This is a genomic window from Pseudoalteromonas haloplanktis ATCC 14393, from assembly GCF_000238355.1.
Lineage (GTDB): Bacteria > Pseudomonadota > Gammaproteobacteria > Enterobacterales > Alteromonadaceae > Pseudoalteromonas > Pseudoalteromonas haloplanktis.
Map to the genome: position 1 here is coordinate 57,672 of NZ_AHCA01000011.1, position 57,671 is coordinate 115,342.

The window sequence follows — 57,671 nt, forward strand, 5'->3', positions numbered from 1 at the left end:
TTCAGTTTGTTGACCCATGCCTATCAAAATGGTGTAACCTAAATCTTGATAATCAAACCCCAGCTCAGCCGCTTTCATTTTTAATAGCGCTTTAAAGCCCATAAAGTCGGGGTTATCTGGTGTATTGATCCCCTCTTTATTTACGGTTGGGTATGAGACTAAATTAGCTAAAGTATGAATTTGTGCATCTTGATACGTTTTTACTGCATAGTCTGCAGCAGCATCACTGCGACTATTGATATTGGCGTTGGCGTTAAGTGCTAATAATGCCAAACTGGCTAAAACGAACTGTTTCAAAGCAAATTCCTATTTTTAAAAGACGAAGGGGTGGAAACACACGCTAATTGTAACGCTGTTGACCTTTACTAAGCCAGCACTGTACCTGCTACGTTCTGATTTTATAGCAGAATATTTAATTAGCTTATAGCTTCAATAACGCTGTATACTATGCCACCAATTTTAAGCGCGTGAAGATAAACCATGAACCGCAGAAAAAAGATCATTACAAAATTTAATCAAAAAGATAAACGCGCTAACGCTAAATTACACAAAAGTAATAAGCCCGTTTATGTATCAAAGGCTGAACGTGAAAAGCGAGCATTAGAAGCAGAGCAAGCTGCTGTGCAAGAGCAATTAAACGCTGAATAATCACTTAAACAATTTGGGCTAGGGTAAAATTAGCGATACCATTTATTATTTATATCGCCAGTGGTTACCAAATAGGGGTGAGGATATTAGAGACTTTCCGTGTTTTTTCATTGCTTCAACCTTATTCATGAAGTTGATGAATGTGCTTTAATTACCGATATCTCCCTTCTAATCAAGTAACTAAAACCGTGATAGCAAGGCTATCACGGTTGTTGTTTACTAAAAGCTGTAGCTCATACCAATATTAACTGAACGCCCCTGCCCTGCAAGCTGGCTAAAGCCTTGACTCATATCAGCTTTAAACTCAGCAATACTCACTCCACCCAGTGGCTGCTGATAATATTCATCTAATAAGTTAGTAACGGCTAATTGCACTGTTAACTTATCCCAGGTTGCTTTAGTTTGCAGGTTAAGCACACTATAACTTTGCGTTGAATTTTCAAGACGTCGTGGATCAACATGGGTTTTACTATCAACCCACTCCCAACTAAGTGAGTTTTGCCATTTACCAAGTTGCTGGTCTATAGCAATTTTACTGTGCAATGGCATTATTTGATAAAGAGGCTCATCGCTGTCGTCGCGTTCACCATGGGTTGCAGTAATAGCTGCGGTTAAATCCCAAGTACCAGCCTTTTTACTATCAACAACGCGAACAATGCTTTCTAGCTTGCCGCCATAGAGTGTGGCATCTAAATTAGTAAATTTTAATGTATTACGTTGTGTTAATGGCATATCAGTACGGTTTGTACTGCCAACAACTGCGCCATCAATATAATCATTCACCTGTGTATACCACGTATTAGCAGTTACTTGCCAAGTCCCATCTGTTGCTGATTTAGTATAACTGGCACTCACCGTATGCGCGGTTTCAGCGGCTAAATCTGGATCACCTATATAGCCATTACCATCGCCAAACCAGCCAATCATGCTGGTTGACATGGTACTCACTCCCCAACTGTAGCGTTCATATAAATTAGGGGCTCGATTTTTACGTGCTAAGCCAAATTCTAGCTCATCTTCATTTGTTATTTGATAGCGCACGAGTAGGCTTGCATCAACTAATGTATCGCTGCGTTCTCTATCCATAGCATTAAATGCCATTGCTGCATCTTGATTTGGATCATCCATCATCATGGCTGACATGTCGCCCATACCCGACATATCACCCATTGAATCCATACCTGACATATCGTCCATGCCGCCATCCATGGTCATATCGCTATAAGGTTGTACTTCGCCAGCATCCGTGTGCACATATTCAATTCGTGCGCCCGCTGATACCCACCACTTTTTATCTAGCTGCTTTTGTAACTCGGCAAAAGCAGTGTAGCGATCGCGTTCACCATCATTTATATTTACGTAATCATTCGGTCCCATCATCATTGAACCTTCAATCGCAGGCCACCAATCATCAATGCGATAACCAAAGTATTCTTGTCCTAATAATAATGTGGTGTCTTTGTCGAGTTCTAAACGCCAATTAAGTTGATAACTGATATCTTGGGCGTCGGTATTCATCGGCATCATGCCGGTTTTTTCAGCCGTGAAAAAACCCATTTCGTGCTTCACATCATTGTAGTTAATTTGTGCTTGGAACTCACCGCTTTCAAGAGTGCGTTTATATTGGCTGATCAACCCATAACTGGTGTTATCGGTCATATCCATGTATTGATTAGGAAAACCTTGGAAAGGAATTTTTTGATGGGTTAGCTTTACAACGAGTTGTTGTTTTTCATCACGAACCGCCGCTGTCAATGCGTGGTTTTGTACACGATAAAGTGTATCAAGTACTAAGTCACCATTGCCATCTTCATAGCTGTCAGCATCTTCAAATGACCCTTGATAGTTAATACTCACCGAATCACTTGCAAGTCTTGCACCGACTCCCACAGCTTGAGCATTATTACTACTGCGATATTGAGCAGATACATACCCCGAATGCCAATCAAACTCGGCCTTATCACTGTATTGTGGTGCTATTGAATTTACTTGAATAACCCCGGCAATATTGTCTCCTCCTGCACTAACCGGTGATACTCCAGCAACAACACGATAAGAAGCAACCTGATTGGCTGAAATATACGATAATGGTGGGTTCATTTGATTACCACACGCAGCTGTTATATCTGCACCATCAACCAAAATTTTTACTCGATCACCCATCATGCCATTTAAAATAGGTAAACTCGACACGCCACCCGCGGCAGAAAAATCAACGCCCAAGTCACTCAGCAATTGTTCAGCTGAGCCCAAACGTTCATGCGCATTTAGGTGCTGACCTTGAACTTCAATAACTTCAATTGAATCGTCTGCCAGTGCATAAGGAGAAAGTAAACAGGCAATCCAAAGTGCAATTGGGTTTAATACATGCTTTGAATTTGAAAGTGACTGAGGGTTGTTCATTATGTTCTTTATTTACAACAAGTTTAGAATGAGCAAAGTATATCGTTTGGCAATAAAGCTGAACACGTGACAAATTGTCGCACCTAGGCTACTCAGAGCAAGATAATAGCAATACGGGATAAATCGTGATTATTTAAAAGATCATGACAAGCGCTGATAAAATTAATAATGCCCCGTTACAGGGCACTATTAAACGAATATAACTAAATCGCTGTTAGCTGGGGGTTAATTTGCTCAATAAACTCATGAATACGCGCAGCATTTTTTCCTAAATCACTCTTTCCGACTCGCGACTTACTACGCACATCAACTAACGTGATACCTTGCTTGCTTTTGATTCGAATAACCACATCATCTTTAAAACCAAACCACGCAGTGGTGTCGGTCGCTTCAATAATACCTTGTGATGGATCGGCACTCACTAATTCCCATCCTAACTGCTCAACGGCATTTTTAGCCACGCCAAACACTGTTTTTGTATTATCCGTGTACTTCAAGGTAACTAGTTCAGGGTACGCTTTTAACTGCTGAGCTGCGGTTTCGGCACCTGCATATTCAACAGGGTTTGGGGCATCCACGCGTATTGCAGCAATTGCTACAAACTCTGGTGGTGCTGCAACATCCGTTGAAATATCATGAATTGGCGGTACGCCTTTGGCTTTATTCATTAAGCTCAATGGCATAGCCACTGCGACAATGGCAAAAACAGCACTCACAATTGTTGCTAACCAATTAATGTTTTTACGCATAAATAGTAGTTGCACAGCCAATAATACTAAACCGGCAACGCCTGCATACACACCAAAGCGAATACCTGTAAACGCGGTACTTAAATCCAATATATGCCATTTATATAAAGGCCCAGGTAACACGACTAACAAAATAGCCAATGCACATACAAAACTAACAAGCGCTTTCATTTACGATCTCCGTACAACTATTGAAATGGTTTTAAATCTAAACACCACAATACCTGCTTTTTGTCACTAAAGATCATTTTTTATCACTGTTGAAAGTATTTATTTGCTAGCAAAAAGTTGCATTCCCCATGAAGTTGCTAAAACCAAACATTTATACACTTACTTTCAAACCGAACACTGGTAATACTGACTGCTTAAATGTAAAATTCCTCCATTAAAATTAGAACGTTCCTATTCGAGTAAGAACGCTTCAATCTAACACCATATTTTAAGATCTAAGTTCACCGTTTTTTGGATAAGACGCTGTCTTATTTTTATCATACAATTGCGGTTTAATTCATTCTTCAAAATTGTAGTTCTCAGCTTTTTATTAAATAAATCATTTACATTTTTATCGTCTATCTTTTTACAAGGGTTATCTATGTCAGCTGATATCAGCGCAGCCACTAATACGTTAAGTACGACCGCTATTTTGTTAGTACTTGCTCTGGGCACTTTTATTTTAGGGTTATCGGAGTTTTCGATGATGCCTATGTTGCCGTTATTCAGTGAAACATTTGCCGCAACGCCAGCACAAAGTGGTTATACCATTAGCGCCTATGCAATTGGCGTCGTGATTGGTGCCCCAGTATTTATGATCACTACAGCTAACATGCGAAAACGCAATGCCTTACTATTGTTTGTGTCGATGATGTTTGTATTTAACGGCTTAAGTGCATTTGCAAATTCATTAGAGCAACTTATATTATTTCGTTTTTTAAGCGGTTTACCCCATGGCGCTTATTTTGCCGTAGCTATTTTATTAGCTGCAGATATAGCACCTAGTAATAAACGTGCTAGTTTCATGTCTAAAGTATTTATGGGGCTGACCATCGCTACGATTGTTGGTGTGCCAATGGTCACCTTAATCGGGCAAAATTTTAGCTGGCGTTATTGTTTAGCAGGCACCGCAGTTTTGGCACTTGTTGCTTTAGTACTTATTGTAAAATATATCCCAAATACAAAAAATGCAGCTCCTTCGTCGTTATTAAGCGAGTTAAGTGTATTGAAGAACAAGCTTGTTTGGTCAATATTAGGCATCATTATTGTTGGCTTTGGGGGCGTATTTTGTATTTATACCTATATTGCAGATACAATTTTAGTGGTCACCCATACACCAGCCTACACCATCTCAATCGCAATGGTGATGTTTGGGGTTGGCTGTACGCTAGGAAATTATGTACTAGGTAAAGCAGCGGATCATTCTCCGCTTAAAACGACCGGTGCAGCATTAATAGGCGCTATTATTTTTGCTGTAAGTTACGTACTTGCAAGCCAGCATATTTGGCTACTTTATGCAGTCATATTTTTTATTGGCTTTAGTGTAGGATTGGGCACGGTTATCCAAACTATGTTAATGGACGTATCTCCACATGGCCACGCAATGATTGGCGCACTTGTACAATGCGCATTCAATACTGCAAATGCAATTGGTCCTTGGGTTGGTGGCTTAGCTATTGCACAAGGCGCTCTACCGAATCAAACCGGTTATGTGGCAGCTGCTTTATTTAGCGGTGGCTTTATCATGTGGTTACTCAGTGCATTACAAATGACTAAACGAAAACCGCAATTAGTTGCCCAATAAATAAACTACACTCTGCGTATTGGTCGTGCTTATGCTTCTTCATCTTGAAAAATATCTTCAATTGTTAATTTAAATAACCGAGCAGCTTTAAACGCAAGCGGTAAACTAGGATCAAACTTACCTTTTTCAATCGCATTAACCGTTTGCCTTGATACATCGAGTAACTCTGCTAGTTTTGCTTGCGTTAAATTATGCTCTGCACGTAACACTTTAAGGCGGTTTTTCATTCCTCTTCCTCTGTGCCAAGCTGTTTAGTCATTAGTACAACACACACGAAATAAGTTATCCCCATAAACATCACTAAGTGAGAAATACCTTGTCGTAACGAAATGACCCCACTCGTTTGCAATACCGAATAAGCTAAGCCGAAAACTAAACTGCCACCTAAGGTAATCGCCATCGCATTTAAATGTAGCCGTTGCTGCAATTCATCCAAGCCTGATAAATGACGTTTATTTGCCATAATCATCATTATCCCCGCGCATATATTTATTATCACCGCCACTATGCTAAATAATGTATTCGTTTCAGCCCATAATGATCCCGGCCCTATTGACGCCAGCGCCAACGTTAAAACCCATCCCAAAGTCCACTTTGCTAAATAAATTGTATTGAGTTTGTTGCGTTGCTTGAATGTCAATCCTGTTTGTTGCTTCATGATCCTACCTTCTTAGTAAAGTAAACTTGACCAAGTGTTGTCAATGCCAAACAAAAAGTCAAGCAAGCTTTACACAAAGTCATGTAAGTCATACATAAAAGTTTAATATAGCGAGTGAACATTAAACTCAGAACATTGTATTAACTTACTGCTTACAGTAGGATTAAACTAAACTATTAAGAACACCTCAATTTCAACAATAACAATAATGAGCCCAGCATGAGTAAATCTGTTTTCTTTGTTGGTGAATGGCAAGTAAATCCGGCCACCAATAGTCTAAGACGAGGCGCGCAACTCAAACAGCTTGAGCCCAAAGCGATGGATGTTTTATTGTTATTATGCGAAAAACAAGGAGAATTAGTTAGCAGTGAAGAGATCATTAATCACTGTTGGGCTACGGTCGCGGTAGGCGATAATCCCCTACACAAAGTCATCACGCAATTACGTAAAGCATTTGATGACAAAGCCAATGAGCCGCAATACATAGAGACAATCCGTAAACGCGGCTACCGCGTTATCGCCAAAATAGATTTCCCATTAAATGAAGAACAAAAAGCAACTCACGCAAAATGGCAAGGTAGCTCCCCCTTTGTTGGCTTAAGTGCATTTACACCCAATGAAGCGAAAGTATTTTTTGGTCGAACAAAACAAATTACCACGTTGCTACAACGCGTATCAGCACAAATAAGTTATGGCCGGGCTTTTAGTTTATTGCTTGGCGCTAGCGGCTCAGGTAAATCATCACTGGTCAATGCAGGTATTTTGCCCGCATTAATGAGTGAGTCAGGTTTTGATGGCTTTCGAGTTGAGTCATACTGTCAGCTTGATTTTGCTGATATAACTAAAGGCCGACTATTACTCGATTTAGCCTCTACCCTACTTGATTTAGAAATAAACGATGCTCCCGTTTTCAGCAACATGAGTGCCGAAACTCTGAGCGAGTTATTACAAAACACACCAGAGCACGTCATTAGCTACTGCCAAACGGCTTTAAGTCAGCAAAACAGCGATATTAAACCCTATTTGTTTTTATTTATTGACCGGTTAGAAGTATTACTTTCATCGCCCATTTTTAGTGAGTCAGAGCGCAGCCACTTTTTATCAATTATAGAGTTACTAGCAACCAGTAACTGCATGATTATATTTAGCGCCTGTCGAAATGACTTTTATCCACACGTGGTTAATCAACCCAGCTTAATGGCAGGCAAAGCCAATGGCGCCCACTTTGATTTACTGCCACCAACCCGCTCTGAGCTTAAGCAAATGATCCGCCTACCGGCTTTAGCCGCTGGGCTTAGTTGGCAGCTTGATCCTGAGCACCAAACACCACTGGATGAAACTCTCTGTAACGACACCGCCAATAACCCCGATGCCCTGCCAATGTTGCAATACACCTTGCAACAACTGTACTTACAACGCAGCGAAAACGATGAGTTATTAGTCTCTGAATATCAAGCATTAGGCAACATAGAGGGCGCAATTGGCCAAAAAGCTGAGCACGTATTTACGCAGCTGCCAAAACAACAGCAAGCACAGCTCAGCATGGTTTTATCAAAACTAATTACCCTGCATGTCGATGGTGAGACCCTCACTAGCCGCGCTGCACGTTGGGATGAGCTCACCGATCCTGCACAAATCCAGCTTGCACAAGCGATGGTCGATAGCCGCTTATTTGTATCTCACCTTAAAAATAACCAAGCCTGTTTTAGTTTGGCTCATGAAGCACTACTACGTCATTGGCAACGAGCAATCGACTGGGTAAAAGAGCACCAACAAAGCTTAGCAATTAAAAGTCGCTTACAAATCACCACCGTTCGCTGGTTAAACGAACAAAAGCACGGCGATTATTTATTAGCCCAAGGCAAACCACTGCAAGAAGCACAAAGCCTTGTTAATAATGCTATGTTTAGCCTCTCCCCTGACGAGCTTAGTTTGATCAAAGCATCAAATAGCCGAGCAAAACGTAAAAAAAGAGTGTTGCAAGCCACCGCAGTTACACTTATTTTGCTTAGCTTTATTGCCAGTTTTATGAGCGTGCGTAGTTACCATGCAGAGCAAATAGCCCAACAAAAGCGTTTAGAGGCAGAAAGCCTACTCGGTTTTATGGTCGGAGAATTTGCCGATAAATTGCGTAGCGTTAAACGCATGGACTTACTTGATGGGATTAGTAATAAAGCGCTGGAATATTTTACTAACCAACAGGATAACGACTCGTTATTTAATTTCACCGATAACCAAGCTGACTTTAACAACCGCTTTCAATATGCACAAACCCTTGAGGCCATGGGCGAAGTGGCCTATTCCCGCGGAAAAACAGACGAAGCCTTTACCGCCTTTGAAAACGCCCGCATTCGCCTTGAAACATTATTAATAGCACAGCCAAACAATTTAGAGCTGCTAACCCTTGCAGGTGCCAATGCCTTTTGGTTGGGCCAGTTAAGTTATGATAAAAATGATTACGTTGCCAGTGAGCCACTGTTAAAAAAATACCACGCTTACAGTGAGAGAATGTATTCATTAGCAGCCAATGATTTTAACTCCATTATGGAGCTGTCGTATTCCCATAACTCATTAGGCTCCCTGTATTTAAAGCAACTCAACTATACTGCTGCAAAGCAAAGTTTTACGAAATCGCTAACCCTGAAAAACAAAGCCCTTGAGCTTAAACCCAATAATAAAAACTTATTGCGAGATAAAGCAGATACGATTAGTTGGCTTGCCAGTATTGATGAAAGACTCGGTAATTTGAACGAGGCACTAGCAATGCTTGAACAAGCCAGTGATCAGCTAAATGCCTTACTTATACAAAAGCCTGATGATGCAAGTATCCTTAGCGACATATTTAATATTTACATGCAACAAAGTTATCTTTTAACTTATTTCACAGAACAAAATAACGCTTATTTAAATTCCGAAAAAGCAATGCTTACAATAAGCAAAGCACGTATACAAGACCCTGAAAATGAAAATTTCAAACGTAAATATTACACAGCGCTGTCATATCAATTAATGTTACTAGATATAAATAAGACAAGTAATAAAACGGATGAAATTATCAGTTATATTGATAGTAATGGCCTTTCAAACACAAATGTTGTTAACATGCAAATCAGCTTAATACACTATTTTATCAATCGTGGTAACTTCGAGAAAGCTGAAAGCCTTTTATTTAAAATTGAAAACAACAGTTATTTTAACGAAGCAATTAATGATGCAGCAGAAATAGAAAACAACACTGACCTTATAAAAATATACTTAATAAAAGCAAAACTAGCGAAAGACAAACTAGCCAAACACGCTTTATGCCAAGAAATTATACACACTATAGAGAAAAATAATAATGGAAGCAAAAGCATAAAGTTAATCTACCCGCTCGTGCAAGCTTACACCTGCTTAAACAAAACCAATAATATCAGCAGCATCAAAAACAAATTAACCGAGTTAGGTATAACTAACTTTGATCTATAAGAAATAATAAGAAGGTAATACATGATAGAAAGTCAAACTTACAATTTTACAGTAAATATTGTACTCGACAGCAATAATGAAGCGATATTTACTTACTTCCAAGATGGCCAACAAGTATCAGGTGGTGGCACAGTTAACGAAAGAAACTGCCTAGGCATTTATACGTTAAATGAGACAACTTTTGAACAAGGTTTTAAGTTTACTAGAGCCAAGTTTACTAATATTGAAGGGGAATGTGCTCAAGATTTTAGCTATCTTGTAACTGACGCTGGTAAAACTATTCAAATTTCAGATTCAGATGAAAATAGCGGCACAGCTTGTATGATTTTCACTGCAAAGTATAACGGTGATAACTATGAAAGCGCCGATCCACAAATCAAAAATGAAGGGTAAAACTAATTTCGAGAGGCTTTGTCACAAAGCCTTTCAAATAAGCTATGTTAAGCAGCGCCATTCTAACAATGAATAAAATACTTCTACCTGTAAACATGCGAGCAGGAAGCAACACTAAAACAAGGCATTATTGCTCTGTAAGAGCGAAAAATTAAGCCTGAGCCCAGTCTGCAATCAACAAACCTAAACAAGCAAGATCCTTAGCGTTTGAATGTTTCAATATTTAAAATAAAACATTACAATTCAACATATTAAAACCAGAAGGTTACCAGAAGGTTTATTTGCATTTTTTTAAGTAAATTTATAGACACCAAAACGTATGCGAAAGCGAAGGATCAAACGTGTCTAAGCAAACAAACAACAATAACCAAATACTTAGTGTAATTAAGCAATCCGCAACAACTGGTAAAAGCCTTTCAACCTGCCTCTCTCATTTACAGTTTGGTGCTTTAATTGAATTATTCAACGACACCAGTGAAGGTATTTTTATCATCGATGAGCAAGGCACCTTTGAGTTTGTTAATCCGATGGCGGCACAACTTTTAGGTAACTCTCAGCAATCATTGATTGGGCAAAGCTTGCTACAGTTTTTACACGAAACTGATCGCGACAAATACATGTATACGTTACTAAACTGGTTAGATATAAAAGATACTCGCCTTAACTTTGGTCCTAATGAAGTAAAAATAAATAAAGCGGATGGCAGTATACTGGAAGCCGATTTATCTATTTCTAATATGCCAGAAAGTATAGCATCTGCACAAAAACTTTATGTCTGCATTCTACATGATTTAAGTATTCACAAAGCGACATATAACAAATTAAAAGTACAAGCATCTACAGATCATTTAACTGGGCTTGCTAATCGTTTCACATTAGATGAATCATTAAATAAATATTGGTCAGAAAGCATTCAAAGCCACCAGCCATTGAGTAGTATACTCATTGATGTTGATCACTTTAAAAAGTTTAATGATAGCTATGGTCATATTAAAGGCGATAAGTGTTTGCAAAAAATAGCTAAAGTGATTTTACAATGTATACCATCAAGAGACTGTTTAGCAGCTCGCTATGGCGGTGAAGAATTTGCGGTTATATTACCGCGTTGTAATCGTGACAGTGCCAGCGTTGTTGCTAAACATATTCAACAACAAATTAATGCCATGACATTTACAGATATTGGCTTACCGCCAGAAGTTAAGATTAGTGTTAGCCAAGGTATTGCCTGCGAATTTAATAATCAATATCGTACTTGTGAAGCGCTTATATGCGCTGCAGATACTGCATTATATAGAGCAAAGTCAGATGGCAGAAATAAAATTAGCATTAGTATTTAGTGCCAAATAGTAATTTAAATAAATCTTAGTGTTGCTGTAAGTTTGCTTTAAGCTGATTATAAAGCGTTAAATGGTGCGGGCGCAAATACGCGTGATCCACCGCTGCTAGCCACTTTATAGCCTGCTCATTATCTGCAGCTTGCCAATTCACCTGTGCCAACCTTAACTTATAGGTTGCCTTTATAATGTCATCGCTTGGGGTGACCATATTGCCTAATGCTGCAACATAGTATTTATTTGCTTGCTTATACTCTGAGAGCAACTGATAAGTACGAGCTAAATTGCCTTGCGCTACAATAATTTTATTTTGATGCTGTGTGGGGTAAATCCAGTCAAGTGCTTGCTTGCGGCTCTTTCTAGCATTTTCTAGGTCACCAAGAGCATGGTAAGCATTTGCCTTATTAGAGTGTAATTCAAAATTGAAAATGGGGTCTTTACTTTTACCAAATTTTCGTTCGGTTTTTAATAGCATTTGGAAAGCCGTTTCTTTATTACCAAAAACATACTGTAAATTAGCCAACTCCAGTATCCGCATTGGATCTGAAAACGATTCATACATTTGCTGTATATCGTTAAAAGCTTTGGTTGCATATACTTTTGCACGTTCATTATCATTGTAATAACGTAACATTTTGGCGTAATAAAAATACGTTTGCACTTTAAAAACTTTAGGTAAATCATTTCGATCTGCAAAGGGTTCAACAACAAGCTTTAAGCTTGCGTAGTCATTTTTGTCATAGTAATAATCAAATAAATAAGACTTAGCTTTATACCATTGGGTTGAGTGTAACGCCGATTGCTCGATGACTTCATTTATATAGGTTAAGCACTCTTTTTCGGGTTGCTGTAAGCAAAACTGTTCGTGATCGCTAAAGTGCTCAGATGAATGAGTTACCTTGGATGTAATGCACATAAAAGTAACTAAAAAAAAGTAAATTTCTCTCATGAAGTCGAAATGCAGTAAAGCGATATATTGATTAAAACATATTTGCTTAAGGATATTAACAAATATTACACGATTATATCGGGAGCTGTGCGCTGGCAAAAGATGATAACAAAGAAGTGATCTGGCAATTTAAAAATATTTCATAATTACCAAAGAACGGTTTATTTACATACCATGACTGATAAATAAGCTACATATCAGTCATCAGCATGTTTGAGTGGCGAAATTACGCCACTTTTTTCAGTGCTTTTTTAAGCTTACCAATTTTTGCTTTTTGTTTTGCTACTTTTTCTTTACGTGCGCTGATTTCTTTTTTAATTGATTTCACTTCTTTTTTAGCAAGTTTTACGTCGTTTTTCTTAGCTTTAGCTGGTTTCTTAGTCATTATCTTTCCTTTAAAATAGATGAATCTCGTATTAGTGAGATAGCTACAATATTATATAAAAGTAGTAGTTAATAGCCTGCAACCACTTATTCAATAAAAATTCATAAACCAGTAATAAAACTGCAATTAATTGAATTGATAAGTATAGCCTACACCAAGGTTTGTATCTGAGCCATAATCGCTATTTTGAGTCGCACCAAATACCTTTAACTTTTGTCGTTTATCTATTTGATAACTAGCGCCTAAGGCTGCAAAATAACCAGAGTAGTCATCAGAACCCATTGAATAGGCAGCAGCAGTAATTAATGTCCAATTCCCTGCTAATGGTTTTAATGCAAAAGCCCCTAAATACCCACCATTAGTAGCATTTGGTACTAATACCCAGCCATCCGTAGAAGGCATTTCGATTATAGGGCAATTATTTGACTCTGTTTCACACGCAATATCACCTTCAGTGTGACTATATCCGCCCATAGCAAATATTTGCCACCCCATAGGTTCTATATCAAAGTAGCTCAACGGTATGAATGTACCCACACTGTAACTGGTTTTTTCAGCACCATGGTCAAATGCTTGCTTGCCAAAATTAAAATTGACGATACCAATATCAAATAACCAAGAACCACCAAATCGCCACTCTTCACTTTCTAGACTAATACTTGCATTTAGCTTTCTTATTGGGTCTAAACTAAGTGAACCGCTGACTTTAACTTCATCTGAGTAACTAGCCCCTAACTGCGTAACAACTTTTGTTGGGTCTTCAGTTAATTTATCATCATTTGCCAAAACGCCATTACTGACAATTGCTAAACAGGCCCCTATTAATAATTTTCCATTTAACTCTATACTCATCCCTTTTCCTTTTATTTAAATAACTGTTTATAAAGTAGTATTAAAGTAGTTTATACACATTAAAGCAACAGTAAGCTGCCTAACCCTAAGAATGTCACAAAGCCAACAATATCGGTTACAGTAGTTAAAATTACCGAGCCTGATAACGCCGGATCGATTTTCATTTTATCTAAAATCGATGGGATCACTACACCAGATAAAGAAGCTGCTATTAAATTGAGTAAAATAGCGACTGTAATAGTAATACTCAGCATCACATCACTAAACCACACATACGTAAGTACACCTATAACCATAGCCCATACACAGCCATTTACCGCACCAACTCGAAGCTCTTTTTTAAGTAAAGCTTTTCGGTTTGAATCTGTAACTTGGCCAAGTGCTAAACCACGTACAATAACGGTAAGTGTTTGACTGCCAGCAATCCCCCCCATTGAAGCTACCACAGGCATTAATACTGCAAGTGCAACAACTTGTTCAATTGTCGCACCAAACAAGCCAATAAACCACGACGCTAAAAATGCCGTGGCTAAATTAATACCTAGCCAAATCCCTCGGTTTTTAGCACTTTTGCGTACGCTGGCAAATAGATCTTCGTCTTCGCGTAAACCACCGGCTTTAGCTGCAGCTTCATCGGTTATTTCTTGACGTAATTCGTAGGCTGAAGTGACTTTTAAGCGACCAAGTAATTTGTTATCGACATTCACTACAGGCATTGCCATTCTTTCACTGTGGATCACCACTTCAGCAGCTTCATACAAGTCATCATCAGCATGTAATGATGCCACATCATGTTCAGCAAAACTCAGTAGTGTGTCCGAATCATTCGCTTTAAATAATGCATTGACTGACACCTGACCAATTAAGGTGCCTTTTCGACTCACCAAATAGATCACTTCAGTATATTGCGGTAAGCCTTTTTGTAATATTTTACGCGCTCCCGCAACAGTTAGCTTTTCTGATACTTTAATGGCATCAAAATCAAGCCAGTGACCCAATTGTTCTGGATTGTATTGCTGCGCTAATTCGTATTGCTTAGTTTGCACTTCATCGAGCTGTTGGCGAGCATATTCAACAAAGCGCTCCGGGATAACCTCTTCAAGCTCGAGTAATTCTTCAACACTGACTTCATCAAGTAATTTAAAACCCGCAGCTTCATCAAGAGACTGTAATAACCAACGACAGCTGTCTGCGCCTAAATTTATAAATATTTCGTGTTGGGTATCTTCATCTAATAGCTGCCAAATATCTAAACGCTGCTCTTTTGGCAATGCCTCAAACAATAATGATAAATGCTCAGTTGAGAGAATTTCTTTAGCATCGGCTAAAAGTTTGTTTTTACGCTCTGTGGTATCACATTGCAGAAGCTCATCAATAAGCTGAGGGAGTTGGTCAACTGGGTATTCAATCATGTTGAAGCCTTTGAATTTAACTACTTTGTAGTTAGTTTACCTCAGCTTGAAAAAATAGTTTGAGAAATTTGCAACCTATTCCCCACAACCAAATTAGTCGTGGGGAATAATTAATTATTTAAACCAGCCTTGTACTCGCTCCATCAATAAGTAATTAACGGGTACTAATAACAAGGTAATAAAAGTTGCGAAGATAATGCCAAAACCAAGGCTCACCGCCATCGGGATCAAAAACTGCGCTTGTGTGGCTTTTTCAAACAACAGTGGCATTAAGCCAATGAAGGTAGTTAAACTCGTTAACATAACGGGGCGAAAACGGGCTGCACCAGCACGTTTGACCGCTTCAAGTAAATCACCACCTTCACTGCGCTTTTTGTTTATATAGTCAACCAATACCAGAGAGTCGTTCACGACAACACCAACCAGCGCAAGCATGCCAAGCATACTCATAATGGTTAAATCCATCCCCATGATCCAATGCCCCATCACAGCACCTATCATACCAAATGGGATCACGCTCATGACAATTAGCGGCTGCAAGTATGACTTAAACGGAATTGCTAGTAAGGCATAAATAATAAAGAACACAAACAACAAGCCCCAAGCAAGTGAGCCAAATGACTCTCGCTGCTCTTTAGCTTCCCCCTCTAAGGTGTAATTAACACCAGGATATTGCTGTACTAGCTCGTCTAAATACCCTTTAAGGTCAGCTTGAAGAACCGTCATATTGGTGTTGTTTTTCTCAACATCGGCGGTGACATTTAATGTTCGGTAACGATCAATGCGACGAATACTCGACGGACTCTCACCGGTTACTAACTTTGCAACATGAGATAACGGCACAGTGCCACCATCAGGTAAGTCAATTAAAATGTCAGTTAAATCTGCCACTGAGCGACGCTCATCCAATGGTAATCTCACCATCACACGGACATCGTCACGGCCACGCTGAATACGTTGTGCTTGCGAGCCAAAAAACGAATTACGAATTTGCTGTAATACATCAGTACGATTTAGGCCAAGTGCTAAACCTTGATCGGTCAGCTCAACTTGCAGCTCTTCTTTACCATCTGACAAACTATCTGCAATTTCAAATACTGTAGGATAAGTGGCTAAACGCAGTTTGATTTTCTCAGCGACGGTTTCAAGTGTTTCAATGGTACTGCCTGACAGTTGTACATTGATTGGATCTGAACTTCGGCCAATTTCAGCCCTAAAGGTCATGCTTTCAACCCCAGGGATCACACCAATTAAATCACGCCATTCACTCGATAACTGCTGCGATCCAATATCTGAGTCGCGCTCTTCAGCAGGCGTGATTTCAAAACGCACTGAACCTGTATTTGACGCACCACCACGCCCCCCGGTACTTGCCAAGATATTAAGAATTACACTCTCGCCGTCTTCATCACGGTATTTATCTTGTAACTCTTTAGCTTTATCTGACATCAGCACTATGTATTTGTTAGTCACTTCAAATGGTGTACCAGCTGGGAAAGTGATATTAGCTCGCACAGTTTCACTTGGGATCCGCGGGAAAAATACAAACTTAGTCCAACCACTCGATATAAGCGTTAAAATTATTAAAAATATGCCAACAAACGAGCTTACCGTTGCCAGCTTATTTTTCAGCGCCAAGTTCAAGATCGGCTGATAGTACTTCATAATCGCCATTTCAAAACCATCTGCAAAACGCTGCTGTAGTCGTTCTAATTTAGACGGCTCAGATTTTTGGTTACGTAATTTGATGTATTTTAAATGCGCAGGTAGCACAAATTTAGATTCAATTAACGAGAACAGTAATACCGGAATAACCACTACAGGAATTTGTGCAAACAAAGCACCACGGCCACCTTCAATAAATGCCAACGGTAAAAATGCCGCTACCGTTGTTAAAACACCAAAGGTAACGGGCGTTGCAACTTCTTGCGTACCGCGAATTGCCGCTTGCTCACCCGACTCGGCGGTTTTTAAATGAGTGTAGACATTTTCACCGGTGACAATCGCATCATCAACAACAATACCCAGTACTAAGATAAAACCAAATAAGCTCATTATATTGAGCGTTATACCAAACAACGGCATCGCTAAAAATGCGCCCATAAAGGATACCGGAATACCCACAAACACCCATATCGCAATAGCTGGGCGTAAAAATAGTGTCAGTAGTGCCAGTACTAAAATACCACCTTGAATCGCATTGGTTGTTAGTGTGGCAATACGACCTTTAACAATTTGCGAATCATCGTCCCAATAACTGAGCTGAAAGCCTTGTGGTAGGCTATCTTGCTGTTCATTAATGTAGTCTTTTACTGCATCAGCCACACCAATAGCACTTTGCGGGCCAATACGATAAACATCGATAAATGCAGCTTGTTTACCATTAAAACGGGTGCGTACAGGGGTTTCTTCAAAGTCATCAGTAATACTGGCAATATCACCTAAACGAATAATAGTGCCATCAGCTTGTTGTTTAACAACAATTTGAGCAAACTCATCTTTACGATAGGCCTGACCTTTTGAACGAATAAGTACTTCACCACCTTCGGTTTTTAAGTTACCCGCAGAGACATCAGTACTTGAACGAGAAATCGCAGATGAAATTTGCGCTAAGCTTAAATCATATTGACGTAATATATCTTGGCTTACTTCAACAGCAATTTCGTAATCACGCACCCCGCTTAGTTCAACTTGGGTAATTAACGGAATACGTAGCAAATCATCACGTACTTTTTCAGCATACTCGAGTGTTTCTTTTTCACCATATTCACTCGAAACCGTCACCGCTATTACTTCGCGTATACGTTGGTCAAGGGCAACAACGGGCTTTTCTGCATCCACTGGGAAAGTATTAATGGCATCAACTCGGCTTTTTATATCAGCCAATAAGTCTCGCGCATCGTAGCCTGTTTCAACCTCAATGGTCACTGACGATGAGCCTTCAGAAGAGCTGCTAGAGATTTGCTCAATACCTTCCAAATCTTGTACCGCTTCTTCAATGCGGATAGTAACACCTTTTTCAACATCTTCAGGAGTGGAACCGCGCAAAGTTACTCTTACGCTAATCCGATCCGCTTCAAATGAAGGAAAGACTTCTAAAGGTATTTGGGTTGATAAACTAAATAGCCCAGCCAATACAATACTAATAAGCAATAGATTGGCGGCTACATGGTTTTTAGTAAACCAGGCTATCATTGCTTAGCTCCTTGGCCGCGAGCTTCGCGACGCTGCTTCATTAGCTCTTGAACTGAAATGCCTTGCTCTTTAGCCATAGCTTCCAGTTGCTCTTTAGTTGGGCGCTCACCTCGGCCTTGTTTATTACCACGCGTACTTTGGTAAGCTTGCTCACCCATAATATTTACTTGGGTACCTGAGCTCACTTGACCAAGCGGTGTAATAACTAAGTTGTCGCCTGCTTTTAGACCCGATGCAATAATTGCATCATTGGCATTTTGCCATCTTAAGGTGATGTCTTTACGTTTTAAGACACCTTGCTCTGCAATATACACATAACTGCCTTGGTAAATAGCACTGTTTGGAATGACGATAGCATCTTGTACTTCAACACCTTTAATTTGCGCCGTTATATATTGGCCAATTTTAATTGGGTATTGGTTATTAGCAGTTGCTTTGTATGGATCATTGATTTGACCAACGACATAAAGCTGCTGAGCCGATGAATCAATCGCGCCCTCAGTACGTACTACTTGCCCTTGCCATTGTTGCAAGCCAACCAGATCAGAACGAAAAACTACCGGTGAACCTTGCTCATTACTCACCCCATCACGAAATTGTTCCGGTAATTCAACAAAAGGTAAGTCTTTATTTTTAATCGGCAAACGAATTTCAACGCTGTCGATAGCATAGATAGATGCAAGCTCTGTATTATTATTAACGACTTGCCCTAAATCGACACTGCGACTTAATACTCTACCTGCATAAGGAGCGCTAATTTTTGTGCGTTCTAAATCAAGTTCAGCCTTTTCAAGTTGCGCTTGTGCTGATAACACCTCAGCTTGCGCTGCTGCTAATTGTGGCTGACGTAGCACTAACGAACTTGCTTGTTGGCCATTACCTAAGCGCTGCCAGTCCGTCTGTGCTTGATTGCCACGCGCTTCTTCTTCTAACAAAGCTTGTTGCGCACTTAGTAAATTAGCTTGTGCAGATTTGACCTCGGCACGATGATCTCTATCATCTAATTCAAGTAGCACTTCACCTTTATCAAAAAAGCCACCTTCACGAAATCGGTCACTAATTTTAATGATTTGCCCAGATGCTTGCGACACTAACATACTTTGTGTTCGCGGTTTTACAGTGCCAAAGCTATTGATCATTATTTGATACGGCTTAGCTTCTAGTGGAGAAACAGCCACAGTGACATTTGCTTTAGGAGCAGAGCCAAAACGTCTGGTTTCAGGTGGGTTACCTTTAATAACGACAATCAACGTCGCAGTAACTGCAATTATAATAGTTGGAATTAGAAATTTACGAAGTTTACTGTTCATAATTATTGCTCTTCTGACTCTTGGTTAGGCTCGGAAAAATCGCCACCAAGGGCAATATGTAGCTTTATTCTATTTAGGATTAATTGGTTTTTGATATTGATCACTGAGTTTTGCGCAGTGAAGGAACGATCTTGCGCATCTAATACGGTTGTGTAATCAACTAAACCACTTTGATACTGTTCAAACGAGAGCTGCTCTGCTGTAATAGCGTTAGTTTGTGCTTCGAGGGTTTTCTCGTATCGTTGCTGCAGTGACTGCTCTTGGGTAATCGCATTTTCCACATCACTAAACGCATCGTATAATGACTCAAGATAAACTTGCTCTTGACGTTTCACTGTCAAACGCGCCTGCTCTTCATTAGCAGCCAAGCGACCGCCATCAAATATTGGCATAGCAATGCTGCCCACTAGCGACCACGCTAAACTTGAAGGCGAAAATAAATCGCTAACCCTATCAGTGCTATCACCTAATGACGCAGTCAGATTTAAGCTAGGAAATCGTTGTTTGTGAGCATAAGCTAAACCAGCATCAGTGCTTAATAATTGATACCAACTTGCCATTAAACTTGGTTTACGAGTGATCAGCTCCGATGGCAGGCCGATAGGAATGGGGTTATCGAGTAAAGGTAAATCAGCATCAACGCTCAATGCCCCTTTCGGGTATTCACCAGTTAAACGCTCGAGTACACGAATTGATTCTGTTAAGGTTGCTTGCTGCTCGGCAATATTAGAGCGTTCAGTGTTGAGTTCATTACGAGTCAAATACACATCCAACGCTTCATTAAGCCCTTGGCGATAACCCGACTCAATAATCGAAAGATTTTGCTCTGCAATTTTTTCTCTTTGTTTATAGAGTTCTAATAATTGTTGAGCGGTGATCACATTGAACCAACCACTTACTACATCAGCAACAAGCTGTTGACGAGCTTGCTCAAAGCTTGCCTTCTCTGCCAAGTATTCTAAGTTTGCTTGTCGCTCTGCTGCTGAAAGCTTGCCCCATAAGTCAACTTCATAACTCAATCCAACATCCGCTGAGCTTGCGTTGTTATAACTAACAGGGCGGTTATCTTTACTGCGGCTTGTACGTGCCGATAAGTCTAAGCTTGGCCAAAGCGCAGCACCCGTTGCTAGTAGCTGCTGTTGCTTTATTGCCACATCAAAACCTGCTTGCAATAGCGCTTGATTATATTTAAGCGCTTGCTCCACAAGTGCAAATACTTGTGGGTTTTCTAGTTGCTGCAACCAATTATCAGCAACAACCGCAACGATCTCTTTACTAGAATTTTGCTGCCAGTTACTTGGCAGTGTTTCGAGCTGTTGCACCCGCTCTTGTTGAGTTGGTGAGGTTGTGCATGCGCCAATAAACAACATAGATAATGCAACAATACTCGGCTTTAATTGCCCGTTCATGTTTTACCCTGAATACATCTTTTACTGAGTGTAATTCAATCACTCAAGCCCTAATAGCTCAACTGACTTTACATAACATTACAAACTCTTAGCATACAATGCGTTAAAGTGCTGGATTAGTAAGATAAAAGGTTAAAAGTGAAAGGTGCTAGGTGCTAGAATTAAAAATCACTGCCAAGTAGAAGGTAAACTTTATTATCTAAATAACAACTTATTTCAAAAACAAAAAAGCCCTGCGAGTGCAGGGCTTTAATATAAATGGTGCCTCGACGCGGAATCGAACCACGGACACGAGGATTTTCAATCCTCTGCTCTACCGACTGAGCTATCGAGGCACATTAACTGTGCTGATTCACCGTTAGTTTAACAGTAAATCTAAAAAATGGTGCCGACTAACCGAGTCGAACGGATAACCTGAATGAATTACTGATTACAAGTCAGTTGCTCTTTTCAAATTATCTAAAATAAATGGTGCCGACTAACCGAGTCGAACGGTTGACCTACTGATTACAAGTCAGTTGCTCTACCAGCTGAGCTAAGTCGGCACACTAAACTGTGTGCTAAGGCACGTATCAATTTTGAAGATTGATAAACTTAAATAAATGGTGCACTGAGGCGGCAAAAAATTGTCAGGAACAATTTTTAACATCCGAAGGATGGCCCGCAGGGCAAAATACATGTATGTATTTTGTAATCGAACGTAGTTCGATGACGCATACACCTAAATATCTAACAATAAATGGTGCCTCGACGCGGAATCGAACCACGGACACGAGGATTTTCAATCCTCTGCTCTACCGACTGAGCTATCGAGGCACATTAACTGTGCTGATTCACCGTGAGTTTAACAGTAAATCTAAATAAATGGTGCCGACTAACCAAGTCGAGCGGATAACCTGAATGAATTACTGATTACGAGTCAGTGCTCTTTTTCAAATTATCTAAAATAAATGGTGCCGACTAACCGAGTCGAACGGTTGACCTACTGATTACAAGTCAGTTGCTCTACCAGCTGAGCTAAGTCGGCACACTAAACTGTGTGCTAAGGCACGTGTAATAATGTTTTAATCATTTAATTTAAACACTATTACTAAAACAATGGTGCCCAGACGCGGAATCGAACCACGGACACGAGGATTTTCAATCCTCTGCTCTACCGACTGAGCTATCTGGGCGTGCGGCGTATTAAACTGGTTTTGCCCTTTCAAGTCAACTTTTTTTTTATTCTTTATAACTGTTTGCACAGTTTTCAAACAAAGCGATTAATAAATATAAAGTACGCTGTTTTTTGCAGCAATAACTTTTTATTTTGGGCACTACATAGGTATTTCAATGATGCTTTGTTTATCTAGGCACTAAAAACGTAGTGAATTATTTCTGGTAAATGATAGGATTGATTTCAAGTACAGAAGCGACTGTTTAGATTGCGGTTGATAATAGACAAGTTGGATAATAAATGCAGAGTAAATTTTCTTCTCCTGTAAAAGGCCTGTTGCCTCTTTTTATAATTATAAACCTAGCAGTAACCGCACTCGCTGTAGTTGCGTACTCCTTTTACCCCACACAAAATGCTAACGCAGAGCAAAACTCCGTAAGCTTACTGCAGTTAGCCGAGCAACTAGATACACCTTTAGTAAACGCATTAACTCGCCCAGGGCAAGATAATGCAAACAAACTACTCGATTTAAGTGTCGCACTGAATGCTGAGTTTGATTATTACTTATATAGATATACTCCAACAACACAAGCACAATTAGTTTTCGCCAGTAATGAGTCAGTAATTGCAGCTGTGAAACTAAACCAACACTTAGTTGAACAAGGTATTATTCACCATCAACTAAACTTAAATGATCAACCCGTTGGTGAATTGATTATTCAACAAAAATCCAATTCATCAGCCGTGTTGCCCCAACACTCATCAGTATTCTCAATGGCTATTGCTGGATTTGCTGTTGTCAGCTTATTTTTACTGGCACTGTTTTTTAATGCTTACCTCAATAATCGGATCCGCAAAAGCAGTGACATGCTTGCCCATGAATTAGAAAGCATTACAAAATCTAACAGCTACAACACCAAAGTCGATGAGCAACTAGATATTGGCCTTGATATTGTGGCAAAAAATATCAATCAGCTATTATTACAAGTACAAAACGCAATTAGTAATAATGATATCGCTCAACGAGATTTACAGAATCTACAAAGTAGCCTTGAAACGGAAGTACAAAACCGTACCTTAGCACTTGAAAATGCAAGCCAAAGAGCTGAACAAGCCAGCGAAGCAAAAACCACATTCTTAGCAACTATGAGCCATGAAATACGTACGCCAATGAACGGTGTTATCGGCACAATTGATTTATTAAGGCAAACCGAACTAAATGGCGCGCAACATCGCTTAACTACGATTATTCGTGAATCGGCCTTTTCTTTATTGGGGATTTTGGATGATATTTTAGACTTTTCAAAAATTGAAGCCGGTAAACTCAACATCGATCCAACGCCATTTTCAGTGTCAGATACAATCGAGGAAGTTGCTAGAGTATTATCATCTGTGGCTAAAAAGCGTCAATTAGAATTAGACCTAGCTATCGCTCCCGATATACCAGTTAATTTAATCGGTGATACGGTACGTGTCCGCCAAGTACTTTATAACTTATGCAGTAATGCAATTAAGTTTACCAGCAGCAATGATGACCGCGTAGGCTATGTGCGCATTTCGGTAGAAGTAGCACAAAATACCACAGATCACTTCACCTTACGTTTTACAGTAAGTGATAATGGTAAAGGCATGAGTCAAACTCAGCTTCGGGAAATATTTAATCCATTTATTCAAGCTGAAGGCTCTATCACCCGTGAATACGGTGGTACTGGTTTAGGCTTATCTATTTGTAAAAGTTTGACCGAGCTAATGCTCGGCTCAATCAGTGTTACTAGCAACATCGGGATTGGTAGTGATTTTGTTGTAGAGCTGCCATTTAGTACAGAAAACAAAATTAAATATGCTCATAAAAACACATTAAAAGATCACCGAGTTGTACTTGTTACTGAGCACCCAACCAGAAAGCAAACTTTAAATCGTTACTTATCATTTATGGGTGCTAGAACAATTACAGCACAAACGGTAGAAGAAATTGAACAGCATCAAGACACTCACGGTATTATTTGGGTGCTTGATGGTGTTGATACTATGGATAAGACCAACTCTTTGCTACGCCGATTATTGTATACGCTTGAAGATAATAACCAGCAAGTTGTGGTACTTAGTAAGTTAGACCAAACAGCTATTAACCATAAAAACATTTTTTACCTAAATGCCGCACCACTGTGTAAATCAAACTTTATGATGTCCCTGTTGGTTGCTGCTGGCCTTCACATACCTAGAGAAGTTAAACCAGTTAAAACCCTTAATAACTATTTAAATATTGAACAAGCTCGCGATGAAAACAAGCTCGTACTACTTGTTGAAGACAATATTTTAAATCAGCAAGTACTCACTGACCAATTACATTTACTCGGGTTTGGCGTAGAGGTTGCTGAAAATGGTGAAGAAGGCTTAAAAATGTGGCAAAGCGGCCATTACCCATTAATTTTAACTGATTTACACATGCCTAAAATGTCAGGCTATGACATGGTCGAAAAAATCCGTGATGAAGCCGCTCAGCTAGAAGATATAAATGCTCAACCTTATATTATCGCTGTAACAGCAAATGCCCTTAAAGGTGAAAAAGAACGCTGTTTAAACGTGGGAATTAATGACTTTATTACTAAACCGGTTGAATTAAATACACTAGAAGCAACCCTTAACAACTGGAGTAATGTAAGCAAGCAAGGACCTGTCGTAGCAACACAAAATAAGCCTACAGCACCGATTAACCTAGAGATGCTTGCCAAATACATTAACAATGATGAAGCAAAACAATTACGCTTCTTTAAAATGTACTTAGAGCAAAGTCACATTTTAGCTAAAGAAATTAATACTGGTGTGATGACTGCTGATTATGAAATAATTATCTCAGCTTGCCATCAGTTAAAATCAATATCGAAAACCATTGGTGCTGAAAAAGTTGCCGAGCTCGCCAGTGACTTTGAGAGCCATTGTAAAGAGCAAGACTTAACCAGTGATCAATTAATTGAATTGCGTGATAATTTAGAAATTGAATACTCTCGAGTTGCGCAATATTTAAAAGAGCAAGTACGTAACGCCCAAGAGCAAGATGACCTGATTTAATAGCAAGCATTAAAAAAGGGCTTCAGTAGCCCTTTTTAACTATAAATTATTTCTCTGGTGGGCGATAACCTTCGATCTCCACCTCTTGGCCTTCGAATAAAAAGCCAACCATTTGCTCTTCTAGAAACGTGCGGTGCTCTGGATCCATCATGTTCAAATGCTTTTCATTGATCAACATAGTTTGTTTATGTTGCCACTGGCTCCATGCTTCCTTAGAAATATTATTAAAAATCTTTTCACCAAGTTCACCAGGGTATAGTTGATAACCAAGGCCTTCGGCTTCTTTTTGTAACTTTTGACAAAATACTGTACGTGACATAATTGATCTCTTATGCTGTATTAAAACGAAAGATATTAGCTAGTGTAAACCATTGTGCTAATTTGTTTAACCAGCTTTTTAGTCGGTGCAGCTAAACCGACTTCAATTGACTGATCTAACGGGTACCAAACTAACTGCCGCTCATTAACTACATCGGGGATTTTACTCACATTTAACACATGAGGGTTAATAGTTAGCTCAAAGTGTGAAAACACATGGGTAAATGGTGTTATTTCGGTGGTGTTTAATCCAAGCCCCTGCTGTACCAAAAAAGCATCAAGTTGGCTTTTTTGTGTAAATTCAAAAAAGCTAAATAACCCGCCCCAAATCCCTGAGTTTGGCCTTTTTTCCATTAACACTTGGTCATCGCATTGAATAATCAGTTGATAACACTCTTTTTTAGGTACGATTTTTTTAGGTTTAGAGTGCGGAAACTGCTTAACCACTCCCTCATTAAATGCCCTGCAACGTGTACTCAATGGGCAAAGCTCACATTCGAACTTGCTACGTGAGCAAAGGCTTGCGCCTAAATCCATCATAGCTTGGTTAAACTCAATCACACTTTCTTTAGGTGTAAGCTGCTCTGTTAACTGCCATAATTGGTTCTCAACTTTTTTAACACCATACCAACCTTCGACCATAAAGTAGCGAGCAAGCACACGTTTTACATTACCATCTAAAATAGGATGATGTTGACCAAGTGATAACGATAACACCGCTCCAGCGGTGGAACGCCCTATTCCTGGCAGCGCGACAACTTCATCTAACGTTGTGGGAAACTTTCCCTGATATTGATCACGAATTATTTTAGCCGTTTTATGCAGATTTCGAGCTCGGGCGTAATAACCTAAACCAGTCCAGTGATGTAATACCACATCTTCATCTGCATCCGCTAAAGCAATAATATCGGGAAAGCTTGCCATAAATTTTTCAAAATAAGGAATAACTGTTACAACTTGAGTTTGCTGTAACATAACCTCAGACACCCATACTTTATAAGGCGTTTTATTCAGCTGCCATGGCAAGGTTTTACGGCCATGTAAGTGATACCAATCGACAACCTGCCCTGAAAACCAGTTTGCGTCACTGTTGTTTAACTTCAAAATAATTACTTTTATAACTCGACCCTTGATGGCAAGCAGTCTATTGCAGTGAGTTAAAATATCAAGTTCTGAACATACACAAAGGATAAAACCTTGTGATCAAGCCCGTGGTCAGGGATAATACGCCACCATTTTATGACATGTTGTTTTCATCAGGCCAAAATATATGAGTGATTCAAGTAACGATAACCTTGAGCAAGCAAAGCAAGAAGGTAAATATATTCGTACAATTCGCAGCTTTGTAAAACGCGAAGGTCGTTTAACCAAAGGACAAGCTGCTGCAATTGAAAAGTGCTGGCCAACAATGGGTCTTGAGCACAAAAATGGCATGCTTGATTTAGCGCAAGTATTTGGTAATGACAACGACGTTGTTTTAGAAATTGGTTTTGGTATGGGTAAATCATTAGTCGAGATGGCTAAAAACGCACCACACCTTAATTTTATCGGTATTGAAGTTCACCGCCCAGGTGTTGGCGCTTGTTTAATGGATGCCGATGAAGCAGGAATTAGTAACTTACGTATTTTTGAACATGATGCGGTTGAAGTATTTGCTGATTGCATTGCTGAAGGTAGCATTACCACAGTGCAGTTGTTCTTCCCTGATCCATGGCATAAAAAGCGTCATCATAAACGCCGTATAGTGCAACCAGCATTTGTTGAAAGCCTCCGTAGTAAATTAAAAATTGGCGGTGTTTTTCATATGGCTACTGATTGGGAAAATTACGCTGAACACATGCTTGAAGTCATGCAAGCAGCTGAGCACTTTACAAACCAATCACAGACAAACGACTATGTACCACGCCCAGATTTGCGCCCATTGACGAAATTTGAACAACGTGGCCACCGTTTAGGTCACGGTGTTTGGGACCTAATGTTTGAACGCATTAGTTAATAACATACTTAATCAAAGGCAAAGCCATTTATGAGCGCATTAACCAACCCTAGTTCATTATTACTTCGTAATAGCGAAAACCTCAAGGCAGACTCTATTTTAGTGGTTAATTTTGTCCAAGATGGTTTTTTGTCACAGCTTCAACAGCTAAACCCTAACAGTAGGATTAGTGCTTTTAGCTACAACCATGCAAATGGCGAGTTTGCAAAAAGCATCAAAGGTATTGATGTTTGCGTAAGCCATGAAATAGCGGCACACAATTTTGATTTAGTTATTTATTATTACCCTAAAGCCAAACCAGAAGCACTGATGACGCTGGATAATATCCGTGCAGTTATTAACCCTGAAGCCGAACTATTGGTGGTTGGTGAAAATAAAAGTGGTGTAAAATCAATTGAAAAGCAATTTAGCAGTTACTGTGAATACAGTAATAAAATTGACAGTGCTCGCCATTGTGCTTTGTATCTATTTACAGAAATAACTACATTAGCTGAATTTGCAATCACTCGTTACCACAAACAATTCAATGTTGATGTTGCTAGCTTGAGTTTTAATGCGATTAGCATTCCTGGCGTGTTCAACCACGGCGAACTTGATGGTGGCACTAAAATATTGCTTGAGAATGCACCAACTATTAAGTCAGGGAATGTACTCGATTTTGGTTGTGGCGCAGGTCTTATTGCCACTTTTTTGGGTTTGAAAAATCCAGCATTGAATTTTACTTGTACAGATGTCAGCGCCCTTGCCGCTTATGCAACGGAGCAAACACTAAAGCTTAATAATATCAGCGGCAAAGCTTTATTAAGTGATGGTTTAGCTAAGGTAAGCGGAAAGTTCGAACTAATTATTTCAAACCCGCCGTTTCATACCGGTATTGCGACTGATTATACCGTAGCAGAACAATTCTTAAGTGGCGCGAAACAGCATTTGACTAAACAAGGTAAATTAACAATTGTTGCAAACAGTTTCTTAAAATATCCACCTATTTTAGAAAGCCAATTTGGTGAGTATCAAACGGTGCATAAAACCAATAAGTTTGCAGTATATAGCAGCTAATTAAGCCGAAAGCTCAATACCGCAACGCGCTCAAAAAGCTGCTGAAAATAAAAATAGGTAGCTTTACAACAAACTTAGGATATTTTTTAGTTACTTTGATAGGTCTTTGCTAGACTTATGGTAATTCTATCCCAATTATATATTCGGCTTTCATCATAATAATGCCTAAATCAACGTCGCAAACAAGTATTCGTAAAGCTCTGATCAGCGCAGTGATGCTTGTTACAGCCTTGTCTTTATCATTATCAATTTCAATATCTACTTACCTTGATGTAAAAGAACAAAAACTTTTAATAATAAACAAACTCAATATTTTAGCTGAAATTATCGCATTTAATGCGCAAGTTACAGTATTGTTTGATGATAGAAAAACCGAAGAGCAACGACTTAAATCTTTTGAAAGCATTCCACTCGTTAAAAACATACACATTTATGCGATCGATGATATTTCAAACAAACCTGTATTTTTTACCAGTTTCAATGCCAAGAAAACCCCACCTGTGCCGCTGCGTGTAGATAACATTGAACAGCTGCAGCAACCAAAGATCACCGAAGATTATGTAGAGTTGATCAAACCGATCAACTACGAGGGCAATATTAAAGGCTACGTCTATATTCGTGGTGGACTAGAACGTCTCAATGCCTATATTAATAAAAAAATCCTTATCGATATTCTTTTAACATTATTCGTTTTAGTGTTGGTCTATTTTGTTGCAAAGCGCATTCAAAAACGTATTGCCGACCCAATTGACCAGTTAAGCACCTTACTGCAGGATGTCTCAAAAAATCATAATTATGACGCCAGAGCCAAAAAAACAAATATTTCCGAAATAAATACCCTTTCAAATAGTTTAAATATCATGCTGACTCGCACTCAAAACCAAATCGAGCGGCATAAAAATGATAAACAAGAAATTAAGCAATTAAACCAAAGTTTAGAAGAGAAAGTAAATCAACGTACCATCGCACTCAGAGAAGCTAACCAAGAGCTACTAACAACGCTAGAGCGAATGCATCAATATCAAAATCAAATTGTTGAAAGCGAAAAAATGGCCTCTCTAGGACAAATGGTTGCCGGTGTTGCCCACGAGGTGAATACGCCCATAGGTTTGGGGATCACCGGCTCCACTTTACTACGTGATAAGCTGGCAGAAATAAGCCAAGGGTTTGATCAAAAAACGTTAACCTCAAGCCAGCTAAAACGTTTTATTGATAATGGCATAGAAAACTTAGATCTTATCTATCGAAATTTAAATCGTGCGGCTGAGCTGGTTTCCAGCTTTAAAAAAGTCGCTGTGAATCAAGACGGGGAACTAAGTTCGCTGATTAATATGCATGATTTGCTCAGCAATGTAATCGTTTCAATGCGTACAGAATTACTCGTAAAAAACCCTAACATTGTTATTCATTGTTCATCGCAACTAATGTTTGAAACCAAAGCTGGGCCACTGCAGCAAGTACTGCAACAATTATTAAGCAACTCTATCATCCATGGCTTTCGAGATAATCAAAACAATGAAATCGAAATTACAGTTGAGCGAAACGAAAGCAGCCTGACCATTAACTACTTTGATAATGGTGTTGGCGTTGATAAGAGTATTAAAAAACGTATTTTTGACCCCTTTGTTACAACAAAGCGTGGCGAAGGCGGTAGTGGCTTAGGTATGCATTTAGTTTACAATTTAGTCACTCAAGCCTTAGGCGGGAGTGTTTATTTTGATGACCAAAATTCAACTGGAACCCGTTTTATTATCACCTTGCCATTAACCGAGGCAAGTCGAATATGAAACTAAGCGGTTTACTCCTGGCTTTGATAATCGCTTTTCCATGCTTTGTACTGGCTAAATCACCAGAGCAAGTTAAGTCCGCCTTTTTATTTCAGATTGCAAAATTTGTAGAGTTCCCCCAAATTAGCAATAATCGGCCGGTGACTTTTTGTTTTTACAACATTAAAAAGGGGGTTGGCGAGTTATTAAAGAGTAATTCTAGCCTGAAAATTAACAATAGACCGATTGAAACTGTCTTAATTGATAAAAATCAGCAAATTTCTGAACTTTCTCGTGTTTGTGATATCACATACATTGATGAAACAATGGAAGATGATATAATTCCACTTTGGATCGATACCATTTCATTAAATACCTTAACAGTTGGTGAGAGTATTAATTTTTTAGAAAAAGGTGGCGTTATTTCTTTGATCCAAGAAGGGAATAAAATCCGACTGTATATCAATAAACAGCAGTTGTTGCGCAGTAGTTTTAAAGTGCAATCTCGGTTATTAGCTGTTTCTAAATTTCATCCGAATTGATTTTACTTGTTAACAATTGGATATACTCCTATAATCACTAGTATTCGGTTTTATAATACAATACCGAATTAATTGTAAATAAAATATTCCGAAAAAGGTTAATTAATAATGCAAACGCCAGTCATTCTGATTGTAGAGGATGAAGACGTAACTCGACTAAACCTCGTTAGTTTATTTGAAGCTGAAGGTTACAAAGTTATTGAAGCCATTGATGGCGATGACATGCATGACAAGCTTACAAATAATGATGATGTGAACCTTGTAGTTATGGACATCAACCTGCCAGGCAAAAACGGGCTAATTTTAGCGCGTGAATTACGTCAAAAGCGTAACGTTGGACTTATTTTCCTAACCGGTCGTGATAATGATGTAGACCGTATATTAGGCCTAGAAATTGGTGCGGACGACTATATTACTAAGCCGTTCAATCCTCGTGAACTAACTATTCGTGCTCGTAACTTGCTTTCTCGTACTGCTCTTGGCGGTGAAGAATCAAGCCTTGAAACAAATGGTGTGATCACCTTCAATGGCTGGGAACTTGACGAAAATAGCCGCTGTTTAACATCGCCAAATGGTGACGCTAAGCGTTTACCTAAAGGTGAATACAGAGCACTACGTTTAATGCTTGACTCTCCAGGCCGTATTTTTAGCCGCGAGCAATTGATCAAGCATATGACTGGTCGTGAACTTCGTGCAAATGACCGTACTGTTGACGTAACGATCCGTCGTATTCGTAAACATTTTGAAAGTGATAACAGCACATCTGAGCTGATCAGCACCATCCATGGTGAAGGTTATCGTTTCATTGGCAAAATTGATAGTTAATATCTTTTTTAGCAAATACCTGCAGCATTAACGTTCTAATTGCTGTAAGAATAAATGAAGGGCCTGCTGCCCTTCATTTATTTTATCTGCCAATATAGTTAGCCAATCTTTTAATTCTTCATCACTTTCCTCAATCGCACCGTGTTCCATTTTCTTAGCATGCAATTGCACATCATTTAGACCAACAGAGCCAGCTGCGCCTTTGAGTTTATGTGCTACGGATTTATATTCTTCACGATCTCCATCAGCTAATGATGCAGCTAATTCTTGCTGGTATTGCGGATTCAATTTTTCAAATAAACTACTGCTACGTTTAAAGATCACAATACCCATTGAGTTAACAAAGTCTTCAATGGTCTCAACATCCAATAACTCAACATTGATATTTACACTGGCTTCTTTACTCACTGTCAAACGCGTCTCAGCGCATTGGTGTTGCTGTTTTATATCAAATAGTTCCGCCAACATTTTATCAAGCTTAGTGGTATTGATCGGCTTAGCTAAAGCACCTTGAATTGAGATCCCTTGCAGCTCTTCTTCAGCACTGCGAACATTGGCCGTCAGCGCAACAATAGGTAACTTATCAAAATGACTATCGGCACGGATCTGGCGTGCAACTTCATCACCGTTAATATCTGGAAGTTGCATATCAAGTAATACAAGATCGAGATCATCTTCTGTTTCAACGAACGACAGCGCATCTTCACCTGTTTCAGCCCAGATCACTTCGTGGCCACGCTGTTCAAGTAAGTTAGTGGCGATTTCAGCATTAAGTGGCACATCTTCAACCAAAAGAATATTTAAACTACGGCCAACATAACTATGCTCAGCTGGCGCAATACATAGAGTCAACGGTATTTCTACTACAAAACAGCTACCCTCACCTTCTGTACTGCTAACATGTAACTGCCCTTTCATGGCAGTTACCAGCGCTTTAGTTACGGCTAAACCAATACCCGATCCAATTGCATTTGTGCCATTTAAGTCGGGGGCTTTATAGTACATATCAAAAATACGATGTAATTGTTCTTGTGGAATGCCTTGGCCGGTGTCGGTGACTTTCATTACCAACCACGCACCATCTGCTCGGTTCTCTCGGTTACACGCTAATTCCACCTTACCTTGTTGGGTAAATTTGACGGCATTGTTAATTAAGTTCCAAACAACTTGTCGTAAGCGTGTTGGATCTAACTGTGCGTAAATATCCAACATACCCTTGCGTTTAATTTCAAACTCTAGGCCTTTTTGCTCTGCTATTAGCCCTGCAAAGTTAACAACATCATTTATAAAGTCAGATACATTGATAGAATCAGTCACGATATCAAGCTGTTCGCGGTCAATTTTATCTAGATCAATAATATCGTTAAAAATATTGCCTAACGTTTCAGCGCTTGAAAAGACCGTATTACACCAGCTTCGTTGTTGCTTATCTAAGTCGGTATCAAGCAGCATTCGGGTTAAACCTACAATTCCGTTAAGTGGTGTACGTAATTCATGGCTCAAAGTGGCAATAAATTTCCCTTTATCTTTATACGCAGTTTCAAGTGCCTGCGCAGCTTCTTTACGACTGGTGATATCACGGCCAAACGCAAGCAAACCAATGTACTCACCATCATCATTAATAAACGGTAGTTTTCGCATTTCAAACCAACGCTTTTCATTGCCAACAGGGTATTCAACATCTAGGGTTAATGCTGCGTGGGTTTTTTCAACTTTATTATCTGTAATGAGTACTTCCGGTAAATATTGCGTTGGGTAAATTTCCTCTGCCGTTTTACCGATTAATTCCTCACTCGATTTCCCAATAACTTCCTCAAACATTTTATTACAGCCTGCAAACACGCCATTGTTGTCCCGGTAATAAAATAAGTCAGGTGAGGAATCGACTATAGATCGCAATAACATGCCCTGTTGTGCAAGTTCTTGTTGCGTTTTTTTACGTTCAACAATTTCTCGTCTAAGCTCTTCAATTGCACGATGCTTGGCATGAAAAGCCATTTTACGCTCGTCTATCTCAACATTTAGCCGATTAATATTATCTTTTAATGTTTGGTTTAATAGCTTTTCTTGTTTAGTGGCACTATCTAAATAGGCATATGAGGCATCTAACTGACGAATAGAGTTGATCAGGACGCTGATAATAATAGGAGACACAACCGCAGTAAAAAACATCACGGCAAGCACATCGACAAGCGTTACTGTGCCCACCGCAACATAATAAAACATACACGATAGTATTAATGCGAGCACTAATAGTAATGCATAACAAATAGTTGCGGTTTTGAATTCACCAAATCGAGTAATTAAACTGGAAAGTATTCGAGCCCATGGGCTCAAAGAGGAATCGATCATATAAATCTGTCTCTTAACTATACGTTTGTGTATATAAAAGTCAGCTGATTACACAGCTACACATAAAAAATTACTATTGCTATGATTTTAGCATTTTTGTATTAACTATTTTCATCTTCCGCGACGAAAACAGAAAATTTTCATCTACCACGTATTTTTAGATTTTTTCGTGTAAAATACCGCGCTTTACAATTGTCAATTACGAGATTTTTCATGCAAAGCAACATGCCCGATATAGCAGATACGGCTCCCGCCTTACAATCAGGTAAATTAGACTGGGTTGGTATGGCTGATATTGAACTGCCTTTTATATTCGAGTCTCGTGATCTTGCAGCAATTCATGTCAATGCTAAAGCCCGCGCTTTTGTTAACTTACATAAAGAAGACGCCAAAGGCATCCATATGTCACGGTTATTTTTAGCACTCGATACTTTATCCACTGAGCAACAGGTTAACCCGCTGACGATTGCCCAAGCGCTAGATACCTTTATCTCCAGTCATGAAGGGCTATCCGATCAAGCTAAAATTGAATTCAAATTTGAATTACCACTGCGCAGAAAATCACTGTTAAGCGGCAAAGCTGGCTGGAAAAGCTACCCGCTAACAATAGAGGCAAAAATTGACCGCGGTGTGCTAAGTTTTGAACTGAGCCTTGATGTAACTTATTCATCAACATGTCCTTGCTCTGCAGCATTAGCACGTCAGCTTATTCAACAAGCGTTTGCTGAAAAATTTAGTAGGCAAACATTAAATCATGAACATGTACTCAACTGGCTTGGTAGTACTGACGGCATTGTGGCAACCCCTCATTCACAGCGCTCTATCGCCAATGTAAAAGTTAAACTTGCGAGCAATATCACTGAGTTTGATATTTTAAGCCTGATAGATACCCTAGAAGGTGAGCTTAAAACGCCAGTTCAAGCAGCTGTTAAACGCGAAGATGAGCAAGAGTTTGCTCGTTTAAATGGTCAGAATTTAATGTTCTGTGAAGATGCTGCTCGTAAAATAAAAGCAGTATTAGAAGATGCACAATACGCTGATTACTGGTTACAAATAAACCATTATGAATCACTTCACGCCCATGATGCCGTAGCGATTGCTGTAAAAGGAATTGATGGCGGATACCAGCCATAACTTAATGGTTATTAAAGTGTAACTTTGCACCAACTGGGCACGTAAATTGCTATTAGAATTACAGTGTCAATTTGTTGTTGTGGAGTTACCGTATGGAATTCGCTTTATTATCAATTTTAGTATTAGTGGTTGGGGCATCTGTTGTTGCGTCAAAGTTTACCGACGATGGCGGAAATCCTTACCCATTCACGCGTAAAACCAGTGTTTTTACGCAAGTTGAAAGTTCTTTCCTTAATCTTTTAGAGCGCGCTGTAGGCGACCAATTCAAAATTGTTAGCCGCGTGAAATTAATCGATATCATTGATTGTAAGAAAGGTTTGTCACCTAAAGCTAAACGTGCAGCAATCGCTAAAGCAAAAAACAAACAGCTTGACTATGTATTAATCGACAAAGAAAAAATGACCATTGTTGCGGCCGTTGATTTAGTTAATAACGCCAACAAAGATGGCCATAAAGCACAACGCGATTGGTTTGTTAACGGCGCACTAGAAGCCGCTGGGATCCCACACATTCGCATGAAAGTAAAATCTGGCTATCGCCCGAGTGAAGTACGCGAAGCAATTATGTTTAAGCTTGGTAAACCAGCGACGGCAAGTTTACGCCCTACTCGTAATCGAGTTACTAAGCCTGCGGTACTCTCTCCTTCTCAAGCCAAAGCACATTCCACTGCTTTAGCTGAAATATAAGCTGCCTTAAACGATAAAATGCGAGCTTTATACGCTCGCATTTTTTGTTTGTTTTACCCTACTCTTATTTTTACAGTATAATCATGGCATTCAATTCGAGGAATTTAAAATTATGAATGTTGGTATTATTGGCGCAATGGAGCCAGAAGTTAAAATTTTGCGTGCAGCAATGCAAAATCCACAAGTGCTAACTAAAGCTGGTTTCACTTTCTACACTGGTGAGTTAGCTGGTAATACAGTAACTTTAGTGCAATCAGGTATTGGCAAAGTAGCCTCAAGTATCGCCACCACCTTATTGATCGATAACTTTCAACCTGATTGCGTGATCAACACAGGCTCTGCAGGTGGTTTTGAGCCATCACTAAATGTTGGTGATGTGGTTATTTCATCAGAAGTACGTCATCACGATGTTGATGTAACCGCATTCGGTTATGAAATTGGCCAAGTACCGCAAATGCCAGCTGGGTTTGCCGCACACCCTAAATTAATTGACGCAGCTGAGCAAAGCATTGCCCAAATCGGCGATGTTAAAACTATGGTTGGCTTAATTTGTACGGGAGACTCATTTATGTGTGATCCAGTACGCATTGATAAAGCGCGTGCAGACTTTCCAACAATGCTTGCCGTTGAAATGGAAGGTGCTGCAATTGCACAAGTATGTTTTAGCTTAGAAACTCCTTTTGTTGTGATCCGTTCAATGTCTGACATTGCCGGCAAAGAATCACCACAGTCGTTTGAAGAATACCTAGAAACTGCTTCTATTAATTCATCTAAAATGGTTGTGGCATTACTAGAAAAACTAACATCGGTAACGCTATAAGGTGTTATCCAATTTAGTTCAACAACATGTGGACTTTATTGTATTTATATTAGCGCTCCTTGCTGAGCGCTTTTTGCCTTTAGTAAGCTGGTATCACCCAAACACATTTTTAGGCGCAGTATTTAACGCACTAGCCAAACGTGTTTATCGTAGTACAGAATCCACAAGTTACCAGTATTTATCCTCTTCGCTATGTTTCACTTTAGTCCTTCTAGTGATCATGACCTTAGTGATCCTGCTGCTTGAATTTGCCTACTACCCCGAACTTTTAGCAGGATTAATCCTTTATCTAAGCCTAGAGTGGTGCACAGTAGAAAGCAAAACGCTACGAATTGCACGACTGCTCAAACAAAACCAAAAAGCCACTGCTCGCGAGTTATTAAAGCCCCTACTTGCCCGTCAAGTTAATACACTATCTAGCCCAGGGATTTGTAAAGCCGCTATGGAGGCGTTGATCCTCAGAGTTGCTCGGCACTATTTTAGCGTAATATTTATTTACTTACTGTTTGGGCCAATGGCTGCCCTTGCTTATCGCTTACTTACTTTGATCCATCAAGCTTGGCGCAGAGATTTATTGCCTAATAGCCCTTTTCTAAAGTCACTTAGTGGCTTGTTGTTTATTATTGAGTGGCTACCCACTCGGCTACTCGCATTAACTATTGCAGCTAGTAAAGCGAGTAAATTGAGCATTCATTATATCAAACATTATGGCCGACACTTTTATCAAACCAACAGTGGCTGGTTGCTCAGTTGTTGCTCAGCCTCTATTGGCGTGCAACTAGGTGGCCCTGCTATATACCAAGGAGTTCGTTTTGATAAAATGCGCATTGGCACCGAACGCTTACCAAAAGCAGATGATATTCCGGTGTTGATCAATCGACTCAATCAAGCCCGTGGTTTTTGGCTACTGATAATACTTGGGGCAGAGATAGTTAAAACAATTGTATAGAATACAGAGAGAAAAAAACCAGCCGAAGCTGGTTTTTATTACTTAAATATCTAACTGAATTTTCATTCTTTATTCATTAAGCACAGGTAATGTTTGCGAATTTACGTTTACCAACTTGATAAATTGCCGTCGTGCCTTTTGCAATTTCTAGCTTAGTATCAGTGACTTTTTCTTCGCCATTGATTTTCACCGCACCTTGTTTGATCATTCGCATCGCTTCTGAAGTACTTGCCACTAAACCAGCTTCTTTAAGTAAGTTCGTGATAAATACCGTATCTTCATCTATGGTTACAGTCATATCAGGGATATCATCTGGTAACGCATTTTTTTGGAAACGTTTAATAAAGTCTTCATGCGCTTCTGTTGCCGCTTCATTACTATGAAAACGAGCAATCATTTCTTTTGCTAAATCAATTTTAATATCGCGCGGGTTGGTGCCTTGCGCAACGTTCTCTTTTAGTGCGGCAATTTCCTCAATTGATAAGCTGCTTAACAAATCATAATAACGCCACATCAATTCATCACTGATAGACATAATTTTACCAAACATATCGTTCGGCGCATCTGTAATACCAATGTAGTTACCTAATGACTTAGACATTTTTTGCACACCGTCGGTGCCTTCTAATAGAGGCATCATTAATACAGTTTGCGGTTTTTGTCCTTCGTCTTTTTGCAGCTCACGACCCATTAGCAAGTTAAAGCGTTGATCCGTACCACCAAGCTCAACATCCGCTTCAAGTGCCACTGAATCCCAACCTTGTACTAAAGGATACAGAAACTCGTGAATGGCAATAGATTGTCCGCCTGCATAACGCTTTTTAAAATCATCGCGTTCCAGCATACGAGCAACCGTTTGCCGTGCTGCTAATTTGATCATACCTGCCGCGCCTAGGTTTTCCATCCAAGTAGAGTTAAACGCAACAGTTGTTTTAGCAGGGTCTAAAATCTTAAATACTTGTTCTTTATATGTTTCAGCATTCGCTAGTACATCATCACGGGTAAGCGGTTTACGAGTTACATTTTTTCCCGTAGGGTCACCTATCATGCCAGTGAAATCACCAATTAAGAAAATGACTTCATGACCTAAGTCTTGGAAGGTTTTCATTTTATTAATTAACACTGTGTGGCCTAAGTGTAAGTCAGGTGCGGTTGGATCAAAACCCGCTTTGATCTTTAGCTTTTTACCAGACTTCAGCTTTTCAACTAATTCGTCTTCAATTAATATTTCTTCTGCACCGCGTTTAATCTCTGCTAGAGCGGTTTGTAAATCCACTGTGTATTACTCCAAAAAATTCAGTCAACCTAGGGATTCTAGCGTAAATTAACGCCAGTTTAAATCTACAAAACACTGGTATTAACGCTTTATTAAGTATATCCTGCAATATTAGTGATTAATTATCTTGACAGCAGGAAAAGGCACGTTATGGTTCGCGTTGTGCACAAACTCCCAAAAAAACACAAATTGCTTATTCTAGGCTTAGTTTCTGCTATTGCTGCTTTAACACTCATACCTTCAGAAAAAGCAACTGCCTCTAAAGACAATAGCGCTGATGCACTAGAAATTGGTAAACGCTACGAATTACAAATTAAAGTTGATGACGTTGAACAATTAACTGAATTAAATTCGCAAGAAGACGCAGCAAAATTACCAGAATATGACCTAGTCGATTTTGAAGTAAAAAACGGTGACAATTTAGCACTTATCTTCAAGCGCGCTGGTTTTAACGCGCAAACCGTTCATAAATTACTTAATACTAATGCGGAAACACGTAAACTAACTAAAATTCATCCTGGTGAAGTGCTTAGTTTTGCCACCGCAGAGGACGGCTCTTTAGCGCAACTACGCTATGTGATCTCAAAAACAGATACTTTATTTGTAACCTTGAACGAAGAAGGTAATTACGATACTTCTATCGACAGTAAAGAGATCGAAACCCTCACTAAATCTACTGGTGGCGAAATTACCAATAGCTTTTGGACCTCAGGTATTGCAGCTGGTTTGAGCGAACGTCAAATTATGAACTTTGCAGATATTTTTGGTTGGGATGTGGATTTTGCTAACGATATTCGTAAAGGCGATCAATTCGGCTTAATTTACGAGTCGCACTATGTTGATGGCGAATTTATAGGAACAGGCAAAATTATTGCCGCAGAGTTTATTAACCAAGGCCAACGCTACGCGGCTATTCGCCATAGCGACGATACTTTTTATACCCCTGAAGGCCGTAGCATGAAAAAAGCCTTTTTACGTGCCCCGGTTAACTTTAAGTATATTAGCTCAAGCTTTAACCCACGCCGCTTGCACCCGGTTACTAAAACGGTAAAACCCCATAACGGTATTGATTACGCAGCACGCACAGGCACACCCGTTGTGTCATCAGGTAATGGTAAAGTAATTAAATCAGGTTACAGCAAGTACAATGGTAATTATGTATTTATTAGCCATGGTACTCAGTACGTAACTAAGTACTTACACTTAAATAAACGTATGGTTAAAACAGGTCAAAAGGTTAAGCAAGGCCAAAAAATTGGCACCGTCGGCGCAACAGGTCGAGTAACCGGAGCTCACTTACACTATGAGTTTTTAGTTAACGGCGTTCACCGAAACCCTAAAACTGTTAAGCTACCTAAATCTGAGCCGTTACCACGCGACGAGCTTGCTAAGTTCAAGCCAATCGCAGATAACTTCTTAGCCCAGTTAGAGCGCAACAGAGAGCTACAGTTAGCGCTTAAGTAAGAGCGGTCAGCGGTCAGCGGTCAGCGGTCAGCGGTCAGCGGTCAGCGGTCAGCGGTCAGCGGTCAGAAAATATAAAACCGTTGCTATGCAAATAGCAACGGTTTTTTGTTGAGCAGTCAGTATCACTGCGCTATCTTCTGCAAGTCAAGACTCATATAGACATTTAGAGTTTTATTACCCCAAACACACTAACGAGCGACTTATTGCTCAAGATGCTTGTTTTACTATTTTTCCTTATCCTGAGGTTCTGGTTGAGCTTGACGATTTACGTAATCCTAATTGTTTCAGTCATAATAGCCTAAGGTCAATCAAAACAATAACAATTGACGCTTCAAAGAAAGCGCTTTTAAGAGACCAATTAAATATTTTAGACGTCAACCATATGTCGATGTATCCTAGTACAGAAGGTGTAACTAAGCACATAATGAGCCCATACAAATAAGCAAGCAGTAAGCTATTCTACACATTATAACCCACTATTTTTATCCGCTTAATTCGGTATTTAAGCTGTACGATTATATTTTAAGAAAATAGCTGTTTTATTGGTTCCAAATATATTAATTAATAGCTTAGAATTAATTTTAGGATTTCGTTTTTTAATTGAATTTGGCTGCTGGATTAATTCTACAGCTTCGTTATTTCCTAATGCTAATGGTCGTCGTAATGCCCACCAATGGCGAAAATATATATGCACTCATCATCAAACTTATAAATTAACCGATCTTTTTGTGATATCCGCTTTGACCATAATCCTGATAAATTGTGCTTTAAAGGCTCTGGTTTACCTAAGCCTTTACTTGGATCTGAGTGCATCATTTCTTTTAGTATTTTGCATAAAGCTGTATGCAACTTTTTATCTTTCACTCGTAATTGTTCATAGGTGAGCCAAGTTTTCCCCTCAAAGGTTAATGATCTCATCTAGCTGCTCTTGTGTTGGTTTATAACCTGAATTGGCTGTGTGAGTTTTCATTGAGTCAGCGATTTGTTGCATTAAACTGCTACTCTGTAAAACATGTAAAGTTTCCTGCTCTCGTTCCCAGTCATCTGCACTCATTACTATAAATGCATCTCCTGCACGCCTAGTAACCTTTATAGGCTCATGATCACTAACGGTTTGTTCCACGTATGTTTTTAAGTTTTCTCTAAATTGATTGACACTGATGCTATCCATAATTAAAACCTCATTAATGTACGGTAATGTCGTACATTATAGTTTAAAAAATATATCAAGTCACTTAAAAGGCTTTGCCCAAAGTGAAGAAATAAAAACATTCGATAATGCATTTCTTTGATGCAGACTGAAAGGGTATTTTTTCGTTGGGTTTCGCGGTGCTCAACCCAACCTACGTAGCCTATTTTAACGCCGAGCAGCCTTAAAACTTACAGCTTACCGCTCCTAGCGGCTCTAAAACTGACGGCTGCGCTCTACCTCACCAACACATAAATCAACTGCACTATCAATGAAATCATCACTAATGGCCAAATGTACTTGGCATATTTAGTCGCGCCATCTAGGCCCATTTTTGACTGGTACTTTTCAAGTAGTGGCACAAGAATGATGAGTGCAATAAACAGTGAAATTAAAATTACGAAAATATTCATATCAGTCCTTATTTATACCAATCGACTTAAATATTTAACCATTCTAGCGAGCTAAATAAATGGTCAGTAACTTAACACGATTGGTATTATTGAATATCCATCGAGTATACCCAAAAGGCGAGCAAAAAAAAGCGCAGTCTACACTGCGCCAGTCGGTTGGAAGTAAAAAGTTACTTACAGTTGCTCAACATAGTTAAGCAGCTTTGGTTGTCTGTTATTACCCTACTAAGGCGAGCAAAATACCGGCAGCTACGGCGCTACCAAGAACACCGGCAACGTTTGGCCCCATAGCATGCATTAACAAGAAGTTATGCGGATTACTCTCAAGACCCACTTTGTTAACTACTCGTGCAGCCATCGGAACAGCTGATACACCTGCAGCACCTACTAATGGATTAATAGGAGATTTGGAGAACTTATTCATACCTTTTGCCATGAATACACCTGAAGCCGTACCAATTGCAAAAGCCAAGGCACCGAGTACTAAAATACCAAGCGTCTCTACCGTTAAAAACTTATCAGCAGCCAACTTTGAGCCTACAGCTAAGCCTAAAAAGATGGTCGTGATATTTATGATCTCGTTTTGCGCGCTGTTACTTAAGCGGTCAACCACACCAGATTCACGCATTAAGTTACCTAAGCAGAACATACCGACTAACGGCGTAGCTGCGGGTAAAAATAGCATTGTTAATGTAAGCACCATTAATGGGAAAATAATTTTTTCCTTTTTCGATACTGTACGTAACTGTGGCATTTGAATCTTTCGCTCTTCTGCGGTCGTTAATGCACGCATAATTGGCGGCTGAATAATGGGCACCAACGCCATATAAGAATAGGCAGCTACCGCAATAGCCCCTAATAAATCAGGCGCTAACTTTGACGCTAAGAAGATAGCTGTAGGGCCATCTGCGCCGCCGATGATCGCTATAGCCGATGCATCTTGCAGAGTAAACTCAAAGCCAGGCACATAGTTAAGTAAAATTGCGCCAAATAAAGTCGCAAAAATACCAAACTGCGCCGCAGCTCCCAGTAATAACATACGCGGATTAGCGATTAATGCACTAAAGTCAGTTAATGCTCCTACACCCATAAATATTAATAGCGGGAAAACACCGGTATCAATACCAATATGGTATACGTAGTACAGTAAGCCACCAGGGTCTGACAAACCTGCTACTGGGATATTTGTTAATATCGCACCAAAACCTATAGGTAATAATAATAATGGCTCAAAATTACGGGCAATTGCGAGATACAGCAATAAGCACCCCACTGCGATCATAATAAGCGCAGGGAATGTAAAATTAGCAATACCTGTGGCCTGCCAGAGGTTTAATACAGCTTCCATCCTCTGTCTCCTAAGCTAACGAAATCATAGCATCACCCGTTGCCACTGAATCACCTTCAGCAACGAGAATTTCAGCAATAGTACCTGTGTGAGTAGCGCGGATTTCAGTTTCCATTTTCATCGCTTCCATGATGATCACAACATCGCCTTCGTTGACCGTTTGCCCTGTTTTCACCTTTATTTTAAAGATGTTACCAGCTAGAGGCGCGTTCAGTGTTTCACCAGAAGCAACCGACGCTGATTGTGGAATAAGCTCACTGTCTTTAAGTGTTACTTCTTTAAGTTCACCACCTTGTGCAACGACAACGTCATACACTTTACCGTCAACTTTTACGCTGTATTGTTCTGCTTTAACGGTATTGTTGTTGCTTGGCTGATTGTTTGCAGGTTGCTCTTTCTTCGCAGGCTCTGCACTTGGCACAGCTTCAAAAGCATCTGGATTATTACGATTTTTAATGAACTTCAAGCCAATCTGTGGGAATAAAGCATACGTTAATACATCATCAATCTGCTCATCAGCTAGGCTTAAACCCTGCTCTTTTGCAGCTGCTAATAATTCTGCTTGCAGGGTTTCAAGTTCTGGCTGCAATAAATCTGCTGGGCGACAGGTAATTACGTCTGCACCATCAAGTACACGCTCTTGTAGTTCTTTATTCATGGCTGCAGGTGTTGCACCATATTCACCTTTTAGAACACCGGCGGTTTCTTTAGTAATTGTTTTATAACGCTCACCTGTAAGTACATTTAATACTGCTTGTGTGCCGACAATTTGCGAAGTTGGCGTCACTAAAGGTAAGAAGCCTAAATCTTCACGAACACGCGGGATCTCTAATAACACTTCATTGAGTTTATCAGCTGCGCCTTGCTCTTTAAGCTGATTTTCCATATTTGTTAGCATGCCACCTGGCACTTGTGCTAATAAAATACGGCCATCAACGCCTTTTAAGCTGCCTTCAAATGCCGCATATTTCTTGCGAACATCACGAAAATAAGCCGCAATTTCTTCTAACTGATTTAAATCAAGTTCAGTATCACGGTCAGTGCCTTCAACAATCGATACAATTGTCTCGGTTGCACTGTGACCATATGTCATACTCATCGAAGAAATCGCGGTATCAAGCATATCAATACCTGCATCGATCGCTTTTTGATAAGTGGCTGTACTTAAGCCAGTTGTTGCATGGCATTGCATTGCGATAGGAATAGAGACCGTTTCTTTTAAGCCTTTGATTAACTGCTCACAATCATACGGTTTAAGTAAACCTGCCATATCTTTAATACAAATTGAATGACAACCTAAATCTTCTAGCTGCTTAGCTAAAGTGAGCCACATATCTAGCGTATGTACTGGGCTAACTGTATATGAAATAGTACCTTGTGCATGAGCACCGACTTTTACTGCGGCTTTAATGGCTGTTTCAAGATTACGAACATCGTTCATGGCATCAAAAATACGGAATACATCAACGCCATTTTTGTGCGCTCGCTCGACAAACTTTTCAACCACATCATCTGCATAATGGCGGTAACCTAACAGGTTTTGACCACGTAATAGCATTTGTTGCTTGGTGTTTGGCATGGCTTTTTTCAAAGCACGGATCCGCTCCCAAGGATCTTCGCCTAAATAACGGATACATGAATCAAATGTTGCCCCACCCCATGACTCAATAGACCAATAGCCCGCATCATCTAATTTTTGTGCAATTGGCAGCATGTCATCTAAACGCATGCGCGTTGCTAATAATGATTGATGTGCGTCTCTAAGTACTAATTCGGTTAATTTTAATTTAGCCACAAGTCACCCCTTATAGTTTTTGTTTATTTTTGTACTGAGCAATCGCTGCACTGATCGCAGCAATGTGTGCACTTGGCACACCTGGTGCTTTGATTGACGGCGTACGCGTAGGCGCTGCAACCGGCTGTTCAAAACGGCTCGCTAATTTAGACATAATGATGATTGCTGAAATCAACAACGAAAGAAAAACAAATACGCCTACCATACCGGTGACCATTAAGTTTGCTGCTGTAGCTAGTAACTGACCTATATCCATGCTGCTCCCCTTGACTTCATTTACCCAACCTCGAGATTAGGTAAAAAATCACTTTATTTAAATAATTATGCACCAATGATAACAAAGAAACAGAGCAAGTCCAACACTTTGTAAATTGGTAAAACCAATTAATATAAAACTAACATACTAACACTAAATTTAACACTCTACATTTTGCGATAATTTTACGAGAACTAGATAATAAAAATAGTGAATATAGCTATAAATTATAAGTGCAAGCCAAGATAAACCTCTGTGCAATGCGCCATCACAAGCATTTTTTGTATATGACTATTGCAATTAGTCGCACCAGATCAATTGGTCTTACCAAATAAATAGAGCTTTAAAGCAAATTTATATAGTCAGGAATAAGTTACAGGTGAAGTTGTAAATTATTCCCATCACTTTCATTTAGCCACATCATAAAAACTATAAGCACATGATAATAAAGAGTTTATTTAATTGGCATGCAACTAGCATCATCTACTTCGAACAAATTAACAAACCAAGGAGACAACAATGTTACGCTGGACAATTACATTTCTAGTTATTGCACTCATTGCTGCAGTGTTAGGTTTTGGTGGTATCGCTGGTGCCGCAGCAGGAATTGCTAAGATTATATTTTTTATCTTTATAGTATTGTTAGTTATTTCACTTATTTCAGGCGCATTGCGCGGCAATGTTCCTAAGTGATCCAAATTAATCTCTAACATAATTAACAAAACATTATTTTTACAAGGAATTACATTATGAAATCGACTACATTAAAAACAGCCGTTATCGCCCTTTTTGCTAGCTTTTTTATCATGGGTTGCGAAGACAACCACGCAGAAGAAGCAGGTGAGCGCATTGATGAAGCAGTTACTGATGTGCAAAACAAGGTTGAAGACGCCTGTGAAGAAGTGAAAGAAGGCGTAAATGCCGAAGAAACTAACTGTTAATATAGTTAGTTCTAAATAATAAAAAACGACTCATCTGAGTCGTTTTTGCTTTTAATCTGATCTCAAGCTCTTGCTTCTAGCATAAGCCGCTTCATATCACGCACGGCTTTATCTAAACCATCAATCGCAGCGCGCGCTATGATCGCATGGCCAATATTAAGTTCGTAAATCTCTTCCATCGCTGCTATTGGTTTTACATTGTGGTAATGCAAACCATGCCCTGCGTTTACTATCAAGCCTAAACTCGCTGCGTATTTTACGCCTTGACGAATGTGCTCAAGTTCTTCTTTCAGCTCTGCTTCAGTCTCAGCATCTGCATATGCGCCCGTATGTATCTCAACATAAGGGGCATTGCACGCTTTTGCTGCATCTAGCTGCGCTTTATCCGCATCGATAAATAACGACACTTTAATTCCAGCGTTACTTAGTTTTGCCGTTGCGGCTTTAATTTTATCTAAGTTACCAACCACATCTAGGCCACCTTCGGTGGTTAACTCTTCGCGTTTTTCTGGTACTAAGCAGACATAAGCAGGCTTTACATCTAGTGCGATATCGATCATTTCATCAGTGACGGCTATTTCTAGGTTCATACGTGTTTGAATTGTTTTAGCCATCACATACACATCACGGTCTTGAATATGACGTCTGTCTTCACGTAAATGAATGGTAATGCCATCAGCACCTGCATGTTCTGCAACACTGGCTGCATGTGCAGGATCTGGATAACGGGTACCACGAGCTTGACGTAATGTAGCAATGTGATCAACATTTATACCCAAAAGTATATCTTTCATTGTTTTACCTATAAAAATAACGGTTCAATTCCGCACTAGAGTTAGGGTGAATATCCAAACTATTTGGATATAAAAAGCTCGCGGCTTTTTAATGGTTTTTTTCCTAGCAAAGGTTTCATTAAATGACGGCTTAATTGTTTTGCCATATATAACACATCTGGCGCGCTAAAGTCATGGGCTGCGATGGCGTTTAACTGCGCACCAGAAAAACCACTACCGGTTTGCTGCTGAACAACAAAGCCGTATTCAGCAAAATAACTATAAGTTTGCTTTAACGAAATAGGCTCTCCCGCCGCATCGAAACTAAAGTCAACGCCATAACCTAGCAATTCTAATAATTGAAATTCATAAGAGCGTAATACCGCTTGTAAATTCGGATGTTGATTTAGCTGCTGTAGGTGAGTTTGATACAATTGATAAACCTGTTCAACTGGTTCATTGATAGGAACGATACGATTAGTCAGCTCATTGAGGTAAAAGCCACAATAAAGCTGATCTCCTACTAAAGTTGATTGTGTACCATGCAATTCAAAGCGCTGAATATATTTTAGATCGTGCCTGCCAGTGTAATTAACGAGTAGTGTTTGGAAGGGTTGTAGCTGGGCTTTATACTTAGTTGCTTGGCGACCACTGATACGAGCCAGCATACGGAGTTGGCCAACGCCCTCTACTAGCATATCAAGCATTACTTGTGAGTCGCTAAAAGGACGTCGATGTAATAAATATGCTGTGTAGAAGTCGCTATCCATTGGTTTTTCTTAGGCTATTAATCTTCACCATAGCCTAAGCTGCGTAATGCTCGCTCATCGTCAGCCCAGCCTGATTTAACCTTTACCCAGAGCTCTAAGAATACTTTGTTATCAAGCATCTCTTCGAGATCTTTACGTGCTTCACGGCCTATCACTTTAAGCTTTTCGCCTTTATTACCTATTACCATGCGCTTTTGCGTTTCACGCTCAACTAAGATCAAGCCATTGATGTGCCAAATACCATTGTCTTGCCACTTGAATTGCTCGATTTCAACAGTAACAGAATAAGGTAATTCTTCACCCATAAAGCGCATCAGTTTTTCACGAATAACTTCAGCCGCCATAAAACGCATTGAGCGGTCAGTGACATAATCTTCTGGGAAATAAAATTCACACGGTGGTAGGCGTTTAGTTACTTCATCTTTGATAAGGTTGATGTTCTTACCTTGTGTAGCCGACACAGGCATAATACCCACAAAGTCAAATTTTTCACCTAACCACTTCATATGTGGTAATACTAAGTCACGATCTTTTACTTGATCAATTTTATTGATCACTAATAAAACGGGTTTACCATTTTGCTTAACTTTATTAAGCACCATTTCATCATCGGCATTCCAGTGAGTTCCCTCAACAACAAAAATAACCAACTCAACATCACCTAATGAACTCGATGCAGCACGGTTCATCAAACGGTTAATGGCACGCTTTTCTTCAACATGCAGACCAGGCGTATCAACATACACCGCTTGGTGTTTGCCTTCGGTATGAATCCCCATAATACGGTGACGTGTGGTTTGTGGCTTACGCGAGGTAATACTTACTTTTTGCTCAATAATTTCATTCAGCAAGGTCGATTTACCAACATTTGGGCGACCAACAATAGCGACCATGCCACAAAATGTATCAATATCACCGCTACGAGGTTGGATCAATGTATCAAGATTCATTTTTAAGTATCTTCAATGCTTTTTCAGCGGCTTTTTGTTCAGCTTTACGACGAGAGCTACCCACTGAGATAATGCTATCCATACCTTCAACAATACATTCAACCGTGAACGTTTGATTGTGAGCCTGACCTTTTGTATCGACTACAGTATAGCCTGGCAAAGGTAATTTGCGGGCTTGTAAGTATTCTTGTAATAAGGTTTTAGGATCTTTTTGATTTAAACCCGGTGAAATTGCATCTAAACGCGTTTCATACCAAGCTAAAATTAAATCACCACACACATCGATGCCGCTATCTAAAAAGACTGCACCTATGATTGCTTCAACAGCATCAGCTAAAGTTGACTCACGTCTAAAACCGCCGCTTTTAAGTTCACCAGGCCCTAAACGTAGGTAATCACCCAAACCAAACTCTAAACCAAACTCAGCTAGAGTTTGACCACGCACAAGCGTAGAGCGCATTCGACTCAAGTCACCTTCGCGTGCTTTAGGAAATTTGCTATATAAAGCATTAGCAATAACGAAACTTAAAATTGAATCACCTAAAAACTCTAAGCGCTCATTATGTTGGCCTTTATGGCTGCGATGGGTCATCGCCTGCTCAAGCAGCGCTTGCTCAGTAAAGGTATACCCTATTTTGCTATATAACTCTGTTACATTTTTTTTCATTGTTACTGAATATTACCTAGGCGTTCAAAACGAACACCAGTTGGAACCCAGCTTGGTAAAATGTCATCTGGGCCATTTTCAAATTCAAAACTCATCCATATAAAGACAGCTTTACCCACCAAGTTTTCTTTTGGCACAAAGCCCCATACGCGACTATCTTGGCTGTTATCGCGGTTGTCACCCATCATAAAGTAATGATCAGCCGGCACTACCCATTCGTCAGAACGTGTACCCGGTTGTTGATAGTAACGCCCTTTCATTTCCAGCGCTTCTGGGTTTATTAAAATATCATGTTTTAGCGTAGTTAAGTTCTCATTTAAACGCACTAAATCCATTGAACCTTGTTTAAATTCATCACGGTTTACGATTTCCATATCAATTTTATTAAATTCATTACACAGTAAATCACCTTGTTGTGCTTCTCCTTCTGCACAATTTGGTTGAATATATAAACGCTTGTCACGGTAAACAATTTTATCACCCGGTAGACCAATCGCACGCTTAATGTAATCGACTCGCTCATCTAAAGGGTATTTAAAAACCACAATATCCCCACGCTCAGGTTCCGCAACATCCACTAGTTGTGAACGCCACACAGGGTCTTTTATACCGTACGAATATTTTTGTACTAAAATAAAGTCACCCACCAACAGTGTTGGCATCATTGAACCTGATGGAATTTGAAACGGTTCAAATAAAAACGATCTAAAGATAGTAATGGCCGCTATCATCGGGAAAATTGATTTTGCCGTTTCCGTAATTGTTGGTTCAGGGGCAATCAATGCAGCAGTTTCTTCATCTAGCTCGCCGCCAGCAGAACTCTGCGCCAGCGCCAAGCGTTGCTGTCTTTTTGGTGCAAACACAAAGTGGTCAATTAACCAAATTAAGCCTGATCCCAGTGTCAGCAACACTAAAAATATTGAAAAATAACCTGCCATTCATTACATCCTTAATCTTACGTAATTAGATTACGAAATTTATTTACCAACTTTAAGAATTGCTAAAAATGCTTCTTGAGGCACTTCAACGTTTCCGAGTTGTTTCATTCGTTTTTTACCATCTTTTTGCTTTTGTAGAAGCTTTTTCTTACGACTTACATCTCCACCATAACACTTTGCAATTACATTTTTACGTAATTGTTTTACGGTTGTACGAGCAATAACATGTTGACCAATTGCAGCTTGGATCGCAATATCAAACATTTGACGTGGGATTAAGTCCTTTAATGCATCCGCTAACTGACGACCACGTGACTGCGCACTGTCTCTATGTACAATAATAGCAAGTGCATCAACCCGCTCACCATTAATTAAGATATCAACTCGCACCATATCTGAGGTTTGGAAGTACTTAAAGTTATAATCAAGTGAAGCAAAACCACGACTCGTTGATTTTAACTTATCAAAAAAGTCCATTACCACTTCAGCCATCGGCAGTTCGTACGTAACAGCAACTTGTTTACCGTGGTAACTCATTTTCGTTTGCATACCGCGTTTTTCGATACACAATGTAATCACGCTGCCTAAATACTCTTGCGGTACAAGAATATTTGCCTCAACCATTGGCTCACGAATTTCTAAAATATCATTTACTGCTGGTAAATCAGACGGATTATCAATCTGAATAGTACCAGCCTTAGTAACTACTTCATAGATTACCGTTGGTGCGGTAGTGATTAGATCGATATCATATTCACGCTCTAAACGCTCTTGAATGATTTCCATGTGAAGCATGCCTAAGAAGCCGCAGCGGAAACCAAAACCGAGTGCCGTTGAGTTTTCAGGCTCAAAGAATAACGACGCATCGTTTAAACTTAATTTGTTTAGTGCATCACGAAAAGATTCATACTCATCAGAAGCAATCGGGAACATACCGGCATAAACCTGAGGTTTAATTTTTTGGAACCCTGGTAAACGCTGCGGCGCCGCATTTTTTTGATGAGTAATAGTATCCCCCACCGGCGCACCATGAATTTCTTTAATACCCGCAATCACAAAACCCACTTCACCTGTTTTTAAAATGCCAGTATTTGTTTGTTTTGGTGTGAAAATACCAACTTGATCAGCGGTATGAATATGCTCGTTCGACATGATTTTTATTTTATCGCCCGTACGTAGTTCACCGTGCTTAATACGCACAAGAGATACTACACCTTGATACGGGTCAAACCATGAATCAATAATCAATGCTTGAAGCGGTTCGTCTTTTTCACCAACCGGTGGCGGGATGTCTTTAACAATCATCTCTAGCACTTCGGCAATACCAACCCCTGTTTTGGCACTACATTGCACAGCATCTAGAGCATCAATACCAATAATATCTTCAATTTCTTCAGCTACACGAAGCGGATCCGCTTGCGGTAAATCGATTTTATTCAGTACCGGAATAACTTCTAAATCCATTTCAATTGCGGTATAGCAGTTTGCAAGTGTTTGCGCTTCCACGCCTTGCCCAGCATCAACAACTAACAATGCACCTTCACAAGCTGCCAGTGAACGCGATACTTCATATGTAAAGTCAACGTGTCCCGGGGTATCGATAAAGTTTAGTTGATAAGTTTCGCCATCATTGGCTTTATAATTTAGTGTTACACTTTGCGCTTTAATGGTGATCCCACGCTCGCGCTCAATGTCCATTGAATCCAATACTTGTTTTTGCATTTCACGGTCAGTTAAACCACCACAAACTTGGATCAAACGATCAGAAAGGGTCGATTTACCGTGGTCAATATGGGCGATGATCGAAAAATTACGGATATGCTTCATAAACTGGATTCTAAACTTCTATTTTAATGGATTGAGTGTATAAAGCCGCAATTTTACATTCAATTGGCCTTAATCACCATCTATTTGAGTTAAAGGAAGACTAATTGGGTGAATTTTTATTACTTTTATATCATGCCTGAGGCTCTTAACTCGGCTTTTAGCAATAGCAAAACCAGTAAAACCACCGCCTATAGCGGCAATGATTTGTAGCCACTCTGGTGCAGAAAAAACCCCAGCCGCCGTTAACGCAAAACCTAAACTTAACACTAGAGGTAACATATACACAACCAAAGCATGCTTTACCATGTGGCTATCATCTAATGCTAAGGTCACTCTTTGCCCTACAACCACAGGCACAGAAAATTGATAAGGGAAGGTTTTTTTAGCCGTGCCGAATAGCTTACTGAAAACTTGTGAGCCGCACCGGCCATTACAACCAGCACATGCTTGTTTTTGTTGGGCTTCTAAATGCGCAGTGGTGCCTTTAATCGACACCACCGTAAGAGTTTGTTCTATCATTATCTGCTTATTTTACAAAGGTCTTGCAACCGACTCAGCAATCGCCTTAGCTGTTGTTGCAGGTATATTCCCCACTACAGACACATCAAAACTGCCACTATTATGCACATAGACAGTTGTTGCACCAGATGACAAAGCACCACTTGGTCTGCGCCCTGGTAATGGCCGTTGTACAAACACCGAGACTTCTACAAAGCCATCTGAATAAAGGTAGTAGTCGGTCAACTCATTGTTTAAATCCAGTTTATGGCGATCTGATTTTAATAAACTAAATCCATCAGGTAACCAGCCAATTTGCCAATTGCTACTACTTGTATTGATGTCACTTTGAGATGTTGCCGTCGCAGGCAATGGGGTTGGAAATTCACGGCTTAGCATTTCCAGCAGTAGTGCAGCTGGCTCTTCTGTTACACTTATGTGGGTTAATTGTAACTGCTCCAACATCTCACCCGCTTGATTCACGTAGGCTGATTTAAGTAACAATGATGATTCAGCATCTAGCCACAGCCAGTAATTAAACTTGTGCTCATCTTTTGATTCGATACGAACAAGCTGAGCTGCTCGCCCTGCTATGCGACCTTTACCGCCTAGCACAAAATCATAATGCTGGCTTAAACGTTCAATATCTTTAAACAACACTTCTGGGATGGGACCCGCTATAGAATCGGTATCAATTGAGTAAGGCTCTGATTGTGGTTCGAAATAAGTAACTTGACTATCGATACGCACCATTTCCAGGCCGGCACCATTGAGCAAACTTAAATGCTCAAGTTCGGTGTCACCTTGCTTTGCATGTAACCAGCGGTATGGTTCCATTGATTTACCTTTAACGACCACAAAGGACGCGTCAAAGTTGCGGTTATGTACAGCGTCAGCCATTTTCAACAATAGCTGTTTTGCGGGGTTTTCGTCGTTAGCGAAGGCAGGGGCCATAAGCGCTAACGACAAAATAAAAGTGATTACTTTCATTTAATTAGTTTTTTTCCTCTTCGGCTTGCGCCTCAGTGTGAGCTTTTTCTAATGAATATGCAACACGTGCTTGGCGTTGGTGTTCTAAAACTAACGCGCCAATTCGTTGTTGTTGTAACTCACGTAAACCTTGTTCAGCATTTTGTAATGCAGGTTCTGATGAGTAACTAACAGGTGAAGCCATGCCTGTTACAGGTGTTGTTTGTAACATTGGAATTTCATTAGTTGGTGAGTTTTCACCTTGCGGCAAGGTTTGAATACCCACGATTGCAAACATAGCGACACTGGCTGCAATCGCCAGCTGCGCAACTGGTTTACGCCAGTTAAATGCCACAACATTATCAGTGCCCGTTGCCACAGTAACTGCTGATTGAGACTCTTTTTGAGTAAAGTCAGCATAAACAGGCTCACTTTCCAGCGCTTTTGCCACGCTATCACTAATATCAAAGACGAAGGCATCCTCAGACTCAGCACGCATTACATCACCGATTAGCGCATAACGTCCTAAGGTAGCTGCATCTTGCGGTGCAATGACCTCATCAGTTAATGATTGTTCGCCGTCAAGTAACGCGGATAAATGCTGATCATCCAACTTGTTAACGTGTGCTTTTGTCATATTAAGACTCGCCTATTAATGGGTTTAATTTGTTATCAATTGCTTCACGGGCACGGAAAATACGCGAACGCACCGTCCCGACTGGGCAATCCATCACTACGGCTATTTCTTCATAGCTCATCCCTTCAATTTCTCGTAGGGTGATCGCAGTTTTAAGATCTTCAGGCAAACTATCAATAGTGTTAAAAATCACTGCGCGAACTTCTTCGCTTAATAACACGTTCTCAGGTGATGCATTTGAACGCATTGCATCCGCACCATCATAAAATTCGGCATCGTCAGCATCGATATCATTTGCTGGCGGTTTACGCCCCTGAGCCACTAAGTAATTTTTAGCACAATTAACGGCGATACGGTATAACCAAGTATAAAAGGCACTGTCACCTCTAAAGTTTGGAAGTGCACGGTACGCTTTAATAAAAGCTTCTTGAGCAACATCAGCAATATCACCTTGATTTGAAACATAACGAGAAATCAAACTGGCTATTTTATTCTGATACTTCTTTACTAAAAGATTGAAGGCATTTTTATCGCCTTGCTGGACCCTTTTTACTAGCGCTAAATCCAAATCCTGCTCGCTCATTCGAGCCGGTACTCCTCTGTCTGATTATTGCTTGTCATTCATATCCTGCCATTGTTTACGAATACTCTGACTAGCGAATGAATGAAAAGTTCTGTTTAATATTATTTTTTTATAGAATAGACCATAAATTAACTCGCGAACGATGAAAATCACTAATAGTGTCGCGCCAAATATGATACATATACGCCTATCATAATATTATTTGCTCATTGCTATTTATAAGCGAGTAGTGGGCATTGTAACCGCAAAGAACACGGACATGAACCAAAATAAACACCACATCGCTGATGTCGCTATTATTGGTAGCGGCGCTGCCGGCCTTTCATTAGCACTTTCTTTAGCTAATCATTGTAACGTTACCGTGATCAGCAAAGGTGAATTAACGGAAGGTTCTACCCTTTATGCGCAAGGTGGTATTGCCGCCGTGTTCGATAAAAAGAATGACAGCATTGAATCACATGTGCAAGATACTTTAGACGCTGGCGGTGGTTTGTGTGATCGCGATGCCGTTCATTATACAGCAAGTAATGCTCCAAACTGTTTGCAATGGCTAATTGAGCAAGGCGTGCCTTTTGATATGGAATTTGATAGCAAAGGCAAAGAGCGCTTTCACTTAACTCGTGAAGGTGGTCACAGCCACCGTCGTATTTTACATGCTGCCGATGCAACAGGCCGTGCAGTACAAACAACCTTGATCAGCCAAGTTCAAGCACATGCCAATATCACTTTGCTTGAGCAATATAATGCGATCGATTTGATTGGCGATAAAAAACTAGCGCAAACTGGTAAGCATATTCATGGTATCTATATGTGGAACCGGTGTGCTAAACGTGTCGAGACTATTTCAGCTAAGTTTTTTGCACTGGCGACTGGTGGTGCCAGTAAAGTATATTTATATACCTCAAACCCAGATGTATCCAGTGGTGATGGCATAGCCATGGCTTGGCGGGCAGGCTGTCGAGTTGCTAATATGGAATTTAATCAATTTCACCCGACCAGTTTGTATCACCCTGAATTACAAAATTTCTTAATCACTGAAGCTATGCGTGGCGAAGGGGCATATTTAAAGCGTCCTGATGGGACACGCTTTATGAAAGACTTTGATGAACGAGAAGAACTTGCCCCGCGAGATATTGTAGCGCGTGCTATCGACTTTGAAATGAAACGTTTAGGCGCTAATTGTGTCTATCTAGACATCAGCCATAAAGATAAAGATTTTATTATTGAGCACTTCCCAACCATTTATGCAAAATGTTTAAGTGTAGGCCTTGATATTACAAAAGAGCCTATTCCTGTGGTGCCTGCGGCGCACTATACCTGTGGTGGGGTGATGACGGACTTTAATGGCAAAACTGATTTAGATAATCTATATGCAATTGGTGAAGTTGCTTATACTGGTCTGCATGGCGCTAATCGTATGGCCAGTAACTCTTTATTAGAATGTATTGTATTTGCCCATGCTGCAGCTAAAGATATTTTAGCAAAAATACAGCACAGCCCGGCACTCAAAGAGTTGCCTGTATGGGATGAAAGTCGCGTGACTAACTCAGACGAAGAAGTAGTGATCACCCATAACTGGCATGAGTTACGCTTATTTATGTGGGATTATGTCGGAATTGTCCGTTCAACTAAACGCTTAGAGCGCGCCCTACACCGTGTTGAATTATTACAGCAAGAAATCCGTGATTACTATGCAAACTTCCGTGTCTCAAATAACTTACTTGAGCTACGTAATTTAGTACAGGTCGCGGAGCTTATCATTCGTAGTGCGATGGAACGTAAAGAAAGCCGCGGTTTACATTACACCATTGACTATCCGCAATTAAATGACAACCCAACCCCCACTATTTTGACTCCCCACACTCACGACGAGCAGCCAAAGTAGCGCGTTTTAATCGAACAAAACTTTGTTTATCCACCCCACTGGCGTTAATTATTAGCCAGTGGGAGCTTGTAAAGCCCTCAATATAGAGCCATACACTGCGCTGATAAGCGCGGCTTTTGTTACTGATATGACCATTTATCTTAATGGTGTCGTTTTCAAAACGACACTGTTCAGAATCGAGTATAAACACGCCGTGTTCAGGGTGAGATTTGCTATACCATTGCCAACTAATAAAGCCGCAAATCGCGCAACAAATCACACAAACTATTTGCGCATAGATAGTCGTTAAAAATAAGCTATAACATATTGCAAACAAGCTAAAATAGACCACAAAAGGCTTGTGGTCCGCTAGATTGTTTTCAATGATAAACCTATACACGAACTCGGTCTAAGATCAGTTGCACCATTTGCTTAAGCTCAGGATCTTTACATTCTTGATGCCCCATAAACCATGCAAATAGGTCCGGATCATCCGCTTCTAACAAACGTTGCAGTACTGCTTGCTGCTGTGCTGATAACGAATCAAATGCCTCATCTACAAATGGCATAAATAACACGTCTAGTTCTAACATGCCGCGACGACAAGCCCAGCGAATACGCGCTTTATTGTGAATTTCAGTCATTTTCTACCTCGAACTTAGTTGCTGTGCAGTTTAACAAATTGCACCTGAATAAACAGCTATTTATGCACCTATACCAGCAGCGCTAACTACGTTATTATATGTGCCTACATTTCTTGTCACGCAGGTTTTTATGTCAACAGTATACGCATGCCCTTTATCACATCAGCTGATCCGTATAAGCGGTGTTGATAAACTCGCCTACCTTCATGGCCAAATCACCCAAGATATTAATAAACTCAG

General features: G+C 39.9%; 54 protein-coding genes and 5 tRNA genes (2 of these 59 cut by a window edge). 20 read left to right on the plus strand and 39 right to left on the minus strand.

Features of this window, described 5'->3' with window-relative positions; all coding sequences use genetic code 11:
* Positions 1-297, minus strand: the beginning of a protein-coding gene (locus tag PHAL_RS0117895) for a dipeptidase (RefSeq protein WP_016709807.1). 1,194 nt of this gene lie to the left of the window's left edge; only the first 297 of its 1,491 coding nucleotides appear in the window; the start codon lies at positions 295-297; its stop codon lies off the left edge, out of view.
* Between the two features lie 183 nt (positions 298-480).
* Between PHAL_RS0117895 and PHAL_RS23930 the strand changes: the two genes are divergently transcribed.
* The gene (locus PHAL_RS23930; RefSeq protein ID WP_016709808.1) at positions 481-648 is read left to right on the plus strand and encodes a DUF2986 domain-containing protein; all 168 of its coding nucleotides are present in this window, start codon (positions 481-483) and stop codon (positions 646-648) included.
* Positions 649-867: 219 nt separating this feature from the next.
* Here the strand turns inward: PHAL_RS23930 and PHAL_RS0117905 are convergent, their stop codons facing one another.
* Positions 868-3,051 carry a TonB-dependent receptor gene (locus tag PHAL_RS0117905; protein ID WP_016709809.1) on the minus strand — a complete coding sequence of 728 codons (2,184 nt, stop codon included), beginning with the start codon at positions 3,049-3,051 and terminating at the stop codon, positions 868-870.
* A gap of 203 nt (positions 3,052-3,254) precedes the next feature.
* Positions 3,255-3,971 carry a DUF1499 domain-containing protein gene (locus PHAL_RS0117910; protein ID WP_016709810.1) on the minus strand — a complete coding sequence of 239 codons (717 nt, stop codon included), beginning with the start codon at positions 3,969-3,971 and terminating at the stop codon, positions 3,255-3,257.
* A gap of 421 nt (positions 3,972-4,392) precedes the next feature.
* Here PHAL_RS0117910 and PHAL_RS0117915 point away from each other — a divergent pair, with 421 nt between their 5' ends.
* Positions 4,393-5,595 (plus strand): MFS transporter, encoded by a 1,203-nt coding sequence (locus PHAL_RS0117915; protein ID WP_016709811.1) that lies wholly within the window; start codon positions 4,393-4,395, stop codon positions 5,593-5,595.
* A gap of 29 nt (positions 5,596-5,624) precedes the next feature.
* Here PHAL_RS0117915 and PHAL_RS0117920 read toward each other — a convergent pair whose 3' ends face one another.
* Complete coding sequence (locus tag PHAL_RS0117920; protein ID WP_016709812.1) at positions 5,625-5,822, minus strand: helix-turn-helix transcriptional regulator; 198 nt, start codon at positions 5,820-5,822, stop codon at positions 5,625-5,627.
* Positions 5,819-6,253 (minus strand): hypothetical protein, encoded by a 435-nt coding sequence (locus PHAL_RS0117925; protein WP_016709813.1) that lies wholly within the window; start codon positions 6,251-6,253, stop codon positions 5,819-5,821. Before PHAL_RS0117925 ends, PHAL_RS0117920 begins: the two co-directional genes overlap by 4 nt.
* Before the next feature lie 219 nt (positions 6,254-6,472).
* Between PHAL_RS0117925 and PHAL_RS0117930 the strand changes: the two genes are divergently transcribed.
* The 3 genes from PHAL_RS0117930 (at position 6,473) to PHAL_RS0117940 (ending at position 11,451) form a co-directional block, all read left to right on the plus strand.
* Positions 6,473-9,721: an nSTAND1 domain-containing NTPase gene (locus PHAL_RS0117930; protein WP_016709814.1), complete on the plus strand. Its 3,249-nt coding sequence runs from the start codon at positions 6,473-6,475 to the stop codon at positions 9,719-9,721.
* A 21-nt stretch (positions 9,722-9,742) separates the two neighbouring features.
* Positions 9,743-10,114, plus strand: a complete 372-nt coding sequence (locus tag PHAL_RS0117935; protein ID WP_016709815.1) for a DP-EP family protein — start codon at positions 9,743-9,745, stop codon at positions 10,112-10,114.
* A 341-nt stretch (positions 10,115-10,455) separates the two neighbouring features.
* The gene (locus PHAL_RS0117940; RefSeq protein ID WP_016709816.1) at positions 10,456-11,451 is read left to right on the plus strand and encodes a GGDEF domain-containing protein; all 996 of its coding nucleotides are present in this window, start codon (positions 10,456-10,458) and stop codon (positions 11,449-11,451) included.
* Between the two features lie 25 nt (positions 11,452-11,476).
* On the opposite strand, the gene PHAL_RS0117945 is transcribed toward PHAL_RS0117940, so the two are convergent.
* The 12 genes from PHAL_RS0117945 to PHAL_RS0118000 form a co-directional block, all read right to left on the minus strand.
* Positions 11,477-12,364 carry a tetratricopeptide repeat protein gene (locus tag PHAL_RS0117945; protein WP_029216228.1) on the minus strand — a complete coding sequence of 296 codons (888 nt, stop codon included), beginning with the start codon at positions 12,362-12,364 and terminating at the stop codon, positions 11,477-11,479.
* 259 nt (positions 12,365-12,623) lie between these two features.
* Positions 12,624-12,782: a hypothetical protein gene (locus PHAL_RS24395; RefSeq protein ID WP_016709818.1), complete on the minus strand. Its 159-nt coding sequence runs from the start codon at positions 12,780-12,782 to the stop codon at positions 12,624-12,626.
* A 126-nt stretch (positions 12,783-12,908) separates the two neighbouring features.
* Complete coding sequence (locus tag PHAL_RS0117955) at positions 12,909-13,634, minus strand: hypothetical protein (RefSeq protein ID WP_016709819.1); 726 nt, start codon at positions 13,632-13,634, stop codon at positions 12,909-12,911.
* A gap of 59 nt (positions 13,635-13,693) precedes the next feature.
* Positions 13,694-15,046, minus strand: coding sequence for a magnesium transporter (locus PHAL_RS0117960; protein ID WP_016709820.1), 1,353 nt, complete (start codon positions 15,044-15,046; stop codon positions 13,694-13,696).
* Between the two features lie 114 nt (positions 15,047-15,160).
* On the minus strand, positions 15,161-18,241 hold the full coding sequence (locus PHAL_RS0117965; protein ID WP_016709821.1) for an efflux RND transporter permease subunit: 3,081 nt from the start codon (positions 18,239-18,241) through the stop codon (positions 15,161-15,163).
* Positions 18,238-19,551 (minus strand): efflux RND transporter periplasmic adaptor subunit, encoded by a 1,314-nt coding sequence (locus PHAL_RS0117970; protein ID WP_016709822.1) that lies wholly within the window; start codon positions 19,549-19,551, stop codon positions 18,238-18,240. The genes PHAL_RS0117965 and PHAL_RS0117970 overlap by 4 nt, the downstream gene beginning before the upstream one ends.
* Before the next feature lie 2 nt (positions 19,552-19,553).
* On the minus strand, positions 19,554-20,960 hold the full coding sequence (locus PHAL_RS0117975) for an efflux transporter outer membrane subunit (protein WP_016709824.1): 1,407 nt from the start codon (positions 20,958-20,960) through the stop codon (positions 19,554-19,556).
* A gap of 259 nt (positions 20,961-21,219) precedes the next feature.
* Positions 21,220-21,295, minus strand: a tRNA-Phe gene (locus tag PHAL_RS0117980).
* 134 nt (positions 21,296-21,429) lie between these two features.
* Positions 21,430-21,505 (minus strand) — tRNA-Thr (locus PHAL_RS0117985).
* A 195-nt stretch (positions 21,506-21,700) separates the two neighbouring features.
* Positions 21,701-21,776 (minus strand) — tRNA-Phe (locus tag PHAL_RS0117990).
* A gap of 135 nt (positions 21,777-21,911) precedes the next feature.
* Positions 21,912-21,987, minus strand: a tRNA-Thr gene (locus PHAL_RS0117995).
* A gap of 72 nt (positions 21,988-22,059) precedes the next feature.
* Positions 22,060-22,135 (minus strand) — tRNA-Phe (locus PHAL_RS0118000).
* A gap of 281 nt (positions 22,136-22,416) precedes the next feature.
* On the opposite strand from PHAL_RS0118000, the gene PHAL_RS0118005 reads away from it, so the two are divergent.
* The gene (locus PHAL_RS0118005; protein WP_016709826.1) at positions 22,417-25,185 is read left to right on the plus strand and encodes a hybrid sensor histidine kinase/response regulator; all 2,769 of its coding nucleotides are present in this window, start codon (positions 22,417-22,419) and stop codon (positions 25,183-25,185) included.
* 46 nt (positions 25,186-25,231) lie between these two features.
* Here the strand turns inward: PHAL_RS0118005 and PHAL_RS0118010 are convergent, their stop codons facing one another.
* Positions 25,232-25,504 carry an oxidative damage protection protein gene (locus tag PHAL_RS0118010; RefSeq protein WP_016709827.1) on the minus strand — a complete coding sequence of 91 codons (273 nt, stop codon included), beginning with the start codon at positions 25,502-25,504 and terminating at the stop codon, positions 25,232-25,234.
* A 35-nt stretch (positions 25,505-25,539) separates the two neighbouring features.
* Entirely contained in the window at positions 25,540-26,607 is a 1,068-nt protein-coding gene (gene mutY / locus PHAL_RS0118015) for an A/G-specific adenine glycosylase (RefSeq protein ID WP_016709828.1), read from the minus strand.
* A 166-nt stretch (positions 26,608-26,773) separates the two neighbouring features.
* Between mutY and trmB the strand changes: the two genes are divergently transcribed.
* From trmB to arcA, 5 genes are all read left to right on the plus strand, one after another.
* Complete coding sequence (trmB, locus tag PHAL_RS0118020; RefSeq protein WP_016709829.1) at positions 26,774-27,499, plus strand: tRNA (guanosine(46)-N7)-methyltransferase TrmB; 726 nt, start codon at positions 26,774-26,776, stop codon at positions 27,497-27,499.
* 30 nt (positions 27,500-27,529) lie between these two features.
* Entirely contained in the window at positions 27,530-28,555 is a 1,026-nt protein-coding gene (gene rsmC, locus PHAL_RS0118025; protein ID WP_016709830.1) for a 16S rRNA (guanine(1207)-N(2))-methyltransferase RsmC, read from the plus strand.
* Between the two features lie 161 nt (positions 28,556-28,716).
* Complete coding sequence (locus PHAL_RS0118030; protein WP_016709831.1) at positions 28,717-30,342, plus strand: sensor histidine kinase; 1,626 nt, start codon at positions 28,717-28,719, stop codon at positions 30,340-30,342.
* The gene (locus tag PHAL_RS0118035) at positions 30,339-30,863 is read left to right on the plus strand and encodes a YfiR family protein (RefSeq protein ID WP_016709832.1); all 525 of its coding nucleotides are present in this window, start codon (positions 30,339-30,341) and stop codon (positions 30,861-30,863) included. Before PHAL_RS0118030 ends, PHAL_RS0118035 begins: the two co-directional genes overlap by 4 nt.
* 108 nt (positions 30,864-30,971) lie before the next feature.
* On the plus strand, positions 30,972-31,688 hold the full coding sequence (arcA, locus tag PHAL_RS0118040) for a two-component system response regulator ArcA (RefSeq protein ID WP_016709833.1): 717 nt from the start codon (positions 30,972-30,974) through the stop codon (positions 31,686-31,688).
* Positions 31,689-31,715: 27 nt separating this feature from the next.
* Here the strand turns inward: arcA and arcB are convergent, their stop codons facing one another.
* On the minus strand, positions 31,716-34,040 hold the full coding sequence (gene arcB, locus PHAL_RS0118045; protein WP_016709834.1) for an aerobic respiration two-component sensor histidine kinase ArcB: 2,325 nt from the start codon (positions 34,038-34,040) through the stop codon (positions 31,716-31,718).
* 213 nt (positions 34,041-34,253) lie between these two features.
* On the opposite strand from arcB, the gene folE2 reads away from it, so the two are divergent.
* The 4 genes from folE2 to PHAL_RS0118065 all read left to right on the plus strand — a co-directional run bounded on the left by folE2 (position 34,254) and on the right by PHAL_RS0118065 (position 37,629).
* Entirely contained in the window at positions 34,254-35,174 is a 921-nt protein-coding gene (gene folE2, locus PHAL_RS0118050; RefSeq protein WP_016709835.1) for a GTP cyclohydrolase FolE2, read from the plus strand.
* Between the two features lie 92 nt (positions 35,175-35,266).
* Positions 35,267-35,860, plus strand: coding sequence for a DUF2726 domain-containing protein (locus tag PHAL_RS0118055; RefSeq protein ID WP_016709836.1), 594 nt, complete (start codon positions 35,267-35,269; stop codon positions 35,858-35,860).
* A gap of 112 nt (positions 35,861-35,972) precedes the next feature.
* Positions 35,973-36,680, plus strand: a complete 708-nt coding sequence (gene mtnN / locus PHAL_RS0118060; RefSeq protein ID WP_016709837.1) for a 5'-methylthioadenosine/S-adenosylhomocysteine nucleosidase — start codon at positions 35,973-35,975, stop codon at positions 36,678-36,680.
* Position 36,681: 1 nt separating this feature from the next.
* A complete protein-coding gene (locus tag PHAL_RS0118065; RefSeq protein WP_016709838.1) occupies positions 36,682-37,629 on the plus strand; it encodes a cobalamin biosynthesis protein CobD/CbiB in 948 nt (315 codons plus the stop codon).
* 76 nt (positions 37,630-37,705) lie between these two features.
* On the opposite strand, the gene tyrS is transcribed toward PHAL_RS0118065, so the two are convergent.
* Complete coding sequence (gene tyrS / locus PHAL_RS0118070) at positions 37,706-38,905, minus strand: tyrosine--tRNA ligase (RefSeq protein WP_016709839.1); 1,200 nt, start codon at positions 38,903-38,905, stop codon at positions 37,706-37,708.
* Positions 38,906-39,055: 150 nt separating this feature from the next.
* Here tyrS and PHAL_RS0118075 point away from each other — a divergent pair, with 150 nt between their 5' ends.
* Positions 39,056-40,369, plus strand: a complete 1,314-nt coding sequence (locus PHAL_RS0118075; protein ID WP_016709840.1) for a peptidoglycan DD-metalloendopeptidase family protein — start codon at positions 39,056-39,058, stop codon at positions 40,367-40,369.
* 648 nt (positions 40,370-41,017) lie between these two features.
* Here PHAL_RS0118075 and PHAL_RS0118080 read toward each other — a convergent pair.
* The 6 genes from PHAL_RS0118080 to PHAL_RS0118110 form a co-directional block, all read right to left on the minus strand.
* The gene (locus tag PHAL_RS0118080; RefSeq protein ID WP_016709841.1) at positions 41,018-41,287 is read right to left on the minus strand and encodes a Txe/YoeB family addiction module toxin; all 270 of its coding nucleotides are present in this window, start codon (positions 41,285-41,287) and stop codon (positions 41,018-41,020) included.
* The gene (locus tag PHAL_RS0118085; RefSeq protein ID WP_016709842.1) at positions 41,268-41,540 is read right to left on the minus strand and encodes a type II toxin-antitoxin system Phd/YefM family antitoxin; all 273 of its coding nucleotides are present in this window, start codon (positions 41,538-41,540) and stop codon (positions 41,268-41,270) included. Before PHAL_RS0118085 ends, PHAL_RS0118080 begins: the two co-directional genes overlap by 20 nt.
* A gap of 254 nt (positions 41,541-41,794) precedes the next feature.
* Positions 41,795-41,971, minus strand: a complete 177-nt coding sequence (locus PHAL_RS24400) for a hypothetical protein (protein ID WP_016709843.1) — start codon at positions 41,969-41,971, stop codon at positions 41,795-41,797.
* A 217-nt stretch (positions 41,972-42,188) separates the two neighbouring features.
* Positions 42,189-43,319 carry a sodium ion-translocating decarboxylase subunit beta gene (locus tag PHAL_RS0118100; protein ID WP_016709845.1) on the minus strand — a complete coding sequence of 377 codons (1,131 nt, stop codon included), beginning with the start codon at positions 43,317-43,319 and terminating at the stop codon, positions 42,189-42,191.
* 10 nt (positions 43,320-43,329) lie between these two features.
* Positions 43,330-45,114, minus strand: a complete 1,785-nt coding sequence (gene oadA / locus PHAL_RS0118105; protein WP_016709846.1) for a sodium-extruding oxaloacetate decarboxylase subunit alpha — start codon at positions 45,112-45,114, stop codon at positions 43,330-43,332.
* A 10-nt stretch (positions 45,115-45,124) separates the two neighbouring features.
* Positions 45,125-45,370: an OadG family protein gene (locus PHAL_RS0118110; RefSeq protein WP_016709847.1), complete on the minus strand. Its 246-nt coding sequence runs from the start codon at positions 45,368-45,370 to the stop codon at positions 45,125-45,127.
* 519 nt (positions 45,371-45,889) lie between these two features.
* Between PHAL_RS0118110 and PHAL_RS23940 the strand changes: the two genes are divergently transcribed.
* A complete protein-coding gene (locus tag PHAL_RS23940) occupies positions 45,890-46,063 on the plus strand; it encodes a DUF1328 family protein (protein ID WP_016709848.1) in 174 nt (57 codons plus the stop codon).
* 56 nt (positions 46,064-46,119) lie between these two features.
* On the plus strand, positions 46,120-46,311 hold the full coding sequence (locus tag PHAL_RS0118120) for a hypothetical protein (RefSeq protein ID WP_016709849.1): 192 nt from the start codon (positions 46,120-46,122) through the stop codon (positions 46,309-46,311).
* Between the two features lie 62 nt (positions 46,312-46,373).
* Here PHAL_RS0118120 and pdxJ read toward each other — a convergent pair whose 3' ends face one another.
* The 10 genes from pdxJ to rpoE form a co-directional block, all read right to left on the minus strand.
* Positions 46,374-47,105 carry a pyridoxine 5'-phosphate synthase gene (pdxJ, locus tag PHAL_RS0118125; protein WP_016709850.1) on the minus strand — a complete coding sequence of 244 codons (732 nt, stop codon included), beginning with the start codon at positions 47,103-47,105 and terminating at the stop codon, positions 46,374-46,376.
* Between the two features lie 59 nt (positions 47,106-47,164).
* Positions 47,165-47,854 carry a DNA repair protein RecO gene (recO, locus tag PHAL_RS0118130; RefSeq protein WP_016709851.1) on the minus strand — a complete coding sequence of 230 codons (690 nt, stop codon included), beginning with the start codon at positions 47,852-47,854 and terminating at the stop codon, positions 47,165-47,167.
* A gap of 17 nt (positions 47,855-47,871) precedes the next feature.
* Complete coding sequence (gene era / locus PHAL_RS0118135; protein ID WP_016709852.1) at positions 47,872-48,804, minus strand: GTPase Era; 933 nt, start codon at positions 48,802-48,804, stop codon at positions 47,872-47,874.
* A complete protein-coding gene (gene rnc / locus PHAL_RS0118140; RefSeq protein WP_016709853.1) occupies positions 48,794-49,471 on the minus strand; it encodes a ribonuclease III in 678 nt (225 codons plus the stop codon). The genes era and rnc overlap by 11 nt, the downstream gene beginning before the upstream one ends.
* A gap of 2 nt (positions 49,472-49,473) precedes the next feature.
* Entirely contained in the window at positions 49,474-50,409 is a 936-nt protein-coding gene (gene lepB, locus PHAL_RS0118145) for a signal peptidase I (protein WP_016709854.1), read from the minus strand.
* 39 nt (positions 50,410-50,448) lie between these two features.
* Positions 50,449-52,236, minus strand: coding sequence for a translation elongation factor 4 (gene lepA / locus PHAL_RS0118150; protein ID WP_016709855.1), 1,788 nt, complete (start codon positions 52,234-52,236; stop codon positions 50,449-50,451).
* Positions 52,237-52,305: 69 nt separating this feature from the next.
* The gene (locus PHAL_RS0118155; protein ID WP_016709856.1) at positions 52,306-52,755 is read right to left on the minus strand and encodes a SoxR reducing system RseC family protein; all 450 of its coding nucleotides are present in this window, start codon (positions 52,753-52,755) and stop codon (positions 52,306-52,308) included.
* Positions 52,756-52,767: 12 nt separating this feature from the next.
* Entirely contained in the window at positions 52,768-53,724 is a 957-nt protein-coding gene (locus PHAL_RS0118160; RefSeq protein ID WP_016709857.1) for a MucB/RseB C-terminal domain-containing protein, read from the minus strand.
* Between the two features lie 4 nt (positions 53,725-53,728).
* On the minus strand, positions 53,729-54,340 hold the full coding sequence (locus PHAL_RS0118165; protein WP_016709858.1) for a sigma-E factor negative regulatory protein: 612 nt from the start codon (positions 54,338-54,340) through the stop codon (positions 53,729-53,731).
* A 1-nt stretch (position 54,341) separates the two neighbouring features.
* Positions 54,342-54,923 (minus strand): RNA polymerase sigma factor RpoE, encoded by a 582-nt coding sequence (rpoE, locus tag PHAL_RS0118170; RefSeq protein WP_016709859.1) that lies wholly within the window; start codon positions 54,921-54,923, stop codon positions 54,342-54,344.
* Positions 54,924-55,182: 259 nt separating this feature from the next.
* Between rpoE and nadB the strand changes: the two genes are divergently transcribed.
* Positions 55,183-56,808 carry an L-aspartate oxidase gene (gene nadB / locus PHAL_RS0118175; RefSeq protein ID WP_016709860.1) on the plus strand — a complete coding sequence of 542 codons (1,626 nt, stop codon included), beginning with the start codon at positions 55,183-55,185 and terminating at the stop codon, positions 56,806-56,808.
* On the opposite strand, the gene PHAL_RS0118180 is transcribed toward nadB, so the two are convergent.
* Together PHAL_RS0118180 and PHAL_RS0118185 are read right to left on the minus strand one after the other, a co-directional pair.
* Positions 56,768-57,067 carry a hypothetical protein gene (locus PHAL_RS0118180; RefSeq protein WP_232321866.1) on the minus strand — a complete coding sequence of 100 codons (300 nt, stop codon included), beginning with the start codon at positions 57,065-57,067 and terminating at the stop codon, positions 56,768-56,770. The genes nadB and PHAL_RS0118180 overlap by 41 nt on opposite strands.
* A gap of 112 nt (positions 57,068-57,179) precedes the next feature.
* Positions 57,180-57,431, minus strand: coding sequence for an FAD assembly factor SdhE (locus PHAL_RS0118185; protein WP_016709862.1), 252 nt, complete (start codon positions 57,429-57,431; stop codon positions 57,180-57,182).
* A 130-nt stretch (positions 57,432-57,561) separates the two neighbouring features.
* Here PHAL_RS0118185 and ygfZ point away from each other — a divergent pair, with 130 nt between their 5' ends.
* Positions 57,562-57,671, plus strand: the beginning of a protein-coding gene (gene ygfZ / locus PHAL_RS0118190) for a tRNA-modifying protein YgfZ (protein ID WP_016709863.1). Its footprint extends 802 nt past the window's final position; the window shows 110 of its 912 coding nt (coding positions 1-110); it begins with the start codon at positions 57,562-57,564; the stop codon falls past the right edge of the window.

Excerpts from the sequence above, each read along its gene's own strand:
- PHAL_RS0117925 (WP_016709813.1), bottom strand. The coding sequence starts at position 6,253 with ATGAAGCAACAAACAGGATTGACATTCAAGCAACGCAACAAACTCAAT.
- lepB (WP_016709854.1), bottom strand. The coding sequence starts at position 50,409 with ATGGCAGGTTATTTTTCAATATTTTTAGTGTTGCTGACACTGGGATCA.
- folE2 (WP_016709835.1), top strand. The coding sequence starts at position 34,254 with ATGCAAAGCAACATGCCCGATATAGCAGATACGGCTCCCGCCTTACAA.
- PHAL_RS0117975 (WP_016709824.1), bottom strand. The coding sequence starts at position 20,960 with ATGAACGGGCAATTAAAGCCGAGTATTGTTGCATTATCTATGTTGTTT.
- recO (WP_016709851.1), bottom strand. The coding sequence starts at position 47,854 with ATGGATAGCGACTTCTACACAGCATATTTATTACATCGACGTCCTTTT.
- PHAL_RS0117910 (WP_016709810.1), bottom strand. The coding sequence starts at position 3,971 with ATGAAAGCGCTTGTTAGTTTTGTATGTGCATTGGCTATTTTGTTAGTC.
- PHAL_RS0117965 (WP_016709821.1), bottom strand. The coding sequence starts at position 18,241 with ATGATAGCCTGGTTTACTAAAAACCATGTAGCCGCCAATCTATTGCTT.
- PHAL_RS0117935 (WP_016709815.1), top strand. The coding sequence starts at position 9,743 with ATGATAGAAAGTCAAACTTACAATTTTACAGTAAATATTGTACTCGAC.
- PHAL_RS0117905 (WP_016709809.1), bottom strand. The coding sequence starts at position 3,051 with ATGAACAACCCTCAGTCACTTTCAAATTCAAAGCATGTATTAAACCCA.
- rsmC (WP_016709830.1), top strand. The coding sequence starts at position 27,530 with ATGAGCGCATTAACCAACCCTAGTTCATTATTACTTCGTAATAGCGAA.
- PHAL_RS0118155 (WP_016709856.1), bottom strand. The coding sequence starts at position 52,755 with ATGATAGAACAAACTCTTACGGTGGTGTCGATTAAAGGCACCACTGCG.
- PHAL_RS0118005 (WP_016709826.1), top strand. The coding sequence starts at position 22,417 with ATGCAGAGTAAATTTTCTTCTCCTGTAAAAGGCCTGTTGCCTCTTTTT.
- PHAL_RS0117915 (WP_016709811.1), top strand. The coding sequence starts at position 4,393 with ATGTCAGCTGATATCAGCGCAGCCACTAATACGTTAAGTACGACCGCT.
- PHAL_RS0118110 (WP_016709847.1), bottom strand. The coding sequence starts at position 45,370 with ATGGATATAGGTCAGTTACTAGCTACAGCAGCAAACTTAATGGTCACC.
- PHAL_RS0118120 (WP_016709849.1), top strand. The coding sequence starts at position 46,120 with ATGAAATCGACTACATTAAAAACAGCCGTTATCGCCCTTTTTGCTAGC.
- PHAL_RS0118075 (WP_016709840.1), top strand. The coding sequence starts at position 39,056 with ATGGTTCGCGTTGTGCACAAACTCCCAAAAAAACACAAATTGCTTATT.
- PHAL_RS0118055 (WP_016709836.1), top strand. The coding sequence starts at position 35,267 with ATGGAATTCGCTTTATTATCAATTTTAGTATTAGTGGTTGGGGCATCT.
- era (WP_016709852.1), bottom strand. The coding sequence starts at position 48,804 with ATGAATCTTGATACATTGATCCAACCTCGTAGCGGTGATATTGATACA.
- PHAL_RS24395 (WP_016709818.1), bottom strand. The coding sequence starts at position 12,782 with ATGACTAAGAAACCAGCTAAAGCTAAGAAAAACGACGTAAAACTTGCT.
- rpoE (WP_016709859.1), bottom strand. The coding sequence starts at position 54,923 with ATGAGCGAGCAGGATTTGGATTTAGCGCTAGTAAAAAGGGTCCAGCAA.
- PHAL_RS0117945 (WP_029216228.1), bottom strand. The coding sequence starts at position 12,364 with ATGTGCATTACATCCAAGGTAACTCATTCATCTGAGCACTTTAGCGAT.
- PHAL_RS0117970 (WP_016709822.1), bottom strand. The coding sequence starts at position 19,551 with ATGAACAGTAAACTTCGTAAATTTCTAATTCCAACTATTATAATTGCA.
- pdxJ (WP_016709850.1), bottom strand. The coding sequence starts at position 47,105 with ATGAAAGATATACTTTTGGGTATAAATGTTGATCACATTGCTACATTA.
- rnc (WP_016709853.1), bottom strand. The coding sequence starts at position 49,471 with ATGAAAAAAAATGTAACAGAGTTATATAGCAAAATAGGGTATACCTTT.
- PHAL_RS24400 (WP_016709843.1), bottom strand. The coding sequence starts at position 41,971 with ATGAATATTTTCGTAATTTTAATTTCACTGTTTATTGCACTCATCATT.
- PHAL_RS0118085 (WP_016709842.1), bottom strand. The coding sequence starts at position 41,540 with ATGGATAGCATCAGTGTCAATCAATTTAGAGAAAACTTAAAAACATAC.
- PHAL_RS0117955 (WP_016709819.1), bottom strand. The coding sequence starts at position 13,634 with ATGAGTATAGAGTTAAATGGAAAATTATTAATAGGGGCCTGTTTAGCA.
- arcB (WP_016709834.1), bottom strand. The coding sequence starts at position 34,040 with ATGATCGATTCCTCTTTGAGCCCATGGGCTCGAATACTTTCCAGTTTA.
- arcA (WP_016709833.1), top strand. The coding sequence starts at position 30,972 with ATGCAAACGCCAGTCATTCTGATTGTAGAGGATGAAGACGTAACTCGA.
- lepA (WP_016709855.1), bottom strand. The coding sequence starts at position 52,236 with ATGAAGCATATCCGTAATTTTTCGATCATCGCCCATATTGACCACGGT.
- PHAL_RS0118080 (WP_016709841.1), bottom strand. The coding sequence starts at position 41,287 with ATGAGATCATTAACCTTTGAGGGGAAAACTTGGCTCACCTATGAACAA.
- PHAL_RS0118100 (WP_016709845.1), bottom strand. The coding sequence starts at position 43,319 with ATGGAAGCTGTATTAAACCTCTGGCAGGCCACAGGTATTGCTAATTTT.
- PHAL_RS0118160 (WP_016709857.1), bottom strand. The coding sequence starts at position 53,724 with ATGAAAGTAATCACTTTTATTTTGTCGTTAGCGCTTATGGCCCCTGCC.
- PHAL_RS23930 (WP_016709808.1), top strand. The coding sequence starts at position 481 with ATGAACCGCAGAAAAAAGATCATTACAAAATTTAATCAAAAAGATAAA.
- PHAL_RS0117960 (WP_016709820.1), bottom strand. The coding sequence starts at position 15,046 with ATGATTGAATACCCAGTTGACCAACTCCCTCAGCTTATTGATGAGCTT.
- nadB (WP_016709860.1), top strand. The coding sequence starts at position 55,183 with ATGAACCAAAATAAACACCACATCGCTGATGTCGCTATTATTGGTAGC.
- trmB (WP_016709829.1), top strand. The coding sequence starts at position 26,774 with ATGAGTGATTCAAGTAACGATAACCTTGAGCAAGCAAAGCAAGAAGGT.
- PHAL_RS0118010 (WP_016709827.1), bottom strand. The coding sequence starts at position 25,504 with ATGTCACGTACAGTATTTTGTCAAAAGTTACAAAAAGAAGCCGAAGGC.
- PHAL_RS0118035 (WP_016709832.1), top strand. The coding sequence starts at position 30,339 with ATGAAACTAAGCGGTTTACTCCTGGCTTTGATAATCGCTTTTCCATGC.
- PHAL_RS0118030 (WP_016709831.1), top strand. The coding sequence starts at position 28,717 with ATGCCTAAATCAACGTCGCAAACAAGTATTCGTAAAGCTCTGATCAGC.
- PHAL_RS0117930 (WP_016709814.1), top strand. The coding sequence starts at position 6,473 with ATGAGTAAATCTGTTTTCTTTGTTGGTGAATGGCAAGTAAATCCGGCC.
- PHAL_RS0117920 (WP_016709812.1), bottom strand. The coding sequence starts at position 5,822 with ATGAAAAACCGCCTTAAAGTGTTACGTGCAGAGCATAATTTAACGCAA.
- PHAL_RS0118165 (WP_016709858.1), bottom strand. The coding sequence starts at position 54,340 with ATGACAAAAGCACACGTTAACAAGTTGGATGATCAGCATTTATCCGCG.
- PHAL_RS23940 (WP_016709848.1), top strand. The coding sequence starts at position 45,890 with ATGTTACGCTGGACAATTACATTTCTAGTTATTGCACTCATTGCTGCA.
- mtnN (WP_016709837.1), top strand. The coding sequence starts at position 35,973 with ATGAATGTTGGTATTATTGGCGCAATGGAGCCAGAAGTTAAAATTTTG.
- PHAL_RS0118185 (WP_016709862.1), bottom strand. The coding sequence starts at position 57,431 with ATGACTGAAATTCACAATAAAGCGCGTATTCGCTGGGCTTGTCGTCGC.